Origin of the sequence: Pseudomonas sp. RW10S2, assembly GCF_014268985.1 — a bacterium.
GTDB classification, from domain to species: Bacteria; Pseudomonadota; Gammaproteobacteria; order Pseudomonadales; family Pseudomonadaceae; genus Aquipseudomonas; species Aquipseudomonas wayambapalatensis.
In genome coordinates this window covers 1-57,671 of the sequence record NZ_JABWRO010000011.1, presented here as the reverse complement: position 1 = coordinate 57,671, position 57,671 = coordinate 1, and the positions used below count along the sequence as shown (strand labels likewise).

At 65.1% G+C, this 57,671-nt stretch carries 47 protein-coding genes and 1 pseudogene (1 of these 48 running past the window's edge); 24 read left to right on the top strand and 24 right to left on the bottom strand.

All coding sequences use genetic code 11. From position 1 onward, the window contains the following. The 4 genes from HU729_RS04460 to HU729_RS04445 form a co-directional block, all read left to right on the top strand. Positions 1–213, top strand: partial view of a YigZ family protein gene (locus HU729_RS04460; RefSeq protein WP_186708572.1) — the 3' end only. The gene continues 372 nt to the left of window position 1, outside the view; only the last 213 of its 585 coding nucleotides appear in the window; the start codon falls outside the window, past its left edge; its stop codon occupies positions 211–213. A 365-nt stretch (positions 214–578) separates the two neighbouring features. Beyond that, complete coding sequence (locus HU729_RS04455) at positions 579–1,265, top strand: SDR family oxidoreductase (protein ID WP_186666082.1); 687 nt, start codon at positions 579–581, stop codon at positions 1,263–1,265. 120 nt (positions 1,266–1,385) lie between these two features. Continuing rightward, a complete protein-coding gene (locus HU729_RS04450; RefSeq protein WP_186666080.1) occupies positions 1,386–2,741 on the top strand; it encodes an 8-oxoguanine deaminase in 1,356 nt (451 codons plus the stop codon). A 94-nt stretch (positions 2,742–2,835) separates the two neighbouring features. Then, the gene (locus HU729_RS04445) at positions 2,836–3,783 is read left to right on the top strand and encodes an adenosine deaminase (RefSeq protein WP_186666079.1); all 948 of its coding nucleotides are present in this window, start codon (positions 2,836–2,838) and stop codon (positions 3,781–3,783) included. A gap of 32 nt (positions 3,784–3,815) precedes the next feature. Here HU729_RS04445 and HU729_RS04440 read toward each other — a convergent pair. Beyond that, positions 3,816–4,529 (bottom strand): annotated as a pseudogene (locus tag HU729_RS04440) (helix-turn-helix transcriptional regulator). Positions 4,530–5,055: 526 nt separating this feature from the next. On the opposite strand from HU729_RS04440, the gene HU729_RS25730 reads away from it, so the two are divergent. Beyond that, the gene (locus HU729_RS25730; protein ID WP_238348301.1) at positions 5,056–5,253 is read left to right on the top strand and encodes a hypothetical protein; all 198 of its coding nucleotides are present in this window, start codon (positions 5,056–5,058) and stop codon (positions 5,251–5,253) included. Here the strand turns inward: HU729_RS25730 and HU729_RS04435 are convergent. Next, positions 5,204–6,385, bottom strand: coding sequence for a multidrug effflux MFS transporter (locus HU729_RS04435; protein WP_186708571.1), 1,182 nt, complete (start codon positions 6,383–6,385; stop codon positions 5,204–5,206). The two genes, HU729_RS25730 and HU729_RS04435, sit on opposite strands and share 50 nt — an antisense overlap. A 125-nt stretch (positions 6,386–6,510) precedes the next feature. Further along, positions 6,511–6,708, bottom strand: a complete 198-nt coding sequence (locus HU729_RS04430) for a cation transporter (RefSeq protein WP_186666072.1) — start codon at positions 6,706–6,708, stop codon at positions 6,511–6,513. Between the two features lie 147 nt (positions 6,709–6,855). Here HU729_RS04430 and HU729_RS04425 point away from each other — a divergent pair, with 147 nt between their 5' ends. The 4 genes from HU729_RS04425 (at position 6,856) to HU729_RS04410 (ending at position 12,239) form a co-directional block, all read left to right on the top strand. Continuing rightward, positions 6,856–7,242 (top strand): hypothetical protein, encoded by a 387-nt coding sequence (locus HU729_RS04425; RefSeq protein ID WP_186666071.1) that lies wholly within the window; start codon positions 6,856–6,858, stop codon positions 7,240–7,242. A gap of 53 nt (positions 7,243–7,295) precedes the next feature. After that, the gene (locus HU729_RS04420; RefSeq protein WP_186708570.1) at positions 7,296–9,701 is read left to right on the top strand and encodes a heavy metal translocating P-type ATPase; all 2,406 of its coding nucleotides are present in this window, start codon (positions 7,296–7,298) and stop codon (positions 9,699–9,701) included. Then, complete coding sequence (gene cueR / locus HU729_RS04415; protein WP_186666067.1) at positions 9,698–10,102, top strand: Cu(I)-responsive transcriptional regulator; 405 nt, start codon at positions 9,698–9,700, stop codon at positions 10,100–10,102. The genes HU729_RS04420 and cueR overlap by 4 nt, the downstream gene beginning before the upstream one ends. Before the next feature lie 190 nt (positions 10,103–10,292). Then, positions 10,293–12,239, top strand: a complete 1,947-nt coding sequence (locus tag HU729_RS04410) for a methyl-accepting chemotaxis protein (RefSeq protein ID WP_186708569.1) — start codon at positions 10,293–10,295, stop codon at positions 12,237–12,239. Positions 12,240–12,282: 43 nt separating this feature from the next. On the opposite strand, the gene HU729_RS04405 is transcribed toward HU729_RS04410, so the two are convergent. The 3 genes from HU729_RS04405 to HU729_RS04395 form a co-directional block, all read right to left on the bottom strand. After that, positions 12,283–14,418 carry an autotransporter outer membrane beta-barrel domain-containing protein gene (locus tag HU729_RS04405; protein ID WP_186708568.1) on the bottom strand — a complete coding sequence of 712 codons (2,136 nt, stop codon included), beginning with the start codon at positions 14,416–14,418 and terminating at the stop codon, positions 12,283–12,285. A 150-nt stretch (positions 14,419–14,568) separates the two neighbouring features. After that, positions 14,569–15,357 (bottom strand): helix-turn-helix transcriptional regulator, encoded by a 789-nt coding sequence (locus HU729_RS04400; protein WP_186708566.1) that lies wholly within the window; start codon positions 15,355–15,357, stop codon positions 14,569–14,571. Positions 15,358–15,396: 39 nt separating this feature from the next. Further along, on the bottom strand, positions 15,397–16,674 hold the full coding sequence (locus HU729_RS04395) for an acetyl-CoA C-acetyltransferase (protein WP_186708565.1): 1,278 nt from the start codon (positions 16,672–16,674) through the stop codon (positions 15,397–15,399). Between the two features lie 162 nt (positions 16,675–16,836). Here HU729_RS04395 and HU729_RS04390 point away from each other — a divergent pair, with 162 nt between their 5' ends. The 7 genes from HU729_RS04390 to HU729_RS04360 all read left to right on the top strand — a co-directional run bounded on the left by HU729_RS04390 (position 16,837) and on the right by HU729_RS04360 (position 23,622). After that, complete coding sequence (locus HU729_RS04390; protein ID WP_186708564.1) at positions 16,837–18,189, top strand: 3-oxoacyl-ACP reductase; 1,353 nt, start codon at positions 16,837–16,839, stop codon at positions 18,187–18,189. Between the two features lie 2 nt (positions 18,190–18,191). Continuing rightward, positions 18,192–19,043 carry a MaoC family dehydratase gene (locus HU729_RS04385; protein ID WP_186708563.1) on the top strand — a complete coding sequence of 284 codons (852 nt, stop codon included), beginning with the start codon at positions 18,192–18,194 and terminating at the stop codon, positions 19,041–19,043. A gap of 110 nt (positions 19,044–19,153) precedes the next feature. Next, on the top strand, positions 19,154–19,459 hold the full coding sequence (locus HU729_RS04380) for a MazG-like family protein (RefSeq protein ID WP_186666055.1): 306 nt from the start codon (positions 19,154–19,156) through the stop codon (positions 19,457–19,459). Next, positions 19,456–20,205 carry a methyltransferase domain-containing protein gene (locus HU729_RS04375; RefSeq protein WP_186708562.1) on the top strand — a complete coding sequence of 250 codons (750 nt, stop codon included), beginning with the start codon at positions 19,456–19,458 and terminating at the stop codon, positions 20,203–20,205. Before HU729_RS04380 ends, HU729_RS04375 begins: the two co-directional genes overlap by 4 nt. A 22-nt stretch (positions 20,206–20,227) precedes the next feature. Then, positions 20,228–20,860: a DUF4136 domain-containing protein gene (locus HU729_RS04370; protein ID WP_186666051.1), complete on the top strand. Its 633-nt coding sequence runs from the start codon at positions 20,228–20,230 to the stop codon at positions 20,858–20,860. An 18-nt stretch (positions 20,861–20,878) separates the two neighbouring features. Further along, positions 20,879–21,439, top strand: a complete 561-nt coding sequence (locus HU729_RS04365) for a DUF4136 domain-containing protein (protein ID WP_186708561.1) — start codon at positions 20,879–20,881, stop codon at positions 21,437–21,439. 218 nt (positions 21,440–21,657) lie between these two features. Continuing rightward, positions 21,658–23,622: a pilus assembly protein TadG-related protein gene (locus HU729_RS04360; RefSeq protein ID WP_346655286.1), complete on the top strand. Its 1,965-nt coding sequence runs from the start codon at positions 21,658–21,660 to the stop codon at positions 23,620–23,622. On the opposite strand, the gene HU729_RS04355 is transcribed toward HU729_RS04360, so the two are convergent. Beyond that, positions 23,607–26,246 carry an ATP-binding protein gene (locus HU729_RS04355; protein ID WP_186708560.1) on the bottom strand — a complete coding sequence of 880 codons (2,640 nt, stop codon included), beginning with the start codon at positions 26,244–26,246 and terminating at the stop codon, positions 23,607–23,609. The genes HU729_RS04360 and HU729_RS04355 overlap by 16 nt on opposite strands. Next, positions 26,243–26,686 (bottom strand): TadE/TadG family type IV pilus assembly protein, encoded by a 444-nt coding sequence (locus HU729_RS04350; protein ID WP_186708559.1) that lies wholly within the window; start codon positions 26,684–26,686, stop codon positions 26,243–26,245. The genes HU729_RS04355 and HU729_RS04350 overlap by 4 nt, the downstream gene beginning before the upstream one ends. A 76-nt stretch (positions 26,687–26,762) precedes the next feature. On the opposite strand from HU729_RS04350, the gene HU729_RS04345 reads away from it, so the two are divergent. Continuing rightward, complete coding sequence (locus HU729_RS04345) at positions 26,763–27,233, top strand: A24 family peptidase (protein WP_054895204.1); 471 nt, start codon at positions 26,763–26,765, stop codon at positions 27,231–27,233. 122 nt (positions 27,234–27,355) lie between these two features. After that, positions 27,356–28,132, top strand: a complete 777-nt coding sequence (locus HU729_RS04340; protein ID WP_186708557.1) for a response regulator transcription factor — start codon at positions 27,356–27,358, stop codon at positions 28,130–28,132. Positions 28,133–28,183: 51 nt separating this feature from the next. On the opposite strand, the gene HU729_RS04335 is transcribed toward HU729_RS04340, so the two are convergent. Genes HU729_RS04335 through cpaB form a run of 8 tightly spaced genes read right to left on the bottom strand, consistent with a single transcriptional unit; the run spans position 28,184 to position 35,630 of the window. Next, a complete protein-coding gene (locus HU729_RS04335; protein WP_186666045.1) occupies positions 28,184–28,444 on the bottom strand; it encodes a DUF3613 domain-containing protein in 261 nt (86 codons plus the stop codon). A gap of 17 nt (positions 28,445–28,461) precedes the next feature. After that, positions 28,462–29,163, bottom strand: coding sequence for a tetratricopeptide repeat protein (locus HU729_RS04330; RefSeq protein ID WP_186666044.1), 702 nt, complete (start codon positions 29,161–29,163; stop codon positions 28,462–28,464). A gap of 10 nt (positions 29,164–29,173) precedes the next feature. Continuing rightward, on the bottom strand, positions 29,174–30,058 hold the full coding sequence (locus HU729_RS04325; protein WP_186708555.1) for a type II secretion system F family protein: 885 nt from the start codon (positions 30,056–30,058) through the stop codon (positions 29,174–29,176). Position 30,059: 1 nt separating this feature from the next. Beyond that, positions 30,060–30,941: a type II secretion system F family protein gene (locus HU729_RS04320; RefSeq protein ID WP_186708553.1), complete on the bottom strand. Its 882-nt coding sequence runs from the start codon at positions 30,939–30,941 to the stop codon at positions 30,060–30,062. Then, positions 30,938–32,194, bottom strand: coding sequence for a CpaF family protein (locus HU729_RS04315; protein WP_186708551.1), 1,257 nt, complete (start codon positions 32,192–32,194; stop codon positions 30,938–30,940). The genes HU729_RS04320 and HU729_RS04315 overlap by 4 nt, the downstream gene beginning before the upstream one ends. Continuing rightward, positions 32,191–33,381, bottom strand: coding sequence for a pilus assembly protein (locus HU729_RS04310; RefSeq protein ID WP_186666039.1), 1,191 nt, complete (start codon positions 33,379–33,381; stop codon positions 32,191–32,193). Before HU729_RS04310 ends, HU729_RS04315 begins: the two co-directional genes overlap by 4 nt. Continuing rightward, positions 33,378–34,664, bottom strand: coding sequence for a type II and III secretion system protein family protein (locus tag HU729_RS04305; RefSeq protein ID WP_186708549.1), 1,287 nt, complete (start codon positions 34,662–34,664; stop codon positions 33,378–33,380). Before HU729_RS04305 ends, HU729_RS04310 begins: the two co-directional genes overlap by 4 nt. Positions 34,665–34,682: 18 nt before the next feature. Continuing rightward, on the bottom strand, positions 34,683–35,630 hold the full coding sequence (gene cpaB, locus HU729_RS04300) for a Flp pilus assembly protein CpaB (protein ID WP_186708548.1): 948 nt from the start codon (positions 35,628–35,630) through the stop codon (positions 34,683–34,685). A 283-nt stretch (positions 35,631–35,913) separates the two neighbouring features. Here cpaB and HU729_RS04295 point away from each other — a divergent pair, with 283 nt between their 5' ends. Beyond that, positions 35,914–36,090, top strand: coding sequence for a Flp family type IVb pilin (locus HU729_RS04295; protein ID WP_065861672.1), 177 nt, complete (start codon positions 35,914–35,916; stop codon positions 36,088–36,090). A gap of 48 nt (positions 36,091–36,138) precedes the next feature. Then, complete coding sequence (locus HU729_RS04290) at positions 36,139–36,549, top strand: response regulator (protein ID WP_186708547.1); 411 nt, start codon at positions 36,139–36,141, stop codon at positions 36,547–36,549. 19 nt (positions 36,550–36,568) lie between these two features. Here the strand turns inward: HU729_RS04290 and HU729_RS04285 are convergent, their stop codons facing one another. From HU729_RS04285 to pbpC, 3 genes are all read right to left on the bottom strand, one after another. Next, positions 36,569–38,239 carry a ShlB/FhaC/HecB family hemolysin secretion/activation protein gene (locus HU729_RS04285; RefSeq protein ID WP_186666035.1) on the bottom strand — a complete coding sequence of 557 codons (1,671 nt, stop codon included), beginning with the start codon at positions 38,237–38,239 and terminating at the stop codon, positions 36,569–36,571. A gap of 137 nt (positions 38,240–38,376) precedes the next feature. Beyond that, entirely contained in the window at positions 38,377–39,963 is a 1,587-nt protein-coding gene (locus tag HU729_RS04280; protein WP_186708546.1) for a collagen-like triple helix repeat-containing protein, read from the bottom strand. A gap of 252 nt (positions 39,964–40,215) precedes the next feature. Further along, on the bottom strand, positions 40,216–42,576 hold the full coding sequence (gene pbpC / locus HU729_RS04275) for a peptidoglycan glycosyltransferase PbpC (protein WP_186708545.1): 2,361 nt from the start codon (positions 42,574–42,576) through the stop codon (positions 40,216–40,218). A gap of 59 nt (positions 42,577–42,635) precedes the next feature. Here pbpC and HU729_RS04270 point away from each other — a divergent pair, with 59 nt between their 5' ends. After that, entirely contained in the window at positions 42,636–42,929 is a 294-nt protein-coding gene (locus tag HU729_RS04270; RefSeq protein ID WP_054894193.1) for a hypothetical protein, read from the top strand. A gap of 58 nt (positions 42,930–42,987) precedes the next feature. Here the strand turns inward: HU729_RS04270 and HU729_RS04265 are convergent, their stop codons facing one another. Further along, positions 42,988–47,889: an alpha-2-macroglobulin gene (locus tag HU729_RS04265; protein WP_186708544.1), complete on the bottom strand. Its 4,902-nt coding sequence runs from the start codon at positions 47,887–47,889 to the stop codon at positions 42,988–42,990. Between the two features lie 204 nt (positions 47,890–48,093). On the opposite strand from HU729_RS04265, the gene HU729_RS04260 reads away from it, so the two are divergent. Further along, complete coding sequence (locus tag HU729_RS04260; RefSeq protein ID WP_186708543.1) at positions 48,094–49,431, top strand: MATE family efflux transporter; 1,338 nt, start codon at positions 48,094–48,096, stop codon at positions 49,429–49,431. Positions 49,432–49,473: 42 nt separating this feature from the next. On the opposite strand, the gene speA is transcribed toward HU729_RS04260, so the two are convergent. From speA to HU729_RS04240, 4 genes are all read right to left on the bottom strand, one after another. Beyond that, complete coding sequence (gene speA, locus HU729_RS04255) at positions 49,474–51,387, bottom strand: arginine decarboxylase (protein WP_153774079.1); 1,914 nt, start codon at positions 51,385–51,387, stop codon at positions 49,474–49,476. 152 nt (positions 51,388–51,539) lie between these two features. Beyond that, positions 51,540–51,911 carry a translation initiation factor Sui1 gene (locus HU729_RS04250; RefSeq protein ID WP_186666026.1) on the bottom strand — a complete coding sequence of 124 codons (372 nt, stop codon included), beginning with the start codon at positions 51,909–51,911 and terminating at the stop codon, positions 51,540–51,542. Positions 51,912–52,120: 209 nt separating this feature from the next. Then, positions 52,121–52,654: an NUDIX hydrolase gene (locus HU729_RS04245; protein ID WP_186666024.1), complete on the bottom strand. Its 534-nt coding sequence runs from the start codon at positions 52,652–52,654 to the stop codon at positions 52,121–52,123. Beyond that, positions 52,651–53,718, bottom strand: a complete 1,068-nt coding sequence (locus tag HU729_RS04240; protein ID WP_186666022.1) for a DUF2333 family protein — start codon at positions 53,716–53,718, stop codon at positions 52,651–52,653. The genes HU729_RS04245 and HU729_RS04240 overlap by 4 nt, the downstream gene beginning before the upstream one ends. Positions 53,719–53,968: 250 nt before the next feature. Here HU729_RS04240 and HU729_RS04235 point away from each other — a divergent pair, with 250 nt between their 5' ends. Together HU729_RS04235 and HU729_RS04230 are read left to right on the top strand one after the other, a co-directional pair. Beyond that, complete coding sequence (locus HU729_RS04235) at positions 53,969–55,585, top strand: PleD family two-component system response regulator (protein WP_186666020.1); 1,617 nt, start codon at positions 53,969–53,971, stop codon at positions 55,583–55,585. Between the two features lie 113 nt (positions 55,586–55,698). Further along, complete coding sequence (locus HU729_RS04230) at positions 55,699–57,660, top strand: methyl-accepting chemotaxis protein (RefSeq protein WP_186708541.1); 1,962 nt, start codon at positions 55,699–55,701, stop codon at positions 57,658–57,660. Positions 57,661–57,671: the final 11 nt, after the last annotated feature.

The window sequence follows — 57,671 nt, the reverse complement described above, 5'->3', positions numbered from 1 at the left end:
GTACAGCGCAGCGAATTCACCTGCAGTTGCACCTTCAGCGAGCTGGCCTTGCTCAAGCTGCGCCTGGCCGAGGCCGAAGGGCTGGTGCTGGACGAACAGTTCACGGCAAACGGTGTCGATCTGCTCCTGGCGCTGGGCGCAGAGCACGTGCAGACATTTCAGCAGCAATTGGCCGACCTCAGCCGTGGCCGGATTCGCCTGGAGCTTCGCTGAAAGCTGCCCACAACTGCTGTGGGCCTGCCTGTGGATAAGCTTGGGGCATTCTTTTGCAAGCCTTGCCACATATGGCTTTCAGCCGATTGAGCATATTTTGATCACTGTTTTATGACACCTGCAAACCACTGAAAGCCAGAGAGTTATCCCCACCGCCCGGTTTTCGCGGGCTCGTCCGGTGCCCACACGCTTGCGCACAATAACTGTGGAACAGCCTGTGGATAACCCGTGCGCCAACAAGCGGGGCACCCACCAGCACAAGGCGCGGAGCGTCTGATCATTTTTTGTACAGAAGCAACGCAGGCGAGTCGCGCCCGCCTGGAGTATCCTCGATACCTTTCTTCAAGCGACTTCGGAGCGTCCACATGTCCACAAGCAAAAACGCCCTCATCATCGGCGCCTCCCGCGGATTGGGACTGGGCTTGGTCCAACGCCTGCGTGAAGACGGCTGGAACGTCACGGCTACCGTGCGCGATGCGAGCAAGCCCAGCGCCCTCAACGATGTCGCAGGTGTGCGCATCGAATCTTTGGAAATGAACGATACCGCTTTGCTCGACCGCCTCAAGCAGCGTGTGCAGGGCGAAATCTTCGACCTGGTGTTCGTCAACGCCGGGGTCATGGGGCCGTTGCCGCAAGATCTGGAAACCGTACAAGACTCGCAGATCGGCGACCTGTTCATGACCAATGCCGTAGCGCCCATCCGCGTGGCACGTCGGCTGGTCGGACAGATCCGCGAAAACACCGGGGTGCTGGCGTTCATGAGCTCGGGCCTGGGTAGCGTGACCAGCCCGGATGGCAACGAGATCTGCCTGTACAAGGCCAGCAAGGCTGCACTCAACTCGATGATCAACAGCTTCGTGGTGGAGTTGCAACGCTCCGACCTGAGCGTGCTGGCCATGCACCCAGGCTGGGTGAAAACCGACATGGGCGGCGAGAACGCGGAAATCGACGTGTTCACCAGCACACGCGGCATGCTCGACCGGATCAACGAGCAAAGCGGCCAGGGCGGCCTGCGCTTTATCAACTACAAGGGCGACGCCCTGACCTGGTGAATTGAAAGCCGCGTGGCGAGGCAGTAGACTCGATGCCTCGCCTCGCGGCGGACCTGGATCAGCAGACAGGACAACACTGAGCTGGCTAACCCTGAACCCACTTTCAGAGGAGCCGGCACCATGCCTGCGACCCGTATCTGGTTGAAATCCCCCCTTGCCATCTTCACTGCCAATGACACCGATGCCCGCGGTGGCCTGGTCATCGAAAACGGCCGCATCAGCCAACTGCTCGCCCTCGGCGAACAACCCAACACCCCCTGTGACCAAGTGTTCGATGCCCGTGAGCACGTGGTGCTGCCCGGTCTGATCAACACCCACCACCACTTCTACCAGACCCTGACCCGCGCATGGGCTCCGGTGGTCAACCAACCATTGTTTCCCTGGCTCAAGACCCTTTACCCGGTGTGGGCACGGCTGACCCCGACCAAACTGGCGCTCGCCAGCGAGGTTGCATTGGCCGAGTTGCTGCTGTCAGGTTGCACCACTGCCGCCGATCACCATTACCTGTTCCCCGAAGGCCTGGACCACGCCATCGACGTACAGGTCGAAGCCGTGCGCAAGCTCGGCATGCGCGCCATGCTGACCCGCGGCTCGATGAGCCTGGGTGAAGCAGATGGCGGCTTGCCCCCGCAGCAGACAGTGCAACAAGGTGAGGTGATCCTGGCCGACAGTCAGCGACTTATCCACAGTTACCATGAGCGTGGCGAAGGCGCGCGCATCCAGATCGCCCTGGCGCCCTGCTCACCCTTCTCGGTCACGCCAGAGATCATGCGTGCCAGCGCCGCCTTGGCCGAAGAGCTGGACGTGCGCCTGCATACCCACCTGGCCGAAACACTCGATGAGGAAGACTTCTGCCTACAGCGGTTCGGCCTGCGCACCGTGGACTACCTCGACAGTGTCGGCTGGCTCGGCCCGCGCACCTGGCTGGCCCACGGCATCCACTTCAACCCCGACGAAATCACGCGCCTGGGTGCTGCCGGTACCGGCATCTGCCATTGCCCGAGTTCGAACATGCGTCTGGCCTCGGGCATCTGCCCAACCGTCGAGCTCGAAGCTGCCGGAGCCGCACTCGGCCTGGGTGTAGACGGCTCAGCGTCCAACGATGCCTCGAACATGATCCTCGAAGCACGCCAGGCCCTCTACCTGCAACGCCTGCGCTACGGCGCCGAGCAGATCACGCCCGAGCGTGCGCTGGGCTGGGCAACCCGCGGCTCGGCACAACTGCTGGGCCGTGGCGATATCGGCGAGCTGGCGGTGGGTAAGCAGGCGGACCTGGCCCTGTTCAAGCTCGACGAGCTGCGTTTCTCCGGCAGCCACGATCCGCTGTCCGCGCTGCTGCTGTGCGCGGCGGACCGGGCTGACCGAGTCATGGTCGGCGGCCACTGGCGCGTGATCGATGGCCAGATCGAGGGACTCGATGTCCAAGGCCTGATCGCCGACCATCGTCAGGCGGCAGCCGCACTGATTGCCGGTTGAAGCACAGCGGGGCTGCTGGGCAGCCCCGCCCTACCGAATAGCGCGTAGCCCTGTAGAATGTCGGCCAACCGTACCTGATTCGAGATCACACCCCATGTATGACTGGCTCAATGCCTTGCCCAAGGCCGAACTGCATATGCACCTGGAAGGTTCGCTGGAGCCGGAACTGCTGTTCGCCCTGGCCGAACGCAACAAGGTCGCCCTGCCCTGGGCCGACGTGGAGACGCTGCGCAGCGCCTACGCCTTCAACAACCTGCAGGAGTTTCTCGACCTGTACTACCAGGGCGCCGACGTGCTGCGCACCGAGCAGGACTTCTACGACCTGACCTGGGCCTACCTGCAACGCTGCAAGGCACAGAACGTCATTCACACCGAACCCTTCTTCGACCCGCAGACCCATACCGACCGGGGTATCTCCTTCGAGGTGGTGCTCAGCGGTATCAACCAGGCGCTCAAGGATGGTCGCGAGCAACTGGGCATCAGCAGCGGCCTGATCCTGAGCTTCCTGCGTCACCTCAGCGAGGAGGAAGCCGAGAAGACCCTGGACCAGGCCCTGCCGTTCCGCGATGCCTTCATTGCCGTGGGCCTGGACAGCTCGGAGAAAGGTCATCCACCAAGCAAGTTCCAGCGCGTCTTCGACCGCGCCCGCAGCGAAGGCCTGGTCGCCGTTGCCCACGCCGGCGAGGAGGGCCCACCCGAATACATCTGGGAAGCCCTCGACCTGCTGAAGATCAAGCGCATCGACCACGGCGTACGCGCCATCGAGGATGAGCGGCTGATGCAACGCATCATCGACGAGCAGATTCCGCTGACCGTCTGCCCACTGTCGAACACCAAGCTCTGTGTGTTCGACCATATGAGCCAGCACAACATCCTCGACATGCTCGAACGTGGGGTCAAGGTCACGGTGAACTCCGACGATCCGGCCTACTTCGGCGGTTATGTCACAGAAAACTTCCACGCTTTGCACCAGCATCTGGGCATGACCCAGGAACAGGCAACACGCCTGGCGCAGAACAGCCTGGATGCACGCCTGGTCTGAGTCGCGAGCACAACCGGTATTACAGGGGCACTTCAGCCCACCTGTAATGCCGGCACCCTCGCGATACGGTTGATCTCCTGAATACCCAGGGTGGAAATCTGCATCACGCGTGATCCCTCCTGCTCGCGTATCCAGCCAGACTGCATGAACAACCTGAGCATCGCCTGCCCGACACCGCCGCCCAGGTGGGGGCCGTTGTCACTCCACTCACTGCTGTGACAGACCACACATCCACCGCGCTGGCGGGGCGCCAGCGCATCGATATAGACGCCGATTGCAGCCAATTGCACACGCCCTTCCAGGCTCACGGTAGGATGCAGGTCATTGCCCTCCAATCAGCCGGCGGCCACCATGCGTCGATAAAGATCGACCGCAATCTCGCCCCCCAGGTGGTCACCACAACGTCGCGCCCTGCGCAACGACAGCGGCACCTGCAGGGGCCTGACCGATGTTTGGCATTCGGCACGGCCACCAAGCTGCACGCTGGCCAGTGCCTCGACCGCGGCGATCACCTCGGGGGTGGCCAGTCGAAAATAGCGCTTGCGCCCACGCGCCTCGAGGCGCAGCAAGCCAGCAGCCGACAATAAAGACAGGTGGGCGCAGGCCGATGATGGAGTGACGCCGATCATGAGCGCCAACTCATCAGCGTGCCGGGACGAACCATCGATCAAGGCCCAGAGCATGGCACTGCGCTTGGGCTCGGCCATCAGAGCGGCGATCTGACTGATACTGCTGACTGCTTTCATGCTCCATCAACTCCATGCAAAGTCACGTTTCTTGTCCAATGGCCATCCATGGCAGTAGGAATCGCCAGAGGTTGCGGCAGATAGGTGTAGGTGCAGCCTGTCAGGCTGTATGGGAAGCCCCGCCTGATGGGGAAACCGCTCTCGCTGCAAGGGCCTGCGGGGACAAGTATAAGCCGCCGAAAGCCCTGTACTAGGTGGGTTTGGCCACCGGTTTGCGGCACAAGGCCGAGGGTAGCGGCACCCTTGGCGATATAGGGAAATGCCAGTGAATGACGAGCGCTACCAGCATCCCCTCTAGCATCCCGGACATAGCCACATCCACTGCCAGGTAAAGGCCACAAGAGCGGAACATTGCCGACAGTAGGGTTCCACAAGTAAGGCAAGGAAAAGCGAAGGTTCGTATCTTGATTGAGTCAGCCCATCGCCCCGGGGGTGACCGCCAGTCAGGACGTCGTCGCGGCACATGGCGGGCAATCGGTACAGCGCTACACTGGATTCGCTCTCACCCCGACAGGAGGATGCCGCGATGAAGATTGTCGTCAGTACATCGAACCGCCACCCCAACTGCCCCTGGCAGGTACAGCTCGATCAACATGTGGTGAGTTTTCGCAGCGAGGCGGAGGCCCGGGCATTCGTCGCCGTTCTGGAGACACGCCTGAAGGCCCCTCACCCCTTCATGCAGCCTGCCTGGACTGAAGGCGTCGAGTCAGCATCGCGACATTGACCACCAACACACCGCACAAGCTGATCACCAAGGCCATCGGCACTGCGCTGCCATCATGCAGGACACCCACCAGCGCCGCGGCCCCTGCGGCGACGCTGAACTGCAGGCTGCCCATCAATGCCGACGCGCTGCCGGCCCTGGCACCCTGCCCGTTCATAGCACAAGCCGAGGCGTTGGGAATGATGCAGCCCAGACTGGCGATGCACACGAACAGTAGCACCAACAATGGCCACAACTGCGTCGGATGCAGCAGCGCCACCCCCAGCAGCACTACCCCTGCAGCCAGGTAGAGCCATACCGCTCGGGCCAGCAGGAAGGCTGGGCCGCGCTTGGCCAGCAGCCGGGCGTTGACCTGGGCACAGAGGATGAAACCGGCAGCATTGGTGCCAAACAGCCAGCCGTAATGTTCGGCCGGCACGCCATAGAGCTTGATGAACACGAACGGTGAACCGGCGATATAGGCGAACATGCCGGCGATGGCGATGCCACCCGTCAGCGCATGCCCCAGGAACACCCGATCGCCCAGCAGCCGCAGGTACTGGCGCAAGGCACCCGACAGCGGCTGGCGCGGCACGTGGGCTGGCAGGCTTTCCGGCAGCCCCAGGCTCACCGCCAGCAGGCAGGCGGCGCTGAACAGGCTGAGCACCAGGAAGATCGACTGCCAGCCGGACACATTGATCAGGACGCCGCCGAGCATCGGCGCGAGAATCGGCGCGAGCCCCATCACCAGCATCAATTGCGAGAAGGCTTTGGCGGCCCCCACGGCGTCGCATTTGTCGACGACGATGGCCCGCGACAACACCATTCCCGCACAACCACCCAGTGCCTGGATGAAACGCGCCACGACCAGCGTGTCGAGGTCCGGGGCGTAGGCGCAGGCGAGCGACGCCAGGGTGAAAAGGCTGATACCGAACAACAGTGGCTTGCGTCGACCGAAACGGTCGGCGATCGGACCGTAGGCCAGTTGGCCAAGCGACAAGCCAAGGAAATAGGCCGCCAGGGTCGTCTGGACGTGCTGTTCATCAGTGCCGAAGGCCTGGGCCATGGCAGGGAAGGCGGGGAGATAGAAGTCGATCGCCAATGGCGCGAAGGCCGAAAGAGCGCCGAGGATCAATAGGGTGCGCAGATTCATCGGAAATCCATAGCAGGCTAAGCAACGGACTAGTCTAACTGCACTGGAGGCGGCCTGGTATGAAAAGCTTTGTAACAGTTACACCTGAAAACGGTGGTCCCTGGAGCAGGCACCACCGCTAGTCGTCAGGCCGGCTCGGCCTGGTAACCCTCTTCACGGATCGCCTCCAGGATCTGCTGCACCCCGAGCTGGCTCTGAACCCGCACCTGCCTGGCCCCCAGGTCGACCTCCACCTGCGCTGTCGCATCCTGCTCCTGAACCGCACGGGTCACCGCCTTGACGCAATGACCGCAGCTCATGCCCTGCACATTGAAGACTTGCATCGGAACTACCTCCATCTGGGTTTTGCAGAGAGTTTCAAGCTTGCCATCATGGCAAGGTCAAGTTCTGCACAAAACGGCCGGGCTGGAAATCCGCGTGCGGCTCGGCCAAGCTGCGCTTTTGACGACTCGCCAACCAGGAGAAGTTTCATGATCAGGGCAGCATTGGGCCTCGTCGGACTGCTGAGTGCCGTGGCCGTCGTGCCACCGGTCAGCGCCGAGGGCAATTCGGACTACAGCGTGCTGATCATTTCCCGGGAGCGCCTGGAGGTAGCCACCAACTGCGAAATCGGTGTCTACCTCAACGACCAGCTCTCCGGGCGGGTGTTCCAGGAACAATCGACCTCGTTCAACCTGCCGCCAGGGCCGGTGGACGTGCGCCTGCGCCTGCTGCCCGGGCAGGTGCCCGGTTGTGCACCCGGCGTGGAGGACCAACGCAGCACCCGCCTCAACCTGCAGGCGGGCCAGATCAACAAATACCGGATCGCCGTGGGCCAGAATGGGCTGGAATTGAAGCGAGCCGGCCTGGGGTATTGACCTTACCAACATGGCAAGCTTGATGCTGCAGGCTCGATCACGGAGGAAAGCCCATGCCCGCATCAACCACCTTCGACCTGCCGATCGCCGGCATGACCTGCGCCAGTTGCGTGGGTCGCGTCGAGCGCGCGCTGCGTAAAGTCAACGGCGCCGAACAGGTCAGCGTCAACCTTGCTACCGAACAGGCCAGGGTCCAGGCCCCGGCCGAAAGCCTGCCGGAGCTGCTCGAAGCGGTGCGCAAGGCCGGCTACAGCGTGCCGAGCCGCACCCTTGAACTTCAGGTAGGCGGCATGACCTGCGCCAGTTGTGTCGGCCGCGTCGAACGCGCCCTGGGCAAGGTGTCCGGGGTCGAGCAGGTCAGCGTGAACCTGGCCAGCGAACGCGCGCACCTCAGGATACTCGAAGGCGTCAGCGACGACGCCTTGATCGCCGCCGTGGAAAAGGCCGGCTACAGCGCCAGCCTGCCACGTACCGCCCATGACGATCGCCACGATGCGCAGCGACGCCTGCGCAACGAACGCCTGGCGGTGATCGCCGCCCTGCTGCTGGCCCTGCCCCTGGTTCTGCCAATGCTGGTGCAGCCGTTCGGCTTGCACTGGATGTTACCGGCCTGGGCGCAATTCGTGCTGGCAACCCCGGTGCAGTTCATCCTCGGGGCACGGTTCTACAAGGCCGCCTGGAAAGCCGTGCGTGCCGGCGCAGGCAACATGGACCTGCTGGTCGCCCTTGGCACCAGCGCCGGCTATGGCCTGAGTCTGTACGAATGGTCCCAGGCCCATGCGGGCATGGAACCACCTCACCTCTACTTCGAAGCCTCGGCCGTGGTAATCGCCCTGGTGCTGCTGGGCAAATACCTGGAAAGCCGCGCCAAACGCCAGACCGCCAGCGCCATTCGCGCACTCGAAGCCCTGCGCCCCGAGCGCGCCTTGCGCGTGATCGACGGCCGCGAGGAAGATGTAGCGATCAGCCAGCTGCGCCTGGACGACCTGGTACTGGTCAAGCCCGGCGAGCGCTTCCCGGTCGACGGCGAGGTGATCGAAGGCAGCAGTCACGCCGACGAAGCGCTGATCAGCGGCGAAAGCCTGCCAGTGCCCAAACAGCCCGGAGACAAGGTCACCGGCGGTGCGATCAACGGTGAAGGCCGTCTGCTGGTGCGCACCCTGGCCCTGGGCACCGAAACCGTACTCGCGCGGATCATCCGCCTGGTCGAAGACGCCCAGGCGGCCAAGGCACCGATCCAGAAGCTGGTCGACCGGGTCAGCCAGGTGTTCGTCCCGGCGGTGCTGGTGCTCGCATTGATCACCCTGGTCGGCTGGTGGCTGGCCGGTGCACCGCTGGAAAACGCACTGATCAACGCCGTGGCCGTGCTGGTGATCGCCTGCCCTTGCGCTCTGGGCCTGGCCACACCGGCAGCGATCATGGCCGGCACCGGTGTGGCAGCCAGCCATGGCATCCTGATCAAGGACGCCGAAGCTTTGGAGCGAGCCCATGCGGTCAATCGCGTGGTCTTCGACAAGACCGGCACCCTGACCTCCGGCAGCCCGCGCATCGTCCACAGCGAGGCCATCGTCGGCGACGCACACGACCTGCTGCGCCTGGCCGGAGCCCTGCAACGCGGCAGCGAACATCCGCTGGCCAAGGCCGTGCTGGATGCCGGCGCTGAGCAAGGGCTGGAGATTCCCCTGGTGAGCGATAGCCAGTCGCTCACCGGGCGCGGCATCGCCGGTACGGTCGAAGGCCGGGTATTGGCCCTGGGCAACCGGCGCCTGCTCGACGAAAGCGGCCTTGAGCCAGGCAATCTGCTCGACAGGGCCCAGACCTGGGAAAGCGAAGGTCGCACCCTGTCGTGGTTGATCGAGCGCGCACCACATGCCCGGGTGCTCGGACTGTTCGCCTTCGGTGACAGCCTCAAGCCCGGTGCCGAGCAGGCGATCGCGGCCCTGCACGCACAGGGCATCAGCAGCCACCTGCTGACCGGCGACAACCGCGGCAGCGCCAAGGTGGTCGCCGAGGCGCTGGGCATCGACGATGTGCACGCCGAAGTCTTGCCAGCCGACAAGGCCGCCACCGTCAATGCACTCAAGCAGAACGGCGTGGTGGCCATGGTCGGCGACGGCATCAACGATGCCCCGGCCCTGGCTGCAGCCGACATCAGCATCGCCATGGGAGGTGGTACGGACGTGGCCATGCAGGCCGCTGGCATCACCCTGATGCGCGGCGACCCTCGCCTGGTGCCCGCAGCCCTGGAAATCAGCAACAAGACCTACGCCAAGATCCGTCAGAATCTGTTCTGGGCGTTCATCTACAACCTGATCGGTATCCCGCTCGCCGCCTTTGGCTTCCTCAACCCGGTCCTGGCTGGCGCCGCCATGGCGCTCTCCAGCGTCAGCGTGGTGAGCAACGCCCTGTGGCTCAAGACCTGGAAGCCCACCGGCATCGCTTCGAAGGAGACGCCATGAACATCGGCCAAGCCGCCCGGCGCAGTGGGCTCAGCGCCAAGATGATCCGCTACTACGAGTCCATCGGCCTGCTCAAGCCGGCGCTGCGCAGCGACAGCGGCTATCGGCTGTACCAGCAGGAAGACCTGCACAGCCTGGCGTTCATCAAGCGCTCGCGCGACCTGGGGTTCTCACTGGAAGAAGTCTCCCGGCTGCTGACGCTCTGGCAGGACCGCCAGCGCGCCAGCGCCGACGTCAAGGCACTGGCGACACAGCATATCGACGAACTGAACCGACGGATCGAAGAGATGGTGAGCCTGCGCGACACCTTGAGCGAGCTGGTCGCCCACTGCCAGGGCGATGATCGCCCAGACTGCCCGATTCTCAGGGACCTGGCGAACGAAGGTGGATGCTGTCACTGAACGCTGGCGTGGGCTGCCTGACAACCCACGCCAGCATTTTGGTATGCCATATTAGCCATACCTGGCCAAACCGACCTTAAAATCAAGTTTCATCCAATAAATACGGGAGTTTCACTCAGATATTCCTGCGCTCTGCCGATGACCTGCATACCAGTTTCATGCGTCGACAAGAAAAAATCCGGGAGCGTGGATGAACATCAAGCAAAAATTGACCTGGGCCTTCGCCGTCATTGCGGGCCTGCCCATCATCTTGGTCGCCACCGTGGTGGTGCTGAACCTGCGAGAAGAAGCGCAGGACGACTTCCTGGATGGCAGCAGCCGGGAAATCCGCCAGGTCGGCAACGCGATGAACATCTTCTTCCAGGGCATTGCGCAGAACGTCGAGTACCTCGCCAGCCAGCCCTTGGTCACGGCCAGCGCCGACAACCTCAAGAAGTACATTGCCGCCGACGCCGCGCAGATTCCCCTGGGCGAGCAGGACAAGGCGCTGTACGACCAGTTCACCCGCCTGGCCCAGAGCCACCCCGACTACGCCTACGTGTCCTACGGTATGAAAGACGGCGGCTATGCGTTCTGGCCCGGTGACCCGAAGATGGCCAGCTACGACCCGCGCACCCGCCCCTGGTTCCAGGCCGCCATGGCCAGCCCCGGCAAGACCCTGCGCACCGCGCCCTACTACTGGGCCGGCGACGACGCCGTGCTGGTCAGTACCGTGCGCACCGTGGCCAACCAGCTCGGTAGCCCGGGCGGGGTGGTCAACATCGACGTCTCGCTCAAGGGGCTGACCGAGATCGTCAAGCAGATCAAGCTGGGTGACAGCGGCTACCTGATCCTGATGGAGAACAACGGCAACGTCATGGTCGACCCGCGTGACGCGAGCCACAACTTCAAGCAGCTGGAGAGTTTCGGTGGCGGCTACGCCGAACTGGCCAAGGCCGGCAAGGGCCTGGCCGAAGTGACCCTCGATGGCGAACGCTACATGGCCAACATCTACCCGGACGAGCGCCTGGGCTGGACCTTCATCGGCCTGATCCGCCAGGACGAAGTGATGCAGACCACCACCCGCCTAACCTGGCTGATCGGCACGCTCGCACTGGTGCTGGCGGCCGTCTTCGCCGTGGCTGGCGCCGCCTTCGCCAAGCTCATCGTAAGGCCGATCAACAGCGTCACCAGTGGCCTGGAAGACATCGCCCAGGGCGAGGGCGACCTGACCCGCAACCTCGAGGTACGAGGCAGCGACGAAACCGCGCAACTGGCCAACTGGTTCAACCAGTTCCTGGGGGCGATCCGCAGCCTGATCCAGCACATCGGCGGCGCGGCCGGCAAGATCCTCAGCACCTCGGCCAGTTCCACCCGGGTGTCCGGCGACATGGCCGAAGCCGCTGGCCGTCAGCGCGAGGCGGTGGACATGGTATCCACCGCCTTTCACGAAATGGTCGCCACCGCCAACGAAGTGGCGCGCTCCTGCAGCCAGGCCGCACAGTCGGCCGACAGCGGCCAGCAACAGGCACGCGAGGGGCAGCAGCAGATCGATGCGGCGGTGCAGAGCGTCGACCGCCTGAGCCAGGAGATCGAGCAGTCGGCGCAGTCGATCCAGCAACTGGAGCGTGACAGCAACGCGATCCAGTCGATCCTCGGCACCATCCGCTCGATCGCCGAACAGACCAACCTGCTGGCCCTCAACGCGGCCATCGAAGCGGCTCGCGCCGGTGAGCAGGGCCGTGGCTTTGCCGTGGTAGCCGACGAAGTCCGCGCCCTGGCCAAGCGCACCGCCGACTCCACCGCCGAGATCGACGGGCTGCTGGGCAACCTCGCCAACCGCACCGCCGAGGTGGCCGAACAGATGCATGCCAGCCTTGAAGTGTCGCAGCAGTCTGTCAACCGCATCGGCCTGGCGCGCGACAGCTTCGGGCAGATCCGCGAGTCAGTGGACATCATCCGCGACATGAACACCCAGATCGCCACCGCCGCCGAAGAGCAGCACCAGGTGGCCGAGGACATCAATCGGCATATCAGCCAGATTCACGGCGATGCGCAGTTGGTGGCCGAGCTTGCGCAAGCGGCGCGGCAGGACTCCCAGAGCCTGGAAGGGTTGTCCAACGAGCTGGATGCGTTGGTGCGGCGGTTCAGGACCTGAAGTTCACGCGCCACACTGCAAACCTCGGTGTGGCGCGCCACACTCAGAACGAGTGGCTCAGGCCGAGGTTGATTCCATAACGCTGATCAACATTGCGCCCGCGGGCAGCCTCGACCTCCGTGCTGATTGTCCAGCCTGACAGCACCTCGGACGATACGCCCAATGCCATCTCGGTGCGCCCGCTGCTGAACCTGTTGTCGAGTTCATGACCGTTGAGGCTGACCCTGCGCGTGCCGCCCAGGTTGTCCATCACCGCGATGCGGCCGTGGGTCGACATTTCCAGACCATTGTTCAAGACGATGACGCGTCCCCCCTTGATACCGAGCGTCCCCATGTTCAGGTGTTGGTTGGATGACTCGACCTCAAGCCCATTACTCAAGCTGCTGCGCTGCCCCTGCACGATCGCGGCACTCAGTTGTACAAAAGGCTGCAAATACCAACCTTGATCAAGGCTCAAGCGACGACCAGTCTCCAGCGTGAGCCCATACCCCCCCTGACGGCGATTGCCGGACACCTTGCGTCCATCGTGAGCCCGGGCATCGATGGTGCCGTCAAACAGGTTGAGCTTGAGCGCAGCATCGGCGTAGTAACCGGAGTTGTCGCCCCAACCGGCATACAACGCGGAGAAGTAGCTGTTCAGTGTTGCAGATGAGCCGCGCTGCAGGCCAATCGCCGAACGACTGAGCCCCACTGCCGCACCGACCCGCCAAGTATCATCGAGCAAAGTATCGGCGCCCAGGGCAAAGCCACCAACGCGCTGGGTATAGCGGGTGCCGACTGCACTGTCGACATCAAAGCCGGTCGTGCCGGTATGCATCCACAACCCGGCTGAACCACCATTGGTCCGCATTTTTTCGAGGCGTCCGACAACCCATCGGGACTCGACCTGCGACGCCGCTTCAAGCGAACTGTCGAACGCCATCGCCGTCTCACCGGCATTGCTCAGTCTCGCCTTGCCCCGCATGTCGACCTGTGGCCGCAAACTCCACTGGTCGCCTTCGCGGACCAACTCGTGAGCAAAGGCCCCTGCATCGACCGGGCCGGATGCCAGATCGAACGTCGCATCACCACTGCCGATTCCGACCACCGGCCCCTGTGGCTCATGGCCAGAACTTGCCAGGTGCAAGGCAAAGCTGCCGCTGGCATGACTGTCTATCTGCAAGCGGCTATGGTCGAGCCAGAACGTACCCTCTCCTTGCAAGGTGTCGGCTCGCAGAATACTGCCTGACTGCACGACTACCGAACCCTGGCGCAAGTCGAGAGTCCCGACCTGAGCGTCCGCCATCGTCTCCCACCTGGACTGCGCGCCAATCTGCAACTGCTGGACATTATGTAGCTGGCCTCGTAAGTGCGCCGCATTGTCCAGGGTGATATCAGCACTGGCACCCTGCTCGACGCGTATGTCGCCTTCCAGGCGACTGTTGCTCACGTGAAGCGAGGCCTCGCCGCCCTCGATGACCTCAAGCAGCACGCCGTTGTCGCCTTTGAGTTGGCCTCCGTCGGCGACCCGGATATCCACCTGTGCGTCACGAACCACTACCGCACTACCCTGCTGCCCCTCGATCAGACTGGCTTGAACAACGACCTGATTGGGCAGATCCTTTTGCCAGAACTCCGGTGTACCGACTTCCAGACCGACGTCCCCCGACACCACGGTCCCTTCATGCAACGCAAGTGTTCCGCCCTTGAGTACAACACCTGCTCTGTCACCGTGGATGCGCGAACTGCGCGCGTGCAGATCAGCCGAGTCCAACTCCACCCCAGTGGTGGCACCGCGCACACTGCTGCCGCTCAAGATCGCCGTAGACGTCAAAGTGTCATCGCCCAGCGTTCCAAGGGCCATACCGATGGAGCCTGTGCTGACTACCGTGGCATTGGTCAGGTTGACCGCACCATCCACGATGCTGATCGCAGCCCTGTCGGTCGAACTCACCTTGGCTCCCTCGACGTTGACCTGACCGCCGTCGAATCCAGTGATACGTCCGGTCTCGGCGCCCGGGCGCACGTCAAGACGCGCCCCGCTGCCCAGGTGCCAATCCTCGACAGGGTCTCCAGGGGAGACCAGCGCAAACTCGCCAGGCCCCAAGTCCGCGGCATTGGCAGCCAGACTTGCGCCCAAAGTGAACGTCAGGGTTGCCGCCAGCGGATGGCGCCGCAGTAAAATTAGTGATCCAGTCATGGAAATGCCTCTCAGGATATTGGCTCGAGAGGCGGACGTTACGTTGGAGCAAAAGGAAGATCGGTCAGACAGTTCCGTATTGATCGTGAGAAGCGAGTTGTTCGCATTGACCGTTCGAAATAACGCCTGATAAGACTTGGTCGGTCGTCGTTAGAAACGAAGCTCCCCAGGCGTCGCACCGAACAGTTGCTTGAACGCCGCGATATAGGCCGATGTCGAGTCATACCCGCAGCCTAGTGCTGCATCGGTCACGCTCTCCCCCGCCTCCAGCAACGCCAGCGACGACAACAGCCGCATGCGCTGGCGCCAGTTACGGAAGCTCAGCCCCGTCTCACGCTGGAACAGGCGCATCAGCGTCTTCTCCGAGCACCCCAGTTGCAGCGCCCATTGCTGCAGGGTCTGCGCCTGGTCGGGCGCGGCGATCAACTGATTGCACAGCGCGAGCAACCCGGCATGGCGCGGCAGCGGCAGCGAAAACCCCACCTGCGGCAACGCCTGCAACTGGTCGAGCAAGACGGCTACCAGACGCGCCTCGGCGCTGTCGCCTTCGGGATACGACGCGGGCATCTGGCAGAACTGCTTGATCAGCTCCCGCGCCAGCGGCGTCACTTCGAGTACCCGGCATTCGTCGGCGGCCCAGGTACAGGCATCGCGACGCACGTACAGGCTGCGCATCTCGGCCTGCATCGAAGTCACCACTTCGTGTTCGATGCCAGCCGGAATCCACACCCCCCACTGCGGTGGCGCGAAGTAGCTGCCATCGCTGGTGTAGACCCCCAGCACACCGCTGATCGCGTAGGAAAACTGCACCCAATCGTGCCGGTGGCGCGTGGTCCAGGAGCCCGCGCCGAGGCTTTCGGCACGGGCGTAGAGTGGCCTGGGCAGTTGCTCGAGGTCGGGGATGGCGCGGGGGGCGGAAATCTGTCCGAGGGTCTGCATGGCACTGTTTTTTGTCTTGGATCGGACAAGGTTAACACCTCAGCGCTCGACGATCGCCGTCACCCCCTGCCCGCTCGCCGCACAGATCGAGATCAGCCCGCGTCCCTTGCCCGCCGTGGCCAGCAGCTTGGCCATGTTGGCCAGGATCCGCCCGCCGGTGGCGGCGAAGGGGTGCCCGGCGGCCAACGAGCTGCCCTTGACGTTGAGTTTGCTGCGATCGATCGTCCCCAATGCCCCCTCCAGCCCCAATGTCTCTCGGCAGTACCGATCGTCCTCCCAGGCCTTCAGCGTGCAGAGCACCTGGGCCGCGAAGGCCTCGTGGATTTCGTAGTAGTCGAAGTCCTGCAGGCTCAGGCCATTACGCGCCAACAGCCGCGGCACGGCATGAACCGGCGCCATCAGCAGCCCCTCCTGGCCTTTGACGAAGTCCACCGCCGCGGTCTCGCCATCGACCAGATAGGCGAGTACGGGCAAACCGCGCGCCTCGGCCCAGGCCTCGCTGCCCAGCAACACCAACGAGGCGCCATCAGTCAGCGGCGTGGAGTTTCCGGCAGTCAGGGTGCCCTGGGCACCTTTGTCGAACACCGGTCTGAGCTTGGCCAACTGCTCTGGGGTGAGGTCCGCACGCAAGTTGTTGTCGCGGGTCAGGCCGAGGTAGGGCGTGAGCAGGTCGTCATGCCAGCCTTCGGTGTAGGACGCGGCCAGATGGCGATGACTGAGCAGTGCCAGTTCGTCCTGTTCGGCGCGTCCGATCTGCCAGGTCTGAGCCATGCGCTCGCAGTGCTCGCCCATCGACAGCCCGGTACGTGGCTCGCCATTGCGTGGGAACTCAGGCTTCAGAAAACTCGGACGTACATTCAGGAAGGGCCTCAGGCGCTCGCTCAGGGTCTTGCCCCGGTTCGCCTGCAGCAAGACCCGGCGCAGCCCCTCATTGATGGCGATCGGCGCGTCCGAAGTGGTATCGACGCCACCAGCTATGCCGCTGTCGATCTGCCCGAGGGCGATCTTGTTGGCCACCAGCAGCGCCGCCTCAAGGCCGGTGCCGCAGGCTTGCTGGATGTCGTAGGCGGGTGTTTGCGGAGACAGACGCGAACCCAGCACACACTCGCGGGTCAGGTTCATGTCGCGCGAATGCTTGAGCACCGCACCTGCCACCACCTCGCCCAGGCGCTGGCCATGCAGGCGGTAGCGCTCCACCAGGCCTTCCAGGGTGGCGGTGAGCATTGCCTGGTTGCTGGCAGTGGCGTAGGCGCCATTGGAGCGGGCGAAGGGGATACGGTTGCCCCCCAGGATCGCGACCCGTCGAGGTGAGTGCATGCGCTGATTCCTCCTGAAACAATTTGATCCGATTGGATGACGGTCTCAAAGCCCGTCACTTCGGCTAGGTTGGCTACAGCCTAGGCGTTTTTGCCACATTCGAACGACCTTGCCACAAACATGGTCCACACTTGCATGCTTGCCTTCAGGGAGACCCGCACCATGAGCGACCGCTATCTCGGCTTTGCCAACTCCAACCTCGGCCGCCGCCTGGTCGACGCCCTCGGCCTGCCGCGTCCGGCGCCGCTGGAGCGCTGGCAGGCCGGGCGCCTGCGCCCGATCGAAGGCGCACTGGTGCTGGGCGGCGGGCCGCTGGTGCGCAAGGTCGAAGCCATCGCCCCGGCACTCACCGACGAGTGCTACAGCTTTGCTGGCGAAAACCTCGCAGCCCCCGCCTGGGTCGCCGGGCTCGGCCCGAAACTCAAGGCAGTGGTGTTCGATGCCAGTCATCTGTCCGACAGCGATGAGCTTCGGCAGTTGCGCGAATTCTTCCAGCCGCTGCTGCGCAGCTTGGCGCCCTGCGCCCATGTAGTGATCCTCGGACGCCCTCCCGAACAGGTCGAAGCGCCCCAGGCCAGCGTCGCCCAGCGTGCCCTCGAAGGCTTCAGCCGCTCGCTGGCCAAGGAGCTGCGCAACGGCGCAACGGCCCAATTGCTGTATGTCGCTTCCGGCGCGGAGGATCAGCTCGAAGGTGCGCTGCGCTTCTTCCTTTCACCCAAGAGCGCGTTCGTGTCCGGGCAGGTCCTGCGCCTCGAAGCCTGTACAAGCCAGGTACAGGACTGGACTCGGCCCCTGGCCGGCAAGCGTGCGCTGGTCACCGGCGCCGCCCGTGGCATCGGTGCGTCCATCGCCGAGACCCTGGCCCGTGACGGCGCCGAGGTGGTCCTGCTGGACGTGCCGCCGGCACAGAAAGACCTCGATGCCCTTGCCGCACGTATCGGCGGCCAAGCCCTGGCGCTGGATATCTGCGCCAGCGACGCCGCAACCCAATTGCTGGAAGGCCTGCCGACGGGCATCGACATCGTCGTGCACAATGCCGGTATCACCCGCGACAAGACCCTCGCCAACATGACTCCGGAGTACTGGGACGCGGTCATGGCCGTCAACCTCAAGGCCCCTCAAGTGCTGACCCAGGCCCTGCTCGACGCCGGCCAGTTGCACGACAATGCGCGCATCGTGCTGCTCGCCTCGGTCAGTGGCATCGCCGGTAACCGTGGCCAGGCCAACTACGCCGCGAGCAAGGCCGGCCTGATCGGCTTCGCCCAGGCCTGGGCGCCGAGGCTTGCCGAGCAGGGCGCCAGCATCAATGCCGTGGCCCCCGGTTTCATCGAAACCCACATGACCGCCGCCATGCCCATGGGTCTGCGCGAGGCTGGCCGTCGCCTGAGTTCATTGGGCCAGGGTGGGCGCCCACAAGACGTCGCCGAGGCCGTCGCCTGGCTCGCCCAGCCCGGCACTGGTGCGGTCAGCGGCCAGTACCTGCGCGTCTGCGGGCAAGCACTGATGGGGGCATGAACATGAACCGGACATGGCAGGACCTGCACACCCCCGAGACCCGCACCAGGCTTTATCTGCGAGCGCTCGGCAAGCGCAAGATCAGTGGCGACCGCCTGCCCACAGGTGGCCTGCGCTGCTTCCTGCGGGTCGACCCAACGAACCTTGCGGCTTATCGTCGCCTGTGCCACTTCAGCGACGAGGGTCGCCTGCCGCCTACCTATCCGCACGTGGTCGCGTTCAACCTGCAATTGCAGCTGCTGACCGCCAGCGACTTTCCCTTCCCGCTACTCGGGCTGGTGCACCTGCACAACGAGATCCAGGTGCTGCGCCCACTGGGCGCCATCGAGGGCCTGCGCTTTGCCGTGCATGCCGACAACCTGCAGGCACATGCAAAGGGTGGCACCTTCGACCTGATCACCGAGGCCCACGACGGGCTGGGGCTGCTCTGGCGCGAAACCAGCCGCATGCTTGTGCGAGGGCTGAAGCTCGAAGGCGAAACGGACCAGAGCAACGATGAGCCGACCAGCGAAGCGCCGGAAGTGACGCGCTGGTACGCCGACAGCGATATCGGCCGACGCTACGCCAAGGTCTGCGGCGACTACAACCCCATCCACCTGAGCGCGGCGAGTGCCCGGCTGTTCGGTTTCCCCAAGGCCATTGCCCATGGCATGTGGAACAAGGCCATGGCGCTGGCGGCGCTGCGCGGGCATCTGCCGGTGGCGGGTTATGGGTTCGCGGTGGATTTCCACAAGCCGGTGCGCCTGCCGTCGGAGGTGGTGCTCGGCGCAAGTGCCGCAGGGCCACAAGGGCAACTCAATCTGACGGGACACGGGGGCCTGCTGCACATGACCGGCAAATGGAGCGCCCTGTAACCGGTCAAGCGCGCGCTGAGCCCTCCCCCTTTGCCCCCAACAATGGCCTCCAATTCACTTGATTTGCTCCCTGGCGCACCTGAAGCTATGCGCCAGAAGGAGAGCCCTCGATGAACCTGCAAGAACTGACCGATCGCCTGCACCAGATCCGCGACAACAACGACTGGCGCGGCTTCCACAGCCCTAAGAACCTGGCCATGGCCGCCAGCGTCGAGATGGCCGAGCTGGTGGAAATCTTCCAGTGGCTGAGCGAAGACCAGTCACGCCAGCTTGCCCCCGAGCAGCTCGCCCACGCCGGCCAGGAAGTCGGCGATGTGGTGCTCTATCTGTTGCTGCTGTGCAGCGAGCTGGGGCTGGACATGGAAAGCGTGGTGCGGGCCAAGCTCGCCGACAGCGAGAGGCGCTTCGCCCGATGAACGACCGTCATTTCGATGAGCTGGCCAGCCGCTTCGCCGAGAAAATCTACGGCGGGGCCAAAGGCGCGATCCGCCTGGCGGTGTTGCAGGCCGACCTGGCCGAAAGCCTGCCCGACCGCCCCCTGCGCATCCTCGACATTGGCGCAGGCCTGGGACACATGGCGTTGTGGCTGGCGCAGCGCGGGCACCAGGTGACCCTGGCCGAGCCCGCCGTGCCGATGCTCGACGGCGCCCGCGCGCGCTTCGCCGAGGCCAACCAACCCGCCACCTTCATCCAGGCCCCCTGGCAGGACCTGCTCGGTCAGCTCACCGAGCCCTTCGATGTGGTGCTGTGCCACGCGGTGCTCGAATGGCTGGCCGAACCGCACAGCATCCTGCCGGTGCTGCACCAACTGACCGCGCCGGGTGGCTGGCTGTCGCTGGCGTTCTACAACCGCGACGCGCTGGTCTACCGCAACTTGCTCAAGGGTCACTTCCGCAAGCTGCGCAGCGACCGTCTGGCCGGGGAAAAACAGAGTCTCACCCCGCAAAAACCCCTTGATCCGCGAGAACTGCGAGCGCAACTTGAACCCTTGTGGCAGGTCGAAAGCGAGAGTGGCGTGAGAGTGTTCCACGACTACATGCCCAAGGAGTTCCAGGACAAGGCCGAACTGCTCGACCTGCTGGAAATGGAACTGGCCCACCGCCGTCACCCAAGCTTCGCCGGGCTCGGCCGTTACCTGCACTGGACCTGTCGCCCACGCTGATCTCGCCTGCCGGGAGGAATACATGCCGTACCGTCTGTTGTGCCTGGCCTTGCTCCCCTTCGCCCTGGCGGCGTGCCAGAGCAGCAATCCCTATGTCGCCAGTTCCCGGCCACTGCCACCGGCTCCGCCCCAGGCCGCGACCACATTCGACGCCAGCGCCTACCCGGCCGCGCCACGCGACTATGGCCGCTACCGCAGCTGGAGCTGGCGCAACGGCCAGTTACCCAGCGGCAGCGCCAATGCCGACCCTGCGCAACTGGCCGATGCCATCAGCGGTGCGCTCGACCAGCACGGCCTGCGCCCGGCACGCGGCGCCAGCGGCGACCTGCTGGTCAGCGCCAACCTGCGCCTGGAACGCCGCCTGCGCCAGGTCCGCGATTACGACTACGACCCCTACTATGGCCCTGCCCCCTACGGCGGCATCGGCTATGGCGGCTACCGCAACGGCTATGGTGCCTACGGCAGCGTACCGATCGTGCGCACCTACGAAGTCGAGGTGATGGTGGTGCGCATCGACCTGTTCGATGCCCGCAACGGCCAGCCGGTGTGGAGTGCCAGCGCCGAAAGCGGCAGCGACAAGGGCTCGCCACGGGACCGTGAAAACGCCCTGCGCGAGTCGGTGCGCAAGGCCCTCAGTGGCTACCCTCCCAGTTAACGCGTCAGGAGAATCATCATGTTGCGCCGTCTCGTTCTGCTGTCCTTCGCGTTGCTGGTCGCTGCCTGCTCCAGCAACAACGTCACCCAGGATTTCGATGCCAGCCGCGACTTCGCCGCCTACCGCAGCTGGGCCTGGCAGGAACCGGCGCTGCAGTATCGCCCGGACGATCCGCGGATCAAGAGCGACCTCACCGAGCAGCGCATCCGCCAGGCCGTGGCCGACCAGCTCGACCAGCGCGGCCTGCGCCCGGCCCCGGGCAGTGCCCGGGCGGATGTCAGGGTGCGTGCCTACCTGATCGTCGAAGACCGCCAGCAACAGATCACCACCAACTACGGCGGTGCCTGGGGCGGCTATTGGGGAGGCTACTGGGGTGGGCCGATGTACAACGAGACCCGCAGCGTCGACTACAAGGTGGCGACCATCCAGGTGGACCTGTTCGATGGCCGGGACGGCAAGCTGGTCTGGCGCGGCAGCGCCGAACAGGTCATGAACAACTACCCGCCGAGCCCGCAGGAGCGCAACGCCGCGATCCAGAATACAGTGACCCAGGTGATGAGCAACTACCCACCGCACTGAAACCCAACGCCTATCTGTAGGAGCGGCGGTTCGCCGCTGCGATGGTCCCGCGAACACGGGCGTAGCCCGTGCCAGGCAGCGCGGTGTTTTTTTCGCGGGCAAGCCCGCTCCTACAACCGGGCGGCGTGAAGGCTGAGAAAAGGCAAGATGCCATCACCGTGACTACACTCCTGTAATCGCAATCGCGATGCCGGCCTTCGGCCTGCAAAGGAGTGCCCGTGGTTTCCTCTTCCGCTGCGCGCCAACGCGGCGCGATCGGCCTGATGGCCGTGATCACCCTCGGTATGGCCCTGCTGTTCCTGCTGCTGGCAATCGACAGTGGGCGGCTCTACCTCGAACAACGCAAGCTGCAGCGCATCGCCGACATGGCGGCGCTGGAAGCCGCCGGGCAGTTCGCCGTGTGCATCGGCACCGGCCCACAGGCCACTGCGATCGCCCGTACTGCTGCCACCCGCAACGGACACGCCCCTGGCAACCCACTGCAGGCCACTTGCGGCTACGTGCAGACCGGCGCCAACAGCCTGCGCAGCTTCACCCGCGACGACAACCGCAACGAAGCGATCCGGGTCGATGTCAGCAACACCGTCACCACCAGCGTCGCGGCGGGGGTGTATGCCCTGATCCAGGGCAATGGCGTGCCGCTGACCACCACCCTGCAAGCCCACGCTGTCGCTTCAGCGCCGCTGCCGCCGCAGGCAATGCTGAGTATCCGCACCACTCTCGCCACGGTCGATTCGCGTCAGTCGGTGCTGCTCAATGCCCTGCTTGGCGCCCTCGGCGGTGGCGTGCAACTGGACCTTGCCGGCTGGAAAGGCATCGCCGCCACCGACATCAAGCTGCTCAGCTACCTCGACCAATTGGCAGTCGACCTCAATCTCACGGTTGGCGACTACAAGCAGCTGCTCAACGCCAACGCCACCGCCACCCAACTGCTGCAGGCGGCGGTCAAGGTGTTGCAACAAAGCGGCGCGGCGCTGGAGGTGGTGACCAACCTGGGCAAGGTCGCCCTGGGGGCCGGCAACGGCACGCTGGTGCGCCTGGGCGATATCCTCGACATCCAGAACGGCACCGCCCAGGCTGGCCTGGATGCCAGCATCCAGTTGCTGCAACTGGTCCAAGGCGTGATCCAGCTGGCCGCCAGCGAAAGCGCCGCCAACGTAGACCTGCCGCTCAACGTGCTCGGCCTGGTCAACGGACGGGTGCGCCTGAAGGTCATCGAGCCGCAGCAGATCTCCTCGGTCGGAGACCCGCGTACCGACGAACTGCGCGTACACACTGCCCAGGTGCGGGCGATGATCTCCCTCGACCTGCCCTTGCTCGATGGTATCTTCGGCCTGGTCAACGCCGTGCTCGAACTCGCCGCACCGCTGACCAACGTGATCAACAACCTGCTCAGCCTGAACCTCGCCGCCACCGTGCAATCGGTGCTCTGCCTGCTCGGCGTGCCCTGTACGGTCAGCGATATCGTCCTGGTGCCCGGCAAGCTGCACCTGGATATCGGCCTTGAAGTCGCCGAAGCCAGCACCCGCCTGAACCCTGCAGCCCCCGATACCTTCAGTTGCTCACCCAAGCGCCTGACCACCCGCAACCAGAGCTCGGCGGTCAAGATCGCGGTGGGCCAGTTCGCCTCACCGGATGAGTTCTTCACCAACGGCACTACCGCCGTGAAGGCGCTGCCGCTGATCGACATCGGCACCAAGCGCTGCACCCGGCTGTTGATCCTGCCGCTCGGCAAATGCGAGGAGCGCATCCCCTTCGTCGGCGGCGGCGTCGGCCTGCGTGTGGACAGCAAGGTGCTGGGCAGCGGCGCCCAGGAGCGCGCACTGACCTTCCAGGCCCCTACCAGCGTGCCGCCGAACATCGGCCTCAAGCCTGCCTACCTGCCCATGAGAACCGCCAATGACAACGTGGTCGGCAGCCTCAGCGACACCCTGCTGGGCATTCAACTGGAGGCCTACCGGCCCACCGCCAACAACAGCGGCCTGGGCCAGGTGCTGGTGCTGGTGGGTGGGGTGCTCGATGGCGTCAAGGCCATACTCGAGCCGCTGATCAAAGGCCTGCTCAGCCCGCTGCTCGACCCCTTGCTGAACGTGCTGCTGAAAGTGCTGGGCATCGACCTGGTCAACGCCGAGGTCGGCGCCAACCTCAGTTGCTCGACAGGCCGTGCTCAACTGGCACTGTAGAGCGGCAGCAGTATGCAAAAGCACGCGCCCTCGGGGCCGTTGAGTGCCTCGAGGCTGCCGCCCATGGCCTCGACGATGCCATGGCTCACCGACAGTCCCAGGCCCGTGCCGACACCCGCGGGCTTGGTGGTGAAGAATGGCTCGAAGATGCGTCCGAGCAGGCGCGGATCGATGCCGCCCGCGTTGTCCTCGACCCGCAGGCAGACGCGCCCCTCGACCTGCTGTTGGCTGACCCGGATGGCCGGTGCCAGGGCTTGGCGTTCGAGCAACGCGTCGCGGGCATTGATCATCAGGTTGATCAACACCTGCTCGAGCTGGTCCTGATGCCCCTGCACCGCCAACGACGACTCGGGCGACGCGATATGCACGGCCACACCCTTGCCCCGAAGCCCCTCGGCCAGCAACGCGACCGCACCCTCCACCGCGTCCCAGGCCACGAACACCTGACGCTCCGGTTCAGAGCGACGGCCATAGACACGCATGTGCTCCACCAGCCGTGCCGCCCGCTCCACCTGGGCCTCGATACGGTGCAGCTTGTCGGTCAGGTAATCGGTGTCCGCTGCGCCGTTCTCCAGGCGCTTCAAGGTATTGGCCACAGCCATGCGCATCACGTTCAGCGGCTGGTTGATCTCGTGCACCAACCCGGTCGCCAGCTCGCCGAGGGTCGCCATCTTCGCCCCCTGCAGCAACTGGCGCTGGCTGCGGCGCACCTCGGTGTTGTCCCGCCCTACCGCCTGGATTTCCAGGAGCTGCCCCTGCGCGTCGAACAGGCCGCGGTCAGCCCACACCCACCAGGCGTTTTCCCGCCCCGGCAGCTGCAGGCAGACTTCTGCATTGCTCAAGGGGCGCTCCGGGGTCAGCGTTGCCAGACGCTGAAGGAACGCGCTGCGTTGAGCGTCGGACATCCACTGGCCAAGGTTCATGCCGGCAAGCTGCTGCGGCGCACACTCCAGATGGTCGGCCAGCGGACGGTTACCGAACAGCAGTTCGAGGTCGGGACGATAGCGGCAGATCATCGCCGGCGAATCCTCCACCAGCACCCGGTAGCGCTCCTCGCTGTGGCGCACGCGCTCGGCGGCCTCGGTCGCCTCACTGACATCCAGCCACAGCCCGACCACCTCCACAGGCTGACCGAGGTCGTCGCGCAGCAGACGGGCTTCATCGAGTACCCAGTGATAGCCGCCCGCCTGGTCGCGCAGACGATAGCGACAGCGCGCCTGGCCATCGCGCAGCAGCGTACGCGTGCGCTCCAGCCACAGGCTGCGGTCATCGGGATGCACTGCCAACCCCGGCTGACGGGCCAGTTCGCTGTCGCTGGGCCAGCCCAGCATCGGCGCCAGGCTGGCACTGAAGAACTCGCTGTGCAGCGCACCCTCGGCATAGCGCTGGATGTAGATCACTGCCGGTGAGCTGGCGATCAGGTTCTCCAGCCGTGCACGGGCGGCGCCCGCCTGCAGCTCCTGGGCCTTGAGCGCGCTGATGTCGAGCAGAAAGCCGCGCACCTGGCGACCCTGCAGTTGCCCCACCCAGTGCAGCCAGCGTGGGCTGATCTGAGGGGCGTGCTCCTGCAGGCGCAGACTGAGGCTCAGGGCACGGCCTTCGAGCAGTTGCTCGAGCGCCAGTTGCGCGGCCTCGCGATCTGCCGGGTGCACCCGCGCCAGCCATTGCTCGACGGTGATTTCACGTGGCAGGTCGACACTGGCCGCCAAGGCTGGGTCCAACTGCAGCGGCCCCTGCAGTGGCCACTCCCACCAACCGGCGCCCAATTGCCGCTGCAGCGCGTCGAGGTGCTGGTCGCTGCACTGCAACTGGCGCTGCCGAAGGCGCGCCAGCAACGGGTCCAGCAACGCCTGCAAGAGCCACTCCTGCGCCTCGTGCACAGGCGGCGTCCCGCTCGCCACACACAGCACGCAGGCCTGGATATCCGGCCCCAGCCGGTAGGGCAGCAGCGACACCGGCAAACCGCCGCACAATACTTGCAACTCGGAGCGCTCGGACGCATCGAGTTCACCCCGTAGCGCGAACCTCTCAAGCCAAGGACGCAGCTGCCCGTCGTCGGCCCAGGGCCAGTCATCGCCACTGTCGGCATGACTGCGCCAGACGCCGGCCTCAAGCAGCATCAGGCGCACCGAATCGACCTGCCAGTGCTCGACCAGGCGCCGCAACTGCTCGCCGGTGACCTGCGCCAGGCGCTCCTCGCCACACTCGCGCACCGCACGGCCGATGTCGCCAGCCAGGCGCTGCAGGCTCAAGCGTTGCGCTTCGTGGTCATGCGCGCGCAACAGGTCGCCGATATCGAACAACTGCAGCAACCAGCCCTCGGCCTGACGCTGCAGCCAACCGCGAGTGTGCAGCGTATGGCCGTGCACGGTACGAAAATCCAGATCCAACGGCTGCCCCTGCCAATCGGCAGGATCGCCTTCGAGTACCAGCCAGCTATGGTGCTGCAGGTAGTCCTGCACCCGTGTGGCGTGGTGGGTCGGCATGGCCAGCAGGGTGCGCAGCGGTCCGGACAGACGCAGCACCTGGCCCCGCTCGTCGAGCCACACTTGCAGGCCAACCGCCAACGGCGCCTCGGCCACCGCTGCCTGGCCCCCCAACCAGCGATCGAACACGCCACTCACAGCTGCAGGCTCGCTTGGGCCTGCAGGCGCTGGGGCAGCCGCGGCACTTCGCCGATCAGCGGCAGCACCAGCACCGGCATGACATTGGTCAGTTTGTTTTTCGGGTAATCGATGGTCACGGTCAGCAGGTTACCGGGCGCCAGTACGATCCGCGCATCGGTGGCGGGCTGAAAGTCCAGTGCAGCGGGCATCCAGCTCAGTTGCTGGGTGATCACCTGGCGCGCCAGGTTCTGCACATCGGTGGCATAGGTGGCGCTGTTCGGGTCCAGCGCCACGCAGCGGCGCACCGCCTCGCTGCTGGCCTGGTTGAACGACTGCAGCATGAGCATCGGCAGGCTGTAGCTGACCAAGCCATAGAACACCGCGAAGAAGATCATGAAGACTGCGACAAACTCGATGGCTGCCGCGCCTTTTTGCCGTACTGCCGGGCTTGCTCGCATGATCACGTCTACCCTGACTAGAAGTCCTGAGTGACAGCATAGAACCCGCTCAACGAATAGGGATGGCCATTTGCCAATGCAAAGCATTGTTCTCCTGATGTGGCTTGCCTTGTGCACCGAACAAGATGTCCGTGAACGACAGATCTCCAACACCCTGACCCTGGGTGTCGCAGCCTGCGCCCTGGCCTGGCTGTTCGCCACCGGGCACAGCTGGATCGGTGCCGATGCCAGCGATGCGGGCTGGGCCTTGGCCATCGTCATGCTGCTGACCCTTCCCGGCTACATGCTCGGCCGCTTCGGCGCCGGTGATGTGAAACTGCTCGGCGCCCTGGCTCTGGCCACCAGCCACCAGTACGTGCTCGGCACCTTCATCGGTGCAGGCGTGACAGTGCTGGTGTGGATGCTTGGCCGACGCCGCCTGTGGACCCTGGCCAACCCCAAGGTGAAGAAGCGCCTGCAGCGCCTGGCCGAACAGGTGGGCGACAAGCAACCGTTCGCACCCTACGTGCTGGCCGGGTTTCTCCTGACCGCTGTCTGGATCCAATGAATGACCAGTGGGTCGATTCCGCGTGTATAGACCTTGTACATAATTGCAAAGTGCGACTACTTTTCTAAACGGCCAGGCTGTCTGGCCAACGGAGCGGGGCCCGTACCAACAGGGAGTTGAACGTGAACAAGTCTGCTAGTGAGGTGAAAGTACTGGTTGTGGACGATCAGCCGTTGATCGTCGAAGAGCTTTGCGAATATCTCGAAAGTGCGGGCTACCACTGTGTGCCGGCGCACTCCACCGCGCAGGCCATCGAGCGCTACGGCGCGGACGAGTCCATCGGCCTGGTGCTGTGCGACCTGCACATGCCCGAACAGGACGGCATCGCGCTGATGCGCGCACTGAAGAACATCGCCGGGCAGCAGCGGCTGTTCGAGGCGATCATGCTGACCGGCCGCGCCGACAAGCAGGATGTCATCCGCGCCCTGCGCGAAGGATTTTCCGATTACTACCAGAAGCCCATGGACCTGCCAGAGCTGCTCGAAGGCCTGCGCCGCCAGGAAGCAGCGCTGATGGAGCGGCGCCGCAACTTCCGCGAGCTGGGCAGCCTGAACCAGCGCCTGCAGGAGCTGGCCGAATCCATCGACGACCTCTACCACGACCTGGAAAAGGCCCGCGGCCAGGGCACTCATCGCCGGGCCGGTGACGTGGAAGAACTCGAGGGCGAGCTGCCACCGGTGTTCGAAAAGCTCTCGCCGCGCCAACTGGAAGTGGCCAAGCTGGTCAGCAAGGGCAAGACCAACTACCAGATCGCCTGCGAGCTGGGGATCACCGAGAACACGGTGAAACTCTATGTGTCGCAGGTGCTGCGCCTGACCCACATGCACAACCGCACCCAACTGGCCCTGGCCCTGACGCCGCGCTCATCGGCGCTGCACCAGCGGTTCACTACCCACTAGGCCGTTCACAGCTGCAGGCGCGGTGGTCCGCCGCGCCTGCAGGTCTCGCGCTCAGTTGTTCGAAGACGTCACCTTGGTCCAGCGATAGAAGTCCGGGATCACGTACTTGTAGGTGTCCAGCCAGCGTTGCATCGACTGGTCGCGCTCCCGGGCCGTCTGCACCTGCAAACGGTTCGACGCCTGCTCACCGCTGGACTGCACTCGCAGCAACGCCTCGGTGGCCGTCTGCGCCTCTGGCTGGCGAGGTGGCTCCTGGGCCATCGCCAATGACACGCCGGCACACCCGGCAAGCACCATCAGATACCTGAACATGACCACCCTCCTCCCGCTCAATTGACCACCGCCTCGGCACCATTGGCCAAGGCAATGGGTCCACGCCCGGTGGATTTCACCTGCCTGGCCCGCGCCTGGGCATCGGCGAACTGCTCGGGGCGCAAGTGCAGGCGGCCGACCAGATCGGTCGCCTGTTGCCAGTTGTCCTGTACCAACGACAGGGTCACCAGGTTGACCGCCGCCAAGGTGTTGTCATTCTTCAGCTCGATGGCCGTGAGAAACTCGAAGCGTGCCTGCTCGTAGCGCCCCAGGTTCATCAGCACCACGCCAAGATCGTTGCGCACGCGCTCGTCAGTGGGCGCCAGGCGCACCGCGCGCTGCAGGTTCTGCAAGGCCTGCGCATCGTCGCCACGCGCCGAGGCGAGCTGGCCCAGCCCATGTTCACCTTCGGCCGCCAGGCAGCCACCCAGCAGGCTGCGGTACAAGGGCTCGGCCTCGCTGCGTCCCAGCAGGCGCGAGACCCTGGCCTTGCGCAGACGCACCTGGTCGAGGGTGTTGGGCAGCTGCTCGAGGTGAGCCAGGCTGGCGTGCGGTCGTCCCTCGTTGAGCATCTCGTCCGCCAGGTTCAACGCCAGTTGCTGGTCGGCATCCGGCTTGCTGCAGCCCGGGCCGCCGAACAATGCCCCCAGCCCCTGCGTCGACTGCCCGGCACAACCGCCCAGCAGCAGCATGCCGGTGAACAACAGGATCTTTTTCATCCTTCTCCTCCTAGACGCCCAAAGCCCGTGCCAACGCAGTAAAACCTGGCCCGGCCAGGACGATGAGCAAGGCCGGGAACAGGAACACCATCATCACCGCCGACATCTTTGCCGACATCTTCGACACCCGCTCCTGCAAGTGCGTGAGGCGTCGATCGTCGAGCAGCGCCTTGAGCGCCAGCAGCGACTTCATCCCGCCACTCCCCTGCACCAGCAACTGCTGAAGGATCACGCAAGTGTCGGAGAACTCATCCACTGCCAGCACCTGCGCAGCTTTCTCCAGCTCCGGGCCGAGCGACAGCCCTGAATCCACCCGCTGCAACACCTGACGCAGCTCCTCGCTGATCTCGGGCACCAGTGTCCGCCCTTCCTGGCTGAGCACACGTAACGCCTGCTCCACGGCCAGCCCCGTCTCGAAGAGGATGCGCAGCAGCGGAATCATCAGGCTGACCTCCTGCGCGATACGCTGTTGCCGGCGCGTAGCTGCCAGCGCCAACAGGCGCTTGGGCAACAGGTAGCCGATCACCAGTGCGCACACCGGCAGCACCAGCCAATGCAGGGCATCGACGCCGATGAAGGCATGCTGCAGCAACGCCAGCCCCATGGCCAGCAACGGCAATCCCAGTTGCACGGCGGCGAACAGCGCGCGCTGGCGACTGCGACGCCAGCCAATCCGCTCGAGCAGGCCATGGGTTTCCCCGTCGAGCGTCTGCAAGCGTTGCCCCAGCGGGCTGCTGCCCAGCCAGTGGAGCATGTCGCCCAGGCGTTCCTCGCGGGCCAGGCGCCCTTGCAGGCGCCGCGCAACCAGATAGCGCGCACGTAACTGGCGCGAGGCCTGCAGCCCCAGCAACAGGGCGGCGACAAGCAGGCACAGCGCGCAAATCAGCAGGGCCATGTCAAAGACTCCTCATCATGCGCCACAACACCAGGCAGCCGAGCGCCTGCAGGGCAAAGGCCAGGAACAGCAGCCACTGCCCGCTGCTGTCGCGCCACAGGCTCATCAGGTAGTTAGGGTTGACCGTCAGGAAGTAGCCGACCATGAACAGCGGCAAGGCCCCCAGCACCCAGGCGGTGACGCGGGTTTCGCCGGTCATGGCCTTGAGCTGGCGCGCGCCCTGCTCGCGTTCGCGGATCAGCTTGATCAGGTTTTCCATCAGCTCGCTGGCATTGCCGCCGTAGCGCTGGTTGATGCGCAGGCCCAGGGCGAACAGGCGCAACTCGTCCTGGTCGTACAGCTCGGCCAGCTCGCTCAGCGCATCCTCCAATGGCACGCCCATCTGCACATTGCGGCGCACACGGCCCATGGTCGAATGCAGCGGTTCGCGCGTGCCGTCGATGCCGCCGAGCACCGCATCGCTCAGGGTCCGACCGGCCTTGAGGCTGCGCACGCTGTAGTCGAGCAGACCCGGCAGTTGCTCGACGAGCTGACGCATGCGCCGGCGGCATCGCCAACTCAAGTACAGATAGCCCGACAGCGGCGCACCGAGCAGCACCATCAGGCCGGCCAGCCAACCGGCCAGCAGCATCGCCAGCAATGCCAGCGCGCCCCACATCAGCAACCAGCGCTGCAAACGCACATCAGCGCTGACCAGGCCGGCCCGCTGCAGCAGCGGGTCGAGCCAGTCGCGCCGGGCGCTGCCCGTTCGAATCGCCTGGTAAGCGCGCCCCAGACGCTGCAGGACGCGCTCCTCGCCGCGCTTGTACAGCCCCAGGCGAAACAGCAGCAGGGCGCACCCCAGAAGCAGCGGTGCCAGCGCCAGCAGCAACGGCCCGATCACGCCACACCGTCCTGGCGCAGCTTGCTGCCTGCCGGGTTCGGCGCCTCGCGCAGGAAGGTCTCACCACCGCGCCGGTCGAAGCGGAACAGGGTGTTGGTCACATACACATCCTCACGTATGCCGACCACCTCCAGCACTTCGCTGACGCAACGCCGACCATCCGGCAAACGCGTCAACTGGATCACCACATCCAGTGCCGCGCAGATCATCTGGCGCAAGGTCTTCTCGGCGATCTGCCGGCCACTGAGGCCGACCAGGGTTTCCAGGCGCAGCAAGGCATCCTGCGCGGTGTTGGCGTGCACGGTGCTCATCGAGCCGTCGTGGCCGGTGTTCATCGCGGTGAGTACATCGAGCACCTCGGCGCCGCGGATCTCGCCAAGGATGATGCGGTCAGGACGCATGCGCAGGGCGTTGCGGATCAGCTCGCTGGGCTTGATCTCGCCATGGCCCTCGGCGTTCGGTGGGCGGGTTTCCAGGCGCACCACGTGGGGATGATGCAGTTGCAGCTCGGCAACATCCTCGATGGTCACCAGGCGCTCGCGCGGCGCGATCATCTGGCTAAGGATGTTGAGCAGCGTGGTCTTGCCGGTGCCGGTGCCGCCGCTGACCAGGATGTTGCAACGACGGCCCACGGCGCGTTCGAAGAAATCGAAGATGGCTTGATCGATCGCGCGTGTAGCCAGCAGGTCGGCACTCTTGAGCATGTCCTGGCGGAACTTGCGGATCGACAGGCACGGCCCGTCCAGCGCCACTGGCGGGATGATTGCGTTGACCCGGCTGCCATCGGGCAGGCGCGCATCGACCATCGGTGAAGATTCGTCCAGGCGTCGCCCCAGGGGCGCGAGGATACGCTGCATGACCCGCTCGACATGGTGCGCATCGATGAAGCGCAGGTCGGTCTGCTGCAACAACCCGGCCCGCTCGACGAACACCCGGTGCGGGCCGTTGACCAGGATCTCGGTGACGCTGGCATCGCGCAGCAGCACTTCCAGCGGGCCGAAGCCGGTGAGTTCATCGACCAGTTCCTCGGCCAGGCGCTCCATTTCGTAGCGCGACAGCGCCAGGCGCAAGCGCCCGACGTAGTCTCCCACCTGCTCGAGGACGAACTGGGTCAAGGCCGGGCGTGCGCCTTCGAGCAGGTTGCGTCCGCTGTCCTCGATGGCGTCGATCGCAAAGCGGTGCAGCGCTCGCTTGAGCGCGTGGGGGTCGCCCGACGCGTGGCGCTGACCGCCAAAGGGCTCATCGCCACTCATTTGCTACCCCACAGCCGACGCAGCCAGGGGAAGCTCGGTGGGGCGAGGTTTTCCGAGCGCCGCGCCAGGCGTTCGCCGAGGGCACGCAGGGCCTGGGTCAGGCCTTCGCGCGGGGCCAGCTCGAACAGGCTCAGGCCCTGGTTCTTAACGTTCAGGCGCACTTCGGGGCAGTCCGGCATCACCTTGAGCAGCGGCAGGCCATAGCGTTTGGCGAGCGCCTCGGCATCCGGGGCGACATTGCGCAGGAAGCGGTCCACCAACAAGCTGGCATGCTCAAGCTTGATGCCGCGGTCGCGCCACAGTTCGAGGACTTCCAGGTTGCGCCGGCAGTCCAGGATGTTCTGGTCGGTGTAGACGATCAGCTTGTCGCAATGGCTGACGATGGTGCGCAGCGCTTCGCTGTCGGCGTGCCCAGTCAGGTTCACGACGATGTGCTGGAAGTGCTGGCGCAAAGCACTGAGCAGCATGTACAGCTCGGCGGCGCTGGTCTGGCGCAGCGGATCATCGTTCTCGGCATAGCTCAGCAGGCGCAGGCCACCCTTGTCGCGGGTGAAGGCACTGTCGATCAGCGTGGTGTCGAGGCGGCGCAGGTGGCGCAAGGCATCGCCGAAATAAAATGATGCCTCCAGCCCGAGCAGGGCCAGGCTGTCGCCACGTGGCAAGCCGAGGTCGAGCAGCAAGGTCTGCTGGCCGCTTTCCTGCACCACCCGCGCCAGGTGGGTGGTCAGCAGCGCACCATCGGCGCCGCGCTGGGCGCCATAGAGCACGGTCAGGCCACCCAGGCTGGGGTTGCTGGTGACCGTCGGCAGGCGCTTGCCGAGCCTGCGCACCAGCCCGGCCACCTCGCTGGCACGCGAGCCGTAGGCGACGAAATCCCGCGCGCCGGCGCGCATGGCGTGCAACACCAATTGATTGTCCATGCCATCGCCCAACGCGACGATGGCCAGCATCGGCTTGGCCTCCAGCACCCCTTCGATCAGCGCACACTGGCTGACCAACTGCTCGCGGTCGAGGCCGATGAACACCAGGTTGCTGAACGTCACATCCACCAGCGCCAGCAATTCGTCGAGGGTGCCAGCGCTGGCGCCGATCACCTGCCCCTGCGGCGCCAAGGCGTCCTGCAACCATTGCAGGTCATCTTCGTTGCGGGTGATGGCCAGGTAGGTCTGGTTGAGGCTGTCGTTCATCGTGATAACCCCCCATGGCCTTCGAAGTTGCCGTTTTCCAGGAAGAACAGCTGGCCCCAGCTCGGGTCGTAGGTGCGCAGCGCCTCACCCGGCAACTGCGGCAGGCGCGCATTGGCCGCCAGCGGCTGGACCAGGTGCGGGGTGACGATCATCAGCAGCTCGGTCTCTTCACGCACCAGCGCCGACTGGCGGAAGAACGCGCCGAGGATCGGCAGGTTGCCCAGGCCGGGGAGCTTGTCTACCGAGGAGCGGGTGTTGTTGCTGACCAGGCCGCTGATGATGAAGCTCTCGCCATCGGCCAGGGAAATGCTGGTGTCGGTGCGGCGCACGCTCAGCCCTGGCACCAAGGTGCCGGCGATGTTTACCGCGTTGTTGTAGTCCAGCTCGCTGACCTCGGGGGCAACCTTCAGGGTGATGCGGTCGCGGCTCACCACGGTCGGTGTCAGCGCCAGGCGCACACCGAACTCCTTGTATTCGATCGACACGTTGTCGCTGCCGGAGCTGGGCACCGGGACCGGAATCTCGCCACCGGCCAGGAAACTGGCAGTCAGGCCACTGAGCACGGTGAGGCTGGGACGCGCCAGGGTGTAGGCGAATCCGCTGTTCTCCAAAGCGTTGATCGCCGCCAGGAACTTGCTGCTGCCACCGCCCCAGACGATGTTGAAGACGCCGTTGTCCAGCGGAATACCGGGGCGCACATCGGCGTAGGTCACCGAGTTGGGCGTGGTGCCGGTTTGCACACCGGGCACGTAGTCAGGTCGCACGGTGGTGTTCGGCACGGTGCCAGGCGAACCGAACAGGCTGTTGTTAGAGCCTTTGAAGAACAAGCGCGCCCCCGCCTCCTTGTACTTGCTGCGGCGCACTTCGACGAAGCGGATATCGGCCTGCACCTGGCTTGGCAACTGCGCATCCTGGGACGGCAGCAGGCTGCCTTCCGTCATGTCGGCACTGGCGCGCCCCTTGACGAACAGCATGGCCCGGTGCGGCGCCGACGCACAGGCGGTCCACAGCATCAACGTGGTATTGCCCGGCCCCACGGCGGTCAACAGCACCGCACGATCGCCGCTGGCCTGCACGTCGGCGACTTTGGGCTCACCCACCGCCACCCGGCTGATCGCCAGCGGCAGGCGCAGTTCCTGCTGCAGGCCCTGGTCCATCTCGATCACCGAGGGCAACTGGCCGAAAGCCTCGCACCCTTTCACCGCCGCCTGGGCGTGGGGCAGCCATGCCGCCAGAAGCAGTGCACAGCACGCATCTCGGAAACTACGCTCGGAACGTCGCATCGCTGCATCCTTGCCTGGTCAGGGGGTCTTGTCGGTGTCGGCAGCCTTGGCGCCACGAATGATCTGCATGCTGGGCGCAGCGGTGGCAGGAGCAGCACTGGCCACGGGAGACTGGGACAATTGGCTGAAGCGATAGAGCTCGCGCCCGGCGCTCTCGACCTGCGGCCGCGCCTCAGGTTCGGCCCAGTAACGGGCCAGGCGCTGTTCATCGGCGCTGCGTACGGCCAGGCGCAGGGTGCCGGCCTGGGCAGCGAGCATCAGGCGGCTGGCCAGCGCCTCTGGCACGGCCAAGGTCACGGTGCGGGTGCCGCCGGCGCTGCCTTGGCTCCCGTGCTGTTCGCGCCGAGCCGTTTCTTCCTCGACGGTTTGTGCCGGGCGACCATCGTTGGCCAACCCCATCTGCTCGCCGACACTCAGCACGCGCAGGGCCGGCAACACCACCTGAGCTGAAGACTGTGGGTTGTTGTTCTCCTCGCGAAGAAACAGCAACACATCCACGTAGTCGCCCGGGCGCAGTTGCCCGGCAGCCCCCACCACATCATCGACGCCCACGGCCACCGCGCGCTCATGGGCACGAATCATCCGCGCCAATGGCCCGCCCGCCTGGAAGCTCGCCTCGTCCAGCCAACTGCCTGCCGACAACGGACGCGCGCTGGAGCGACCGAGCACCTGGTCGATGCGCTGGAACGAACCGGCAGGCACCACCTGCAGGCGCTCGAGCAACACATCGTCCTCGGTCAGCGGCGTGTTCGCCGGTAGCGCTCTGCGCAACACGACGATGGAGGTACGTGCCGGCTCAGGCGGTTGGGGAGGTGCGACGATCACCTCGGCAGGCGCCTCGGCAATCGTCGGGGCAGGAATGACGGGGGGTGTGGCCGGGCGGCTGAGCACCAGCCCCCAGTAACCTGCGAGCAAGGCGCCGAGTAGAAACAGGACAGCCAGGGCCATGGTCAAGCGACTGCTCATCTCCGCCTCCCTGCGCTATTGCCGTGATGGCAAAAGGTAACTATTTCGCTATTGAACGGTAGCGCAGACCTCACCGTTCGCCATGAGCGGAAACGGGATTTTTTCGTCTGGCACGCGGACTTGCAGGGAAAACAGGCACTTAGAAAAAGCCTTGGCTTCCAATACTTTAGGGTTAATGCCTTTTTACATTTGCAGGCTTCGCCAGCTTGGCAATTCTATGATGGCAAATGGACGTTACTTAGCCGCGTCCTTACCCCGCGCCCTCGGCGCAAGGAGATGTGCCATGCAACTGCAGCAGATCCTTCAGCACTGCAAGAACTTCATTACTCGCAAAGACGGCGCTTCCGGTATCGAGTACGCGTTGATTGCCGCAATGGTCGCGGTGGTGCTGGTGCCGTTCGTACCCGCGATCTCCGGCAAGATCACCACGATGTTCACCGCCATCTCCGGGGCGCTATGACCTTGAGCAGCACGCCGCAGCATAACGCCAGGCGAACAGGAGCCAAGCATGTCGAACTCTTCCTCGCGCCAGCAGATTCTTTTGGTGGACGACGAGGAAGAGGCATTGCAGGAGCTGGCTGAACTGCTGGAGAACGAAGGTTTCAAGTGCCACACCGCAAACTCGGTGAAGGCCGCCCTGCAACAGCTCACCCGCTACCCTGATGTGGCCCTGGTGATTACCGACCTGCGCATGCCCGAAGAAAGCGGCATCGGCCTGATCAAGCGCCTGCGCGATCACACCGCCCGCCAGCACCTGCCGGTGATCGTCATGTCCGGCCATGCCGACATGGACGACGTCAGCGACCTGCTACGCCTGCATGTGCTCGACCTGTTTCGCAAACCGATCTACCACGCCCGCTTGCTGGAGACACTCGACAACCTGTTTCCCAAGGCGGTGATGCAGGTGGTGGGGCGGTAGGCCGCAGGAGCAGCCTCCCCTACAACTGATAACTGAAACTCACCGTAAACCGCGGCCGCCGGTTCAGGCTGTCGAGGGCGATGTCCGACATGGGTTTGGCCACCTCCAGCGCGATGTTGTAATAGCGCGCATCGCCAAACCGCACCCCCACCGCCGCCGACGACATCTTCGCCTTCTGCACCTCCAGTTCGTTGAACCAGGCTCGCGCGGCATCGAGCACCACATAGGGCTGCAGCACCTTCAGCCACTGGCCCTCGCGCTGGATGCTGTAGTTCAGCTCGTAGGCCAGGCCCCAGCCCTTGTCGCCGGACGCCTGGTCACTGGGGTAGCCACGGCCGAAGTTCTGCCCGCCGAACACCGCCCGTTCGCTGTCGGGCAAACTGTCGTTGCTCCAGTACCCGGCAGCGGACACGACGCCCTGCCAGTGCTCGAGGAAATTGTCGCTCTGCACGCCGGACAGGCGCAGGCGCAGGAAATCCAGGTCATAGCCTGCATTGGTGCGTGCGCCAAAATGGTCGAGGCCCTGGTAGACCCCGGCGCTGAGGATGCGCAGGCGCCTGGCCTCGGCCTTGCGCCAATCGCCCTCGAACGACAGCGCGCGAATGTCGGTGTGGCTGTCGAGCTTTAGCGGGAAACCCACGACCTGGTAGTCGATCTGGTCATTGACCGCATAGAAGCGCCCGACCACATCCAGCCATTCGGTCGGCGAGGCGATCAGCGCCTGGCTGAGCCCGATCGAGTAACGCTCGTTCTCGCGGTGCTGGGTCAGGTCGATGCCGTTGCCCAGGCGAATGCGCGCCTTCGGGTCGCTGCGATAGCGCGATGCCGACAACAGCAGTTGCGTGCCTTCGTCATCCACGAACTGGCTGTAGTCGAGGCGGTAATAGTGTTCCTTGTCCTCGCCCGGCGGCACCAGCACGCTGGCGCTCAATTGCTCGGCGAAGCGGGTCTGGGCATTGCTGCTGGCCCCCAGCAGCGCCTGCAGGTCGTCACGGTTGCCATCGCTGAGGTTGAGGGTCGTGGTGAAGGGCTTGCGCGAAGCCTGGGCGATCAGGCGCGTGGCGCCGTCGGTGGTGCCCGGCGGCGGCACCTGGGCCTGGAAGGTGACGCCGGGGATACGGCTGATCAGGCTGGTGTAGCGCTCGAAGGTCTTGCGCGTCAGCGGCCGCTCGGCCTTGAGCTTGTTCACGAGGCGCTCGACATAGCCCGACGCGGACCCGATATCGCCCTGAACCTCATAGTCGCGGATGTAACCTTCCACCAGCACGACCCGCACGCGGCCATCGGCGAAGTCTTGCGGCGGAAGATAGGCGTAGGACAACAGGTAGCCGTCCTGCTGATAGCGCTGAGTCAGGCGTCGGGTGACCTCGATCAGTTCAGCGAGGGTCACGCTGCGGTCGAGTATCGATTGGTAGTGCTCGCGCAGATCCGCCAAGGGGTAGACGGTCCCGCCCTCGAAACGCACCTTGCGCACCAGGACCTGGGTGTTCATCTGCAAGGGCGCCTGCTGGGGTGCGGCGGGCGCCGGCACATTCAGCCCGGGCTTACCGGGACGGTAGGCGTCCACCGGCAGGTTCGGCGTGGGCAGGCGGCGTTCGGTTTCGTTGCTGTTGAGAAAACTCGGCAGGGGTTCGGCGCGGGCCACGCAGGCCCAGGACAGCGCCAGCATCGTCACCAGCAGTGAACGCATTCGGACACTCCATGATCCTGTGGAACCCAGGGCGCCCGGTTCGAGCGCCCCTTGTCAATGCAAGCGTAGGTGCTGAGCAGGCTGTCGTCTAACCAGGCGCCCGGCGGATCCACGAAAAAAATCCGCCGGGCAGTGGATCAACGCTGCGCGCCACCCAAGGCCCCGGTCACACCACCGAGTACGCCGCCGAGCCCACCTCCCTGGCCAGCACCGCCATTGACCAGCGTGCCGGCCTGGCCAACGGTGCCACCGACTGCGCTGACCGTCGCGCCCACCTGGCTGACTACCGGGTTGCCAGTGGCCGCGCCGAGCTGGCTGCCTGCACTGGCCACCGCACCACCCACCTGATTGAGCAACCCGGCGACCGGCGCACCGACGCCCGTCGCAGCGCCAACCTGCTGGGTGACACTGGCCACGCCACTGACGACCGGCGCCACACCGGCGCTCACCTGTTGCGTTACCGCTGCCACCGGAGCACCTGCTGCAGTATTGGTGACGCCATTGCCACCGAGCACGGTGCCGAGCGCAGCAACGGTATTGCCAACCTGCCCCGTGCTGCCACCTGCCGACACCACTGCCGGATTGCCAGTGCCCGCCGCCAGCCCGCTGCCCGCGCCAGCCACCACGCCGCCGACGGTTTCCAGCAGGCCCGTGCGTGCACCGCCGGTTGTCGGGGCCAGGCCGCTGGTGGTGCTGACAGTGCTGCCTACGTTGCTCACCGCTTGCCCGAGCGTACTGGTCAATGGATTACCGTTGCCGGCACCTGCAACCTGTTGCCCGGCCTGGTCGAGTGCACCGCCGACCTGGTTGAGGGTCTGGTTCAGCGGGCCTGCGAGCCCGGTTTGTCGGGTGACGTTGGCGGTGGTGTTTTCCACCAGCGATACCACCGGTACCAACGCATTGCTCACCCCTTGGGTGGCACCAGCCAGCGGCCCGTTGGTGCCGATGGGGGTCAGCGTGTTGCCCAACATGGTGACGGCCTGGCCGACACGGTCTACACCTTGCCCGGCGCCTGCCACCACTTGATTGACCAACGGAATCTGCTCGACCGGTGAATTCGTTGCCAGCCCACCTACGCCCTGCCCCAGGCCGGATACGCCGGTCCCCAGGTTGGAGGTGGCCGCACCCACCACGCCCAGCGTGGTACCGACGGCATTGTTTCCGGTGCCCAGTTGCCCAAGGCCCTCGCTCAGGCCGGAGCCGACACTGCTGACTGCATCACCCGTGGACGACACCAGCGAACCCACGCCGCCGGTCAACGAAGTGTTCCCCGCCACAGGCAGCGAGCCGATCACCTCACCCAGGTTGCTGACACCATCGCCCAGGCCGGAAACGGTATTGCCGACCTGGCCGACGACCTGACCGGTGACCAGCGGAGTCGGCGTATTACCGCCACCGGTACCACCATCACCACCGCCTGGCGTTCCGCCACCGTTACCAGGATTGGTACCACCGCCTCCCGTACCATCTCCTCCACCACCAGTGCCACCACCAGTGCCACCGTTGCCTGCGCCGTTGCCACCACCCGCCATACCGCCGCCATCACCACCGCTGCCGCCCGTTCCGTCGGAGCCGCCGCCTGCACCTGCACCAGCGCCACCATCGGCGGACGAGCCATCAACCTCGCTGTGATGACCACCACCACCGCTGCTGCACCCGGCAAGCCCAAGGGCCATGACCAGCGCCAATGCCGTACTCGCTTTCATCCAAACCTGAGTTTTCATGGGCGACTCCCGCACTGCTTTGTTGTTGGATAGGCGCGCTGGCCAGGCTGGCCAGCGTTATGCCTTCAGTCAGCAGTGAAGCTCTGGCGGTTCGACGGCGGTAGGTCGTAAGTTGGTATTAATACAGCGGGATAAGGTGCTGACGCCGATAAAAAATCCATGGAATTCAGCAAGTTGAAATATTCGCCCGAATGGGTGACCGAAAGGTTTAATACCATGTCATTAGTACAAGGAAACGCTGGCAGAGAGAGGCTACTCCGCCACCTGGAACTCGACCCGTGCCGTCTCGCCGCTCTCATCCAAGGCACTCAACTCGATGCGTCCTGACTGCTCGAAACGCACCAGCAGGCTGTCCTGCCCTTCGGTCTCGCCCAGCGGCCGGCCATTGAGGAACCACCAGCGCCGCCCTGCCCCACCCAGCGCCGATACGTGCAGTTGCAATGGCTCGTGACTGGTGAGCGGCCGGCGCAAGTTGTCGCCTGCTCGAACACCGACGATCGACAGCGGCGGCGCGCTGGGCGCCGCCTGCGGTGGACAGCCAGGATCGACCATCGGCAGCCGCGCACTGCGCCGCTCTACCCGCGGCAGCCAAGGTTCCAGAGGGGCAGGCCAGAGGGCAATTTCCTGCGTTTTCGCCCCAGGACAGTTGGCATCGACCCGCAAACCGCGCTCATTGACCCACACCGTTTCGCGCAGGCCCAACCCCAGCGGCTGGTCGGCAGCCTGCAAGGTCGGCGGCGTGGTGCCGTCGAGGGTCCAGGCAAAACGCTGGCGGCGGCATTGCGGGTCCTGACGATTCATTGGCTGCCCCAGCGGCCAGCAGATCGCTGCGACGCCGACACTGCCCGGCACGTTTTCCACCGGCACGGCAATGCCGCGCTGGCTGTCGCGGTTGCTCAACAGGTCGTGCACCTGCAGCATCAGCGGCGCTGCCGAAGCCAGGCCGAACTGGCCCGGCACCGGCGTGCCATCGGGTCGGCCTATCCACACACCAATGATGTACCGCGGCCCGACCCCCACCGACCAGGCATCGCGAAAGCCATAGCTGGTGCCGGTTTTCCAGGCCAGTTGCGGGCGCTGCACAAGCTCGGCATGCGGGTCGCGGTCCGGGCGCGCCTGGCCGCTGAGAATACGCCGTACAATCCACGCCGAACCCGGCGACAACAGGCGCCGCTCCAGCAGCGGATCCTGGGGCTGCAGGCGGATCTTCGCGCTCTTGCCCTCGCGGGCCAACGCCGCATAACCGCCGACCAGGTCCTCCAGACGGCTGCCTGCACCGCCGAGAATCAGCGACAGGTTCGGCTCGGCCAGCGGCGGCAGTACCAAGGGCACGCCACCGATGCGCATCTGCGCGGCAAAGCGCTTGGGCCCATAGGCTTCGAGCAACTGAACCGCTGGTAGGTTGAGCGACAACGCCAGCGCCGAACTGGCCGACACCGGCCCGCTGAAGCCCATCGAGAAGTTGCCCGGACGGTAGTCGCCATAGCGGCGCGGTACGTCCTGCAGCAGCGATTCGGAGTGGATCAGCCCATCGTCCAGGGCCATGCCATAGAGAAACGGCTTGAGGGTCGAGCCGGGCGAACGCAGGGCATGCACCATGTCGACATGGCCGAAGCGGCGCTCATCGCCCAGGTCGATGGACCCCAGGTAGGCACGCACGGCCATGGTCTGCGACTCGACCACCAGGATGGCTGCCGAAGTGCGCTCGGGCAGGCGTGCACGCCAACCGAGCAGCAGGTCTTCGAGACGGCGCTGCAACGACGCATCGAGCGTGGTGCGGATCAGCGGTGGGCTGTCCGCCGTGTTCAGCCGCCGAGCCAGCAGTGGCGCCAGCGCCGGCTCCTGGCGCGGGGCGAGCAGCAAGGGCTCTTCGCGGGCCTCGGCAATCCGCTGCTCAGGCCACACCTGGTAATCGGCCAGGCGTTGCAGCACCTTGTCGCGGGCACGCTGCGCACGCTCGGGATGGCGATCCGGGCGCAGGCGGCTGGGCGCCTGGGGCAGTACGGCCAGCAATGCCGCCTCGGCAGGCGTGAGGTGCTTGGGCGACTTGCCCAGGTAAGCCCAACTGGCGGCGGCGACGCCCTGCAGGGTGCCGCCGAAGGGCGCGCGATCGAGGTAGATCTGCAGGATCTCGCGCTTTGACAGGTGCCATTCCAGCTGAGCGGTGCGCCACAGCTGACGCAGTTTTCCGGCCAGGGTGCGGTCGTGGGGATCGAGCAGGCGCGCCACCTGCATCGACAGCGTGCTGCCACCAGACACCACACGCCCGCCCCGCAGGTTCAGCCAGGCCGCACGCGCCAGGGCCAGCGGGTTGACCCCGGGATGGTCGTAGAACCAGCGATCTTCGTAGGTGAGCAGCGCCTCCAGATACAAGGGCGATACCTCATCGGGGCTGACCGGATAGCGCCACACGCCGTCGGCATCGGCGAAGCGCCACAGCGGCGTGCCGTCCTCGGCGAGCACCACCCGCGCCAGGTCGTCACCAGGCATCGGCAACGGCCACAGGCGATCCGCCAGCCACAGCAAGACGACGCTCGACAGCACAGTAATGCCGACACCACGCAAGATCCTTGCGCTGCGCGTACGCGGGCGAACTATGCTTGCGCCTGGCATCGGGAACCGACCCCATCGAACGATGGCCAAAGGCTTGGGATGATCATCAGGAAGCAGCTATGCATGTAGAAGGGTTTTTCGAGTGGTTGGGCCAGGCGCTGGGCGCGGTGATCAAGTTCATCGTCGATATCATGAGCGGGCTGTTCAATCTGCTGGCCAATGCCGGCGGCAATTTCATCGACGGGCTGGCGCGCACCTTGGGCATGGACACCTCGCTGGTCAGCATCCTTGCGCTGATCGTCGGGCTGATGCTGCTGTACTCGGCGATCCGGGCGTTCATGCGGGCGTCGATCGTGATGGGCATCATCTGGCTGGTGCTGGGCTTGTGGGTGTTGAGCTGGATCATTCACTGACCCGAGGCCCGCCATCCATGAACCTGTGGGAGCGGAGTCACCCGCTCCCACAGTCGCATCAACGGCTACGCACCACCATCTCGCCCTGACTATCCCCCACTGCCTGCAGGTTCGGCCGGTACATCGACTCTACCTGCGGCGGCGGAATGCGATAGCTGCCCGGCGTTACCGCACGCGCCAGGTACAGCAGGTGCGTGGTGCCGTAGCTGTCGAGCTTGAGGGCGGCCACATAACGGTCGTCGCGGTACTCCTGGTGCACCACGCTGGCGTTCTGCATCGATTCGCGCCACTGCTTGACGGCACTGCTGGCGTTGTCGAGGCTGGCGGCGCTCTGGGCCAGGTTCTGGTTTTCCAGCTCCAGACCCGCCGGCAGCAGGTCGACCACCAGCGCATCCGGCACCTGGCTCTGGGCCTTGAGCGCCAGGTGCACCAGCACCAGGTCGCCACTGCGCAGGTTGCGCAGGTCCAGGGCCTGGCCGTTCATGCCCAGGTACTCGCGACGGATCTCCATACCATTGCTGCTGGCCGCAGGCGCCTGCCGCGGATAGCCGGACAGGGTCAACTGCTGGTACAGCGTATCGCTGCCCTGGTTCTGGATGCTCAGCGGCGATGCCAGCAACGGGCCTTCGAGCTTCATGCCCGATTCGGTGTTGTTGAACTCGCGAACCTCACCAGCGCTGTCAAGACGCGCCTGCCAGTTGCCTTCGGGCTTGCCCAGCAGGCCGCGGCCGGCGAGGAACAGCGCATTGCGCTCCTGGGTCGACAGCCAGCGGTTGGAGGCCAGTTCGTCGGACAACGCGAACAGGCGTTGATCGACCTGGTTGCTGGCCAGGTTGTTCTCCTGAAGCAGCGCCAGGATCAGCGCCTGGTCACGCACGGCGCTGCCGTAGTCGGCCAGCCAACCCTTGCCACGGCCTATCGCCAGGCCTGCCTGCAACGCCTGCTGCGAGCGCGGCTTGTCGCCCATCTTGTCCAGCGCCACCGCCAGTTGCACCAGCGGCAGGCCGGAGCGGGCATCGCTGCGGCGTTCGAACAGGCTGCGCAGCGCACCCAGCGGCGCTTGCTGACTGCGGGCAAGCACCAGCGCGGCGTAGGCCTGCACGGCAAAGCGGGTGTGTTCGGCGTCCTGGCTGTAGTCGACCTCGATCAGGTTGCGCTCCTGCAGATAGCGCAGCAGGCGCTCGTTGGCCTTCTTCAAGGCCTCGGCAGGCACGCCGTAGCCTTGCTCACGCGCACGCAGAAGGAAGTCGGTGACGTAGGCGGTCAGCCAGTACTCTTCCTCGCTGTCCGAACTCCACAGGCCGAAACTGCCGTTGTAGCGCTGCATGCCAAGCAAGTGCTCGATGCCCATTTCGATCTTGCGCTTGCGCACATCGGTCGGCTCACCCTTGATACCCAGACGCTTGAGGCTGTCGGCATCGGCATAGAGCGAGGGATAGAGGCCACTGGTGGTCTGCTCCAGGCAGCCGTAGGGATAGGCTTCGAGGGCACGGATCTGCTCGGCCAGGTTCAGCGGTGGGCGGCTCGACAGCGCAAGGCTGGCTTCAAGGCCTGCCGGTTCGAACTCGGCCAGCTCGTTCTCGGGCAAAGTCCAGGGTTGGTCCTTGAGCGCCACGCGGTAGTGCTTGAGCATCGCCGGATACGCCGGGCGCACACCCAGGGTCCATTCGCGCTCGAAGCCGGTGGCCGTCTCGCCAGGCAACTGCAGGCCATCGACACGCACGTGCACCTTGCCCTGCCCCAGGCCACCGCGGGCCTGCACCGGAATCATCAGCGTGCTGCGCTGGCCTTCGGCAAGGTTGATGCTCTGCTGGGCGGCACCGGCGAGGTCGAGTTGCCCGTCGGTGGTCACCTGCACGTTGAGCTGCTGGGCACGGCCAGACAGGTTGGCCAGGTCCAGGGCCAGGCGAGTCTGGTCGCCACCGGCGAGGAAGCGCGGCGCCGACAGCTCGGCGATCAGCGGCGCAGCGACGACCGTCTTGCCTTCGGCCATGCCGAAGTGCTCGTCGGTCCAGGCCTGCGCCATCAGGCGCAGTTCGCCGTTGAAGTCGGGGATATCGACTGTGGCCTGCCCTTCGCCCTTCTCGTCGAGCGTCACCGGCAGGCTCTGCTGGGCGACGATGGTGACCGTGGTGTTCGGGCGCTTGCCACCCTTGGCCATGGCGGCGTCCCCCCCGAAGGCCAGGCTCGCCAGGCGGCCCTGGCCGGCTTCGATCAACTGGCCGTAGATATCCAACTGGTCGGCGCCGTAGGCCTTGCGACCGAACAGGCTGGCGAAGGGGTCGGGGGTCTTGAAGTCGGTGATGTTGAGGATGCCCACATCCACCGCAGACAACAGCACATGCACCTGCTTCGGCACGCTGCCGTCGGCATTGACGGCCTTGAACTTCACGGTCAGGGGCTGCTTGGGGCGCATCTTCTCCGGCGCCTGCAGGCTGACCGCCAGCTTGCGCTCGGCGCGGTCCAGCGGCAGGTGCAGCACACCGACGGCGCGTTTGGGCGTGGCATTGACCTTGCGCTCACCCGGACGAATCACCAGGGCGCTGATATAGAGGTCGTGGCGGGCCCATTTCTTGTCCAGCTCGACCTCGAAGGTCTTGCCTTCGGCAGGTACGTCGATCTCCTGCCACCACAGCGGACCGTCGCTGGACTCGATCATCAGGTAGCCGCTGCCGGCCGCAGGTGGCGTGACGGTAACCTTGGCGGTGGCACCGTCGGCGTAGGAAGGTTTGTCCAGCGCCAGCTTGACCTGGTCAGGGCGTACTGCCCCACCTTCGGCGTTGTCCTGGGCGCGGTAACCGGCCCAGAAGCGCTCGCTGGATACCAGCCCGGTTTCGGGATCTTCGACCTCGACGCGGTAAGGCCCCCACTCCACCGGGAAGGTCAACTTGGCGGTGGAGCCGGCCTTGACGCTGACGGTTTCCTCGCTCTGGGTGAGGAATTTCTCGTTGTAGTTGTAGCTCCAGCCATCGCTTTGCGAGTAGTTCCAGTAGTAGTCGCGACGCTCGCGGATCAACCGCACCTTGAGGTCGTCGGCGGCGAGCTTGTTGCCGTCGCGGTCGGCGACCAGCACCTCGAACTGCACCGGGGCATCGTTGTCGGTCTCTTCGCCATCGAACAGGCCGCGCAGGCCCGGCAGGCGATCAGCCGGCCAGATCGGCTGCTCCAGGCGACGGGTGATCGGGCGACCGCCAGACTCCTGCAGGCTGGCCTGCACGGTCAATTGCAGCGGCGAGCGGGCCTCGGCCCAGCGGCTCTCGATATCGACGGTGGCCTTGCCGGCCTGGTCGAGGGTGACTTCATCGAGTTCCAGGTCCTGGGTCAGTTCGCTCTCGGTAACCGAGCCGAACTGATAACCCGGCAGCGCCGGTACGGCTTCACGCAGCGGGCGGATGTAGGCCTGGCCGCTCAGGCGGTTGCCGGCAGCTGGCGCGCCATAGAGATAGCGGCCATTGACCTGGATGCGTGCGGTTTGTTCGGGGCTGAGGGGGGTCTTGCTGCCCTTGAGCTCCAGCGCCAGGCGCTCGGGCAGGAAGTCTTCGACGAGGAACTCGTAGACCTGCTTGCGGCCACCGCCGAGGTCGAGCAGCAGTTGCCAGCGCCCGGTCGGCGCCTCGGTAGCCAATTGCAGCTGATATTGGAACAGGCCGTTCTGGTCGGCCTCCCAGACGAACTTGCGGCTGACCTGCTCATCAGGGCGACGCACTTCGACCGTCACCGGCTGGGCCTTGACCGGCTTGCCGTCCTGGTCGCGCAGCAGGCCGTTGAGCAGTACGGTTTCGCCGGGGCGATACAGGTCACGCGGGCCAAAGATGAAGAACTGCAGCGGATTGGCTTGCGGGCCGGTGATGTCGAATTCGGCCAGGTCCAGTGCGGCGGTGTTCAGGCGCAGCAGCGTGGTGTGCACGCCCTGGGTGGCGATCAGGGTGTCGGCCTTGGCCGTGATCGGCAACTCGGCATGGCCCTTGCCATCGGTCTTGGCCTGGGCCAGCAGCTTGCCCTTGTCGTCGTGCAGCTCGAGGGTCACGTCGCTCAGGGCCTTGCCGCCCTCGAGGGCCTGGGCGAACACGTCCAGGCGGTCACGGTAGCGGTGCGCGGACACGCCGATATCACTGAGGGTGAACAGGGTCGCCGGTTGCGAATAGTCGTAGGTGCCGGAGGCGCGCATCACCGCCAGGTAGACGCCCGGCTCCTGCAACGGCTTGATCCCGGCGATCGGCAGCAGTACGGTTTCGCGAGTATTGCGTGCAGGGTGCAGGTCGAAGCGGCCGCTGTAGACCAGCTCGGCCATGTCCAGGGTTTCCTTGGACTGGTAGTAGTACAGGCTGCTGTTTCGGCCCCAGTTGACCAGGAAGGTCGAGAGCATTTCCGGTTTGACCCGGAAGAACTCGACATCGACCTTGTCGACGTTCAGGGCGATCACCGGCAGGCCTTCGGCCAGGCGGGTGGGCAACAGGGAGCCACGGCTGGCAAAACCGATGGTCGGCTGCATGTCGCGGGTTTCCAGGCGGCTGACCGACTCACCCTGAAGCGTCTTGCCGTTAACCGCGAGCAGGCCCTTGTCGACGGTCAGCACCAGCTTGCGCTGCGGCTCGAGGTGGCGCAGACGCAGTTCCATCTGGTTGTCGGACAGCTCCCAGGCGCCGTCGAGCTTGCCCTTGACGGTATCGACCAGGTGCACCTTGGCGGCGAAGTTCTGGTTGGCATCGAGCGGCACCGAGAAGCTGATCGACAGGGTACTGGCACCGTCGAGCTGGACCTCCGAGACGTCCAGCACATTGAGTTCACGGTCGGCGTAGCGCTTGGCGAGCGCTGCCGGGTCCTCGCGCTTGGCGGGCTTGGCTTCGGCAGGCACGCTGGCCGCGGGCTTTTCAGCCGGCGCGGGGGTGTCCTTGGAAGAGGAATCACAGGCACTGAGCAGGGCCAGCGCGCAGGCCAGCAACAATCCTTTGTTGAGCATAGGAGAGAGGACTCTTCGGCAGCAGGGTGGTGAGGGCAGAAACTATAGCGCAACGTCAGGCAGGCTACCTGCGCTGCAGTGGCAAATGAGACCGCGTTCGCACGGATTGGTTGCCTGGCCGGTACAATGGCCAGCAGCCGAAAACCGGGGCCGCCGTGCGCCCCTTCGCGGGCAAGCCCGCTCCCACAGGATAAGCGCAATCGCATGCCCTCACTGCTCAACGACTGGCAGCACCGCCTCACCCACCGCAAGGTCTGGGCCTTGGCCGCGCCGATGATTCTTTCGAACATCTCGGTGCCGTTGGTGGCACTGGTCGACAGCACGGTCATCGGCCACCTGCCCCACGCCCACCAGCTCGGTGCCGTCGCCGTTGGCGCGACGTTGTTCACCTTCATGGTCGGCCTGATGGGGTTCCTGCGCATGGGTTCGACCGGTTTTGCAGCCCAGGCCGCCGGTCGCGCCGACGGCGCCGCACTACGCCAGGTGCTGGTTCAGGGGCTGCTGCTGGCGCTGGCGTTCGCCGTGCTGATCGGCCTGCTCGCCCTGCCCCTCAGCCAGTTGGCCCTACAGGCGATGCAGCCCAGCGAGGCCCTGCAAGCCTCGACCGAAGCCTTCTTCCATACCCGCCTGCTCGGCCTGCCGGCGGCACTGGCCAGCTATGCCCTGGTCGGCTGGTTCCTCGGCACCCAGAATGCTCGTGCGCCGCTGGCGATCCTGCTGACCACCAACCTGCTGAACATCGTCCTCAACCTGTGGTTCGTGCTCGGACTGGACTGGGGCGTACTCGGTTCGGCGCGGGCCTCGGTGATCGCCGAATGGAGCGCGGCGCTGCTGGGCCTTGCCCTGACCCGCCCGGCGCTGCGCGCCTATCCGGGACGCATCGCCTGGGCAGCGCTGAAACGCTGGCAGGCCTGGCGCCCGCTGCTGGCGGTCAACCGCGATATCTTCCTGCGCAGCCTGGCGCTGCAACTGGTGTTCCTGCTGATCACCGTGCAGGGCGCGCGCCTGGGTGAAGCGACGGTCGCGGCCAACGCGCTGCTGCTCAATGGCCTGCTGCTGACTGCCTATGCCCTGGACGGCCTGGCGCATGCGGTCGAGGCCCTGTGCGGCCACGCCATCGGCGCACGTGAGCGCGACACCCTGCGCCGCTCGCTGGTGGTCGCCTGTGGTTGGTCACTGATCGTCAGTCTGGTCTTTGCCGGGCTGTTCCTGCTGGGTGGGCACTTGTTCATCGACCTGCAGACCGACATCCAGAGCGTGCGTGACGCAGCCTACCCTTACCTGCCTTACCTGGCGCTGCTGCCGCTGGTAGCGGTGTGGAGCTATCTGCTGGATGGCCTGTTCATCGGCGCTACTCGAGCGCGCGAGATGCGCAACGCGATGCTGGTATCGGTGGCGATCGCGTTGCCGCTGGCATTCGCCCTGCGAGGGTTCGGCAACCATGGATTGTGGCTGGCGTTTCTCGGGTTCATGGGATTGCGCGCGGTGACGCTGGGGTGGGTGGGGTGGCGGTTGCAGCAGCGGGGAGCGTGGATCGATTGAAGCAGGGCCGCTCCCGCAAACCTTGCAGGAGCGGCCCGCCGATCACGACGACAGGTACGAAGACCGAGTCAGGCCCAGGCGCAGCGCGTCGAGGAACTGGGTCCGCTCACGGGCGCTGATCTTGGCGCTGGCGACCTTGTCGCGGTAGTGGGTCATCAACTCCTCCGGCGACAGGTGCACGTAGCGCAGCATGTCCTCGATGGTGTCGTGGGTCTCGATGCCAGCGTGGTACACGCTGCCGTCGGCGTTCTGGTAGATGTTCACCGAGTCGGTGTCACCGAACAGGTTGTGCATGTCCCCCAGGATTTCCTGGTAGGCGCCGACCAGGAACACGCCCAGCAGGTAGTCCTCACCTTCGCGTACCGCATGCACCGGCATGCTGGTCTCGATGCTCTGCTCGTCGACGTACTGGTTGATCTTGCCGTCCGAGTCGCAGGTCAGGTCCTGCAGCACCGCACGGCGCATGGGCTCTTCGTCCAGGCGGTGCAGCGGGATGATCGGCAGCACCTGGCCGATGGCCCAGGTGTCGGGCAGGCTCTGGAATACCGAGAAATTGCAGATGTACTTGTCGGCGAGCTTGTCGTTGAGCTCGTCCAGCACCTGGCGGTGCGAACGCTGGCGAGCCTTGAGCGAGTTGTGCAGGCGACGGCACACAGCGAAGTAGCATTGCTCGGCCAGGGCTTTCTCGGAGAGGCTGATCTTGCCATCGGCATACTGCGCGGCCACGTCACCCATGTAGTGGGTGGCACGCCAGTAGGTCTCGGTGACCATCTCGATGTCGGTCGGGCCGAGCAGGTCGGCCAGCCACTGCACGGTCTCGGGCAGCGCCTCCTTGTTCTCGATGGTCGGCACTTCGTCGTTGTGGCTTTCGACGTCGGTGACCTGGATCACCAGCATGGCGTGGTGCGCAGTCAGCGAGCGACCGCTCTCGGAGAAGATATGCGGGTGCGGCAAGCCCTGGGCGTCGCAGAACTCCTTGAGCATCCCCACCACCACGCCGGCATAGTCATCCATGTCGTAGTTGATCGAGCTGGCGTTGCGCGAGTGGGTGCCATCGTAGTCGACGCCCAGCCCGCCACCGACGTCGATGTGATCGACCGGCAGGCCCAGGCCGCGCAGCTCGCCGTAATAGCGGATGGCTTCCTTGAAGCCGTGCTGGTAGTCGGCGAGGTTGGCGATCTGCGAGCCCATGTGGAAGTGCAGCAGGCGGATACCCTGGTCCAGCCCGGCATCACGGAAGCGGCTGACCACCGACAGCAATTGCGCAGCCGACAGGCCGAACTTGGATTTCTCGCCCCCGGTGTCGGCCCACTTGCTCGACGCCAGCGACGACAGGCGCACGCGCAGGCCGACCTGTGGCTTGACCTTGAGCTCGGCGGCCTCCTCGATCACCAGGGCGACCTCGGATTCCTTCTCGATGACGATGAATACGTTGTGGCCCAGCTTCTGGCCCATCAGTGCCAAGCGGATGAACTCACGGTCCTTGTAGCCGTTGCAGACGATGGTACCGCCCTTGGGCGCCAGCGCCAGCACGGCCAGCAGCTCGGGCTTGGAGCCGGCTTCGAGGCCGATGGAGACGTTTTGCGTGGCGATGATGTTCTCGACCACCGCTTCCTGCTGGTTGACCTTGATCGGATAAAGGGCCGTGTACTGGCTCTGGTACTCCAGGCGCGCGATGTTGGCGTCGAAGGCACCGGTCAGTTGGCGTACGCGGTCCTGCAGGATGTCCGGGAAACGGACCAGCAGTGGCAGCGACAGGCCACTCTGGCGCAGCTCGTCGACCTGCTCGAAGAGGTCGATCGGCGCGCTGTCGGGGCCGTTGGGGCGCACTTCGACACGCCCGGCTTCATTGATGGCGAAATAACCAGCGCCCCAATGGCGGATACCATAAACACTGCGGCTGTCGGCCACGGTCCATTGGCTGCCATCGTCTTTGCGTGTGCGTCGTACGGACATTCAAGTCCCCTATAGATAAGTCAAGACACTGCCCCGCGGTGGGTGCGGGCGCAGTGTAGAAGCTGAAAATGACGATTCGTCCGTCCCCGGGTAGACCCCGGCAACGGAAACGAGTTTAGAAAGCGCTCGGCAAAAATGCCTGCGGGCAACACTCAACCGCCGGACTTCTTCGCCTTGAAACCCTGCTTGATCAGCTCGGCGAGCAGCAGTTCGACGTGATCACCCTGGATCTCGATGACACCGTCTTTCAAGGCACCACCGGTGCCGCATCGCCGTTTGAGCGTGCTGGCGAGGTCCTTGAGCTGCTCGAGCGGCAGCGGTACGCCAGTGATGGTGGTGACGGTCTTGCCGCCACGCCCCTTGCTTTCACGGCGTACCCGGGCAATGCCATCGCCTTCGGGGATCAGTTGCTGCTTGCAGACACACGCGTCCACCGGCTGGCTGCAGTCGGGGCAGTGCCGACCAGCGTCGGTGGAAAACACGAGACCGCCGAGGGCGGAGAAGGAAGAAGCTTTCTTGGCCACTTTTGTTCCTCTTGCTGAGGACAAAAACTGGTCGGACCACAGGGGGACTGGACCGACCGCGAAGCCCCACTCTGGCAGGGGCGGCGCTACTGTCGCAGGTGTTGCGACAGCCCGAAAAGGGCGCGCAGTGTAACGATAAATTCCTGGCTTGCTAAGTACTGGATTGCGGCATTTTGCGAATGTTTTGCGACGTGGGGGAGCGCTGACGGCTACAGGCTCGCCTTGTACCGGCGCAACGCCTCCAGCGAGTCCGGACAGAAGTCCTTCTCCCGGCTCTCGGCCTCTGCCTGCTCCACAGTGACGAAGCGCGCCTCGATCACCTCTTCAGGCTGCAGCCGCAGCGGCGCGTCGGACACCGCCGAGAACACCGCGCACCACAAGCGGTTGCCCAACTGATCGAAGTAGAACTTCTCGTGAAAACGCAACGCGACGCCAGCGATGCCCAGTTCCTCTTCCAGCTCGCGGGCCGCAGACTCGGCGTACTCCTCGTGCACCCCGACCATGCCACCGGCCGCCACATCCCAATACCCGGGATACAGCGCCTTGCTCAAGGTGCGCCGGTGCACGCACAGCTCGCCCTGGCTGTTGAACAGCAGGATGAAGGTACAGCGCCCGATCAACCCTCGCTCGCGCAACTCGGCCCGCGCCAGGGCGCCAAGCGGCTGGTCGTGTTCGTCCACCCAGGCCACCAGCTCGGCATCGGAGGCCGCGCGGTGCGCGACCTCGGCGGGATTGATGGTCATCCTTGCGAGAGCAACTGACGCAGGTCGATGACTGCGGCGTTGGCCCGGGAGATGTAGTTGGCCATCACCAGCGAGTGGTTGGCCCACATGCCGAAGCCACTGCCGTTGAGTACCATCGGGCTCCACAGCGGCTCCTGCGAAGCTTCCAGCTCACGAATGATCTGACGCACGCTGACGGTGGCGTTCTTCTTGGCCAGTACGTCGGCGAAGTCGACCTCGATGGCGCGCAGCAGATGCGACAGCGCCCAGGCCTGGCCGCGGGCTTCGTAGAAGACGTTGTCGATCTGCAGCCATGGCGTCTCGACGATCTCCTCGTCGACCTGCGGTGCCTGGCCGGCCTGGACGGTTTCGGTCTTCAGGTTGCTGTTGAGCTTGACCCGGCCGACGCTGGCCGACAGGCGTTGGGACAACGATCCCAGACGCGTGGCAACGTCGCCCAGCCAGTTGTTCAGGTTGTCGGCGCGGGTATAGAAGATCGCGCCCTGGTCGCCAGCGGCCAGGCGCACCTGGTAGCGGTTGAGCGACTTGATGCCCTCCTCGAACTCCGACTCGCTGGAAGGGAGGATCCAGCTCTTGTTGTCGAAGTTGAAGCGCGGCTCGGCCTTGGCCAGGTCGGCGTCTTCGGTCGATTGCGACTGCGAGCGAGCGAAGTCCTTGCGCAGCGCACGCGACAGGTCGCGCACCTGGACCAACACGCCATATTCCCAGCTCGGCATGTTGTCCATCCACAGCCCCGGCGGGAAGCGGTCGTTGGAGATATACCCACCCGGCTTGTCGAGCAGGGTGCCGGCCACTGTCTTGAGGGTTTCGATGGTGGTATAGCCAACCACCATCTGCTGGCCGTTACGCTCGGCCGCAGCCTGGGCATTCTGTTGCACCGGGAACAGATCAGGCTCTTCGCTCCAGTACCAGCCAAGGCCGATGCACACCAGCAGGTACAGGCCGATCAGGGTGCCCAGGGCGCGGCTCCAGAGGCCGCCGAGGTAGCTACGGGTGGCAGCGCCACGGCCATCGACGCGCTCGGGGCGCTCGGCCTTGGCCTCACGGTTTTTCCAGTCCAGCATGGCGTTGTCCTTAATCAATCATGACGGTTCAGGGGCTTGGACCACAGGCCTCGGCCAGGGTGCCACGACAAGCCCGCGTCCCAGCACTATAAAGCAGACGCCGCCATACGCATAAGCGACCAATGGGTCGGGAACTGAATAATCGGGCCGGAACGCTTTGTTGACCCACAGCACTCGCGAGCAGGAAAAGACCTGCTAGCATAGAGCCATCATTGAACCTGCACACCAACCTCCAACAAGCAGTCAGGACATGACCCAGCCAGCCGAGCCCAGCCACGAGCGCTTGAAGCAGCATTTCGCCCAGCGGGTCATTCACCAGGCCCGACAGATTCTCGAAATCTGGCAGCGCCTGCAGCGTGGCGAGTGGTCGAGCGCAGGGCTGAGCGAACTGGGCGATGCCAATCTGCGCCTGCAACGCTACGCCGACCGTTTCGAGCAGCCCGAGCACGGCAGCCTGTCGATTGCCATCGGACAGACGCTGAGGACCATCGAAGCGAACAGCACGCGGCTCAACTCCGAGCTGATCGGCGAGCTCAATCGCCTGATGCAACGCCTGTCGCGCACCGGCCTGCGCAAGGGCGACCAGCTCGATCATGTGCCTCTGCCACCCTTGCGCAAGCCGGTGTACATCCTGCTGCAGGACCATGACCGCGCCGAACGCCTGGCGCAACAGCTGGAGTTCTTCGGGTTGGGCGTGCAGGCACTGGGCAACGCCGAAGCCTTCCGTGCCTCGATGAGCGAACGCCTGCCGTCGGCCATCGTCATGGATGTCGACTTCAGTGGCCCCGGCCAGGGCCTCAAACTGGCCGCCGACGCCCAGCAAGGGCTGGAGCTGCACATCCCGCTGCTGTTCTTCAGCCTCCACGAGACCGACACCCCGACCCGCCTCGCCGCCGTGCGCGCCGGAGGCCAGGAGTTCCTCACCGGCACCCTGGAGGCATCCAGCCTGCTGGAGAAGGTCGAACTGCTGACCAGCGCCACCCAATACGACCCGTTCCGGGTGCTGATCATCGATGACTCGCGCGCCCAGGCCATGCACACCGAGCGCCTGCTCAACGGCGCCGGCATCATCACCCGCACGCTCACCGAGCCGATCCGCACCATGGCCGAGCTCGCTGACTTCCAGCCCGACCTGATCATCCTCGACATGTACATGCCCGACTGCACCGGCACCGAACTGGCCAAGGTAATCCGCCACAACGACCGTTATGTCAGCGTACCGATCATCTACCTGTCGGCCGAGGACGACCTGGACAAGCAGCTCGATGCCATGAGCGAAGGTGGCGACGACTTCCTCACCAAGCCGATCCGCGCCCGTCACCTGGTCACCACCGTGCGCAACCGCGCCGCCCGCGCCCGTCATCTCAAGGCGCGCATGGTGCGCGACAGCCTGACCGGGCTGTACAACCACACCCACATCCTGCAACTGCTCGAAGACTGCAGTTTCCGCGCCCGCCGCGAGGAACAACCACTGAGCTTCGCCATGCTGGACATCGACCACTTCAAGAAGATCAACGACCGCCATGGCCATCCCATGGGCGACCGGGTGATCAAGAGCCTGGCGTTGTTCCTCAAGCAGCGCCTGCGCAAGACCGATTTCATCGGCCGCTATGGCGGCGAGGAATTCGCCATCGTCATGCCCAACACCGGCCTGGAAGCTGCGCACAAGGTGCTCGACGAGATCCGCCGGCGCTTTGCCGAAATCCACTATCCCGCCCAGCCGCACGACCTGCAGTGCACCTTCAGCGCCGGGGTGGTGCAACTCGATGACGCGCTGGATGCGCTAACCATGGCCAGCGCGGCGGACGAGGCGCTGTACCGGGCCAAGCACGCGGGGCGCAACTGTGTGGTGAGGGTCGAGCCCTAGACTGGCACTCTGCCACTTTTTTATGGCGCCACCCCGTCGTCGTCATCACCCGGTCACAAAATCGCAATAACTTCAGGCACCTACCTCTCCATTCCCGCAGGAAGTTCGCGGCTATGCGCCTGAAGTGGCTGACCAATTTCAACACCCTCTTGCTGGTGACCGTGTGCTTTGCCCTGGGTGCAACCCTGTGGTGGTCGCAGCGTGCGCTGGAGCGTCCCTATCAGATGATGGAGCGCTACCTGGGGCTGTCCCAGCAGTTCCAGAACGAGGCCGCCGGCAATATCCAGGCCTACCTGGCCAGCGGCGACGCCCTGCGCCATGCCTCGGCCATGGAGGCTAACAAGCAGTTGCACAGCGCCCTCGGAGAATGGCCAGACGCATTGGCCGCCAAGCTGCGCCCGAGCCTGGACAGCCTGCAGGGCTTTACCGCCAACGAACTGCTGGCCGCCGGCAAGCTGGCCGGAGACCCGCAGGCATTGCTGCTGCAGGCCGAGCGCGAACTGGGCGCCAACCTGGAGCAACTGGCCGGCTATGCCCGCGACAGTGGCAACGCCGAGGCGGGTCGCTACCTGGCCCCACTGATGGACGCCTCGCTGCACCTGGGCCGCCTGGCACTGGCCCGCGACAAGCTGGTCAGCAGCGGTCGCGCGGAACTGGCGGACGAAGTGGAGCGCGAACTGCAACAGATCCGCGCCCAGGCGCAGATCATCGACAGCCTGCCGTTGCTGGGGGTGACCCGCGCGGCCGAATCCAACGCCGACGACTTCGCCGCGATGATGGGCCTGCAAAGCCAGGGCAGCGAGCAGAAGGAGGACGTTGCCGTCGGCCTCAAGCGTGAACTGCAAAGCTTGCTCGGGCGCTATCCGGCCGAACTGCAGCGCACCCGTGAACAGATCGAACGCCGCGCCGCATTGGCCGCCAGCACCAGCGAGCGCCTCGAAGCTGTGCAAAAGGCCATCGCCGGACTGGAACCTGAAGTGCGCGGTCAGCACGCGAAGATCGCTGGCGAGGTCCGGGTCATCCAGGGCCTGATGATCGGCCTGATTCTGCTGATCGCCCTACTCATCGACACCTTGCAGCGCCGCCTGACGCGCACCCTTACCAGCCTTGCGCCAGCCTTGTCGCGTTGGGCCGAGGGCGATTTCGCCCAGCCCGTCGCCCTTGGCAAGACCAACCTTGAACTGCACGACATCCAGGAGTCGCTCAACCGGCTGCGCCAGTACCTGGTGACCCTGGTCGGCACGATCCGCCACAACGCCGAGCAGGTCGCAGGCAGCAGCCATGCCCTGGCCGGCATGAGCAGCGCGCTGCATGACGGTGCCGAGCGCCAGGCGGGCGATACTGCACAGATCCGCGATGCCCTGGGCGAGCTCGAGGCGACCATCCAGCAAGTGGCCGGCGATGCCAGTTCGGCCGCAGATGCCAGCCGCGACGCCGGGCGCGCCGTGGAGCACGGCCAGACGGTGATCGGCCACAGCCTCTCCGGCCTGCGAGCGTTGGTCGATGAAGTGCAGGGCAATGCGCAGTTGATCGAACAACTGGCCGAGGAGTCGGCGACCATCGGTGGCGTGCTGACGGTGATCCGCTCGATCGCCGAGCAGACCAACCTGCTGGCCCTCAACGCAGCGATCGAGGCGGCCCGTGCTGGCGAAATGGGCCGCGGCTTTGCCGTGGTGGCCGACGAAGTGCGCTCGCTGGCCCAGCGCACCACCGGCGCCACCGGCGAGATCCAGGCGCTGATCGACCGCCTGCAGCAGGCGGCGCGCGAATCGGTGAATGGCATGCGCACCCAGCTCGAACACGCCGAGGCCACCGCCAGCCAGGCCCAGGCGGCGGACGGTGCGCTGGATGAGATTGTCAGCGCGATTCGCACCATCTCCGATACAGCGGTGAGGATTGCCGACGTCACCGCACAGCAGAGCGGTGCTGTGAGCGAGATCCGCGACCACAGCGAGCGGATTCATGCGCTCGGTGAGGACAACCTGCAACGCATCGGCGAAGGGCGCGAGCAGGGTGAGCAGTTGCTGCAACTGGGGGGTGAGCTGAATACCGCGGTGCGGGCCTTCAGGGTGTGATCGGCAGGGCC

Excerpts from the sequence above, each read along its gene's own strand:
- HU729_RS04455 (WP_186666082.1), top strand. The coding sequence starts at position 579 with ATGTCCACAAGCAAAAACGCCCTCATCATCGGCGCCTCCCGCGGATTG.
- HU729_RS04450 (WP_186666080.1), top strand. The coding sequence starts at position 1,386 with ATGCCTGCGACCCGTATCTGGTTGAAATCCCCCCTTGCCATCTTCACT.
- HU729_RS04445 (WP_186666079.1), top strand. The coding sequence starts at position 2,836 with ATGTATGACTGGCTCAATGCCTTGCCCAAGGCCGAACTGCATATGCAC.
- HU729_RS25730 (WP_238348301.1), top strand. The coding sequence starts at position 5,056 with ATGAAGATTGTCGTCAGTACATCGAACCGCCACCCCAACTGCCCCTGG.
- HU729_RS04435 (WP_186708571.1), bottom strand. The coding sequence starts at position 6,385 with ATGAATCTGCGCACCCTATTGATCCTCGGCGCTCTTTCGGCCTTCGCG.
- HU729_RS04430 (WP_186666072.1), bottom strand. The coding sequence starts at position 6,708 with ATGCAAGTCTTCAATGTGCAGGGCATGAGCTGCGGTCATTGCGTCAAG.
- HU729_RS04425 (WP_186666071.1), top strand. The coding sequence starts at position 6,856 with ATGATCAGGGCAGCATTGGGCCTCGTCGGACTGCTGAGTGCCGTGGCC.
- HU729_RS04420 (WP_186708570.1), top strand. The coding sequence starts at position 7,296 with ATGCCCGCATCAACCACCTTCGACCTGCCGATCGCCGGCATGACCTGC.
- cueR (WP_186666067.1), top strand. The coding sequence starts at position 9,698 with ATGAACATCGGCCAAGCCGCCCGGCGCAGTGGGCTCAGCGCCAAGATG.
- HU729_RS04410 (WP_186708569.1), top strand. The coding sequence starts at position 10,293 with ATGAACATCAAGCAAAAATTGACCTGGGCCTTCGCCGTCATTGCGGGC.
- HU729_RS04405 (WP_186708568.1), bottom strand. The coding sequence starts at position 14,418 with ATGACTGGATCACTAATTTTACTGCGGCGCCATCCGCTGGCGGCAACC.
- HU729_RS04400 (WP_186708566.1), bottom strand. The coding sequence starts at position 15,357 with ATGCAGACCCTCGGACAGATTTCCGCCCCCCGCGCCATCCCCGACCTC.
- HU729_RS04395 (WP_186708565.1), bottom strand. The coding sequence starts at position 16,674 with ATGCACTCACCTCGACGGGTCGCGATCCTGGGGGGCAACCGTATCCCC.
- HU729_RS04390 (WP_186708564.1), top strand. The coding sequence starts at position 16,837 with ATGAGCGACCGCTATCTCGGCTTTGCCAACTCCAACCTCGGCCGCCGC.
- HU729_RS04385 (WP_186708563.1), top strand. The coding sequence starts at position 18,192 with ATGAACCGGACATGGCAGGACCTGCACACCCCCGAGACCCGCACCAGG.
- HU729_RS04380 (WP_186666055.1), top strand. The coding sequence starts at position 19,154 with ATGAACCTGCAAGAACTGACCGATCGCCTGCACCAGATCCGCGACAAC.
- HU729_RS04375 (WP_186708562.1), top strand. The coding sequence starts at position 19,456 with ATGAACGACCGTCATTTCGATGAGCTGGCCAGCCGCTTCGCCGAGAAA.
- HU729_RS04370 (WP_186666051.1), top strand. The coding sequence starts at position 20,228 with ATGCCGTACCGTCTGTTGTGCCTGGCCTTGCTCCCCTTCGCCCTGGCG.
- HU729_RS04365 (WP_186708561.1), top strand. The coding sequence starts at position 20,879 with ATGTTGCGCCGTCTCGTTCTGCTGTCCTTCGCGTTGCTGGTCGCTGCC.
- HU729_RS04350 (WP_186708559.1), bottom strand. The coding sequence starts at position 26,686 with ATGCGAGCAAGCCCGGCAGTACGGCAAAAAGGCGCGGCAGCCATCGAG.
- HU729_RS04345 (WP_054895204.1), top strand. The coding sequence starts at position 26,763 with ATGCAAAGCATTGTTCTCCTGATGTGGCTTGCCTTGTGCACCGAACAA.
- HU729_RS04335 (WP_186666045.1), bottom strand. The coding sequence starts at position 28,444 with ATGTTCAGGTATCTGATGGTGCTTGCCGGGTGTGCCGGCGTGTCATTG.
- HU729_RS04330 (WP_186666044.1), bottom strand. The coding sequence starts at position 29,163 with ATGAAAAAGATCCTGTTGTTCACCGGCATGCTGCTGCTGGGCGGTTGT.
- HU729_RS04325 (WP_186708555.1), bottom strand. The coding sequence starts at position 30,058 with ATGGCCCTGCTGATTTGCGCGCTGTGCCTGCTTGTCGCCGCCCTGTTG.
- HU729_RS04315 (WP_186708551.1), bottom strand. The coding sequence starts at position 32,194 with ATGAGTGGCGATGAGCCCTTTGGCGGTCAGCGCCACGCGTCGGGCGAC.
- HU729_RS04310 (WP_186666039.1), bottom strand. The coding sequence starts at position 33,381 with ATGAACGACAGCCTCAACCAGACCTACCTGGCCATCACCCGCAACGAA.
- HU729_RS04305 (WP_186708549.1), bottom strand. The coding sequence starts at position 34,664 with ATGCGACGTTCCGAGCGTAGTTTCCGAGATGCGTGCTGTGCACTGCTT.
- cpaB (WP_186708548.1), bottom strand. The coding sequence starts at position 35,630 with ATGAGCAGTCGCTTGACCATGGCCCTGGCTGTCCTGTTTCTACTCGGC.
- HU729_RS04295 (WP_065861672.1), top strand. The coding sequence starts at position 35,914 with ATGCAACTGCAGCAGATCCTTCAGCACTGCAAGAACTTCATTACTCGC.
- HU729_RS04290 (WP_186708547.1), top strand. The coding sequence starts at position 36,139 with ATGTCGAACTCTTCCTCGCGCCAGCAGATTCTTTTGGTGGACGACGAG.
- HU729_RS04285 (WP_186666035.1), bottom strand. The coding sequence starts at position 38,239 with ATGCGTTCACTGCTGGTGACGATGCTGGCGCTGTCCTGGGCCTGCGTG.
- HU729_RS04280 (WP_186708546.1), bottom strand. The coding sequence starts at position 39,963 with ATGAAAACTCAGGTTTGGATGAAAGCGAGTACGGCATTGGCGCTGGTC.
- pbpC (WP_186708545.1), bottom strand. The coding sequence starts at position 42,576 with ATGCCAGGCGCAAGCATAGTTCGCCCGCGTACGCGCAGCGCAAGGATC.
- HU729_RS04270 (WP_054894193.1), top strand. The coding sequence starts at position 42,636 with ATGCATGTAGAAGGGTTTTTCGAGTGGTTGGGCCAGGCGCTGGGCGCG.
- HU729_RS04265 (WP_186708544.1), bottom strand. The coding sequence starts at position 47,889 with ATGCTCAACAAAGGATTGTTGCTGGCCTGCGCGCTGGCCCTGCTCAGT.
- HU729_RS04260 (WP_186708543.1), top strand. The coding sequence starts at position 48,094 with ATGCCCTCACTGCTCAACGACTGGCAGCACCGCCTCACCCACCGCAAG.
- speA (WP_153774079.1), bottom strand. The coding sequence starts at position 51,387 with ATGTCCGTACGACGCACACGCAAAGACGATGGCAGCCAATGGACCGTG.
- HU729_RS04245 (WP_186666024.1), bottom strand. The coding sequence starts at position 52,654 with ATGACCATCAATCCCGCCGAGGTCGCGCACCGCGCGGCCTCCGATGCC.
- HU729_RS04240 (WP_186666022.1), bottom strand. The coding sequence starts at position 53,718 with ATGCTGGACTGGAAAAACCGTGAGGCCAAGGCCGAGCGCCCCGAGCGC.
- HU729_RS04235 (WP_186666020.1), top strand. The coding sequence starts at position 53,969 with ATGACCCAGCCAGCCGAGCCCAGCCACGAGCGCTTGAAGCAGCATTTC.
- HU729_RS04230 (WP_186708541.1), top strand. The coding sequence starts at position 55,699 with ATGCGCCTGAAGTGGCTGACCAATTTCAACACCCTCTTGCTGGTGACC.